The 57,671-nt window shown below is 74.7% G+C and carries 46 protein-coding genes (2 of these 46 running past the window's edge); 32 read left to right on the top strand and 14 right to left on the bottom strand.

Translation table 11 applies throughout. The features are described 5' to 3' along the window. On the top strand, positions 1-162 hold the end of the coding sequence (locus tag ACGF15_RS06250) for a spermidine/putrescine ABC transporter substrate-binding protein (RefSeq protein WP_345614224.1). 999 nt of this gene lie to the left of the window's left edge; only the last 162 of its 1,161 coding nucleotides appear in the window; its start codon lies off the left edge, out of view; the stop codon is at positions 160-162. A 186-nt stretch (positions 163-348) separates the two neighbouring features. Here the strand turns inward: ACGF15_RS06250 and ACGF15_RS06255 are convergent, their stop codons facing one another. Continuing rightward, positions 349-1,086, bottom strand: coding sequence for a glycerophosphodiester phosphodiesterase (locus ACGF15_RS06255; RefSeq protein ID WP_362607135.1), 738 nt, complete (start codon positions 1,084-1,086; stop codon positions 349-351). Then, a complete protein-coding gene (locus tag ACGF15_RS06260; protein WP_392797024.1) occupies positions 1,083-2,108 on the bottom strand; it encodes an adenosine deaminase in 1,026 nt (341 codons plus the stop codon). Before ACGF15_RS06260 ends, ACGF15_RS06255 begins: the two co-directional genes overlap by 4 nt. Before the next feature lie 111 nt (positions 2,109-2,219). Between ACGF15_RS06260 and ACGF15_RS06265 the strand changes: the two genes are divergently transcribed. Then, on the top strand, positions 2,220-2,921 hold the full coding sequence (locus ACGF15_RS06265) for a DUF4190 domain-containing protein (RefSeq protein WP_392797025.1): 702 nt from the start codon (positions 2,220-2,222) through the stop codon (positions 2,919-2,921). 94 nt (positions 2,922-3,015) lie between these two features. Here ACGF15_RS06265 and ACGF15_RS06270 read toward each other — a convergent pair whose 3' ends face one another. Further along, a complete protein-coding gene (locus tag ACGF15_RS06270) occupies positions 3,016-3,561 on the bottom strand; it encodes an NADAR family protein (RefSeq protein ID WP_345614081.1) in 546 nt (181 codons plus the stop codon). 175 nt (positions 3,562-3,736) lie between these two features. On the opposite strand from ACGF15_RS06270, the gene ACGF15_RS06275 reads away from it, so the two are divergent. The 8 genes from ACGF15_RS06275 to ACGF15_RS06310 all read left to right on the top strand — a co-directional run bounded on the left by ACGF15_RS06275 (position 3,737) and on the right by ACGF15_RS06310 (position 13,551). Next, the gene (locus ACGF15_RS06275) at positions 3,737-5,254 is read left to right on the top strand and encodes a gamma-aminobutyraldehyde dehydrogenase (protein WP_345614080.1); all 1,518 of its coding nucleotides are present in this window, start codon (positions 3,737-3,739) and stop codon (positions 5,252-5,254) included. A 71-nt stretch (positions 5,255-5,325) separates the two neighbouring features. Beyond that, entirely contained in the window at positions 5,326-6,573 is a 1,248-nt protein-coding gene (locus ACGF15_RS06280; RefSeq protein ID WP_362607142.1) for a spermidine/putrescine ABC transporter substrate-binding protein, read from the top strand. A gap of 39 nt (positions 6,574-6,612) precedes the next feature. Beyond that, positions 6,613-7,764, top strand: coding sequence for an ABC transporter ATP-binding protein (locus tag ACGF15_RS06285; RefSeq protein ID WP_345614078.1), 1,152 nt, complete (start codon positions 6,613-6,615; stop codon positions 7,762-7,764). Next, on the top strand, positions 7,761-8,690 hold the full coding sequence (locus ACGF15_RS06290) for an ABC transporter permease (protein WP_362607145.1): 930 nt from the start codon (positions 7,761-7,763) through the stop codon (positions 8,688-8,690). The genes ACGF15_RS06285 and ACGF15_RS06290 overlap by 4 nt, the downstream gene beginning before the upstream one ends. Then, positions 8,690-9,487 (top strand): ABC transporter permease, encoded by a 798-nt coding sequence (locus tag ACGF15_RS06295; RefSeq protein ID WP_345614076.1) that lies wholly within the window; start codon positions 8,690-8,692, stop codon positions 9,485-9,487. The genes ACGF15_RS06290 and ACGF15_RS06295 overlap by 1 nt, the downstream gene beginning before the upstream one ends. A 33-nt stretch (positions 9,488-9,520) precedes the next feature. Continuing rightward, positions 9,521-10,933: an FAD-dependent oxidoreductase gene (locus ACGF15_RS06300; protein ID WP_345614075.1), complete on the top strand. Its 1,413-nt coding sequence runs from the start codon at positions 9,521-9,523 to the stop codon at positions 10,931-10,933. 223 nt (positions 10,934-11,156) lie between these two features. Beyond that, positions 11,157-11,642 (top strand): hypothetical protein, encoded by a 486-nt coding sequence (locus tag ACGF15_RS06305; protein WP_345614074.1) that lies wholly within the window; start codon positions 11,157-11,159, stop codon positions 11,640-11,642. Between the two features lie 112 nt (positions 11,643-11,754). After that, on the top strand, positions 11,755-13,551 hold the full coding sequence (locus ACGF15_RS06310) for a chitinase (protein ID WP_392797026.1): 1,797 nt from the start codon (positions 11,755-11,757) through the stop codon (positions 13,549-13,551). On the opposite strand, the gene ACGF15_RS06315 is transcribed toward ACGF15_RS06310, so the two are convergent. Both ACGF15_RS06315 and gabT read right to left on the bottom strand, forming a co-directional pair. After that, positions 13,502-14,149 (bottom strand): phosphatase PAP2 family protein, encoded by a 648-nt coding sequence (locus tag ACGF15_RS06315; protein WP_392797027.1) that lies wholly within the window; start codon positions 14,147-14,149, stop codon positions 13,502-13,504. The two genes, ACGF15_RS06310 and ACGF15_RS06315, sit on opposite strands and share 50 nt — an antisense overlap. 316 nt (positions 14,150-14,465) lie before the next feature. Continuing rightward, entirely contained in the window at positions 14,466-15,800 is a 1,335-nt protein-coding gene (gabT, locus tag ACGF15_RS06320) for a 4-aminobutyrate--2-oxoglutarate transaminase (RefSeq protein ID WP_345614071.1), read from the bottom strand. Between the two features lie 533 nt (positions 15,801-16,333). Here gabT and ACGF15_RS06325 point away from each other — a divergent pair. The 13 genes from ACGF15_RS06325 to ACGF15_RS06385 all read left to right on the top strand — a co-directional run bounded on the left by ACGF15_RS06325 (position 16,334) and on the right by ACGF15_RS06385 (position 34,873). Then, positions 16,334-18,628: an ATP/GTP-binding protein gene (locus ACGF15_RS06325; protein ID WP_345614070.1), complete on the top strand. Its 2,295-nt coding sequence runs from the start codon at positions 16,334-16,336 to the stop codon at positions 18,626-18,628. A gap of 131 nt (positions 18,629-18,759) precedes the next feature. Beyond that, positions 18,760-20,334: a PucR family transcriptional regulator gene (locus ACGF15_RS06330; protein WP_392797028.1), complete on the top strand. Its 1,575-nt coding sequence runs from the start codon at positions 18,760-18,762 to the stop codon at positions 20,332-20,334. Between the two features lie 277 nt (positions 20,335-20,611). Next, entirely contained in the window at positions 20,612-21,760 is a 1,149-nt protein-coding gene (locus ACGF15_RS06335; RefSeq protein WP_345614068.1) for an EamA family transporter, read from the top strand. Further along, on the top strand, positions 21,757-23,202 hold the full coding sequence (locus ACGF15_RS06340) for an aldehyde dehydrogenase family protein (RefSeq protein ID WP_392797029.1): 1,446 nt from the start codon (positions 21,757-21,759) through the stop codon (positions 23,200-23,202). The genes ACGF15_RS06335 and ACGF15_RS06340 overlap by 4 nt, the downstream gene beginning before the upstream one ends. A 196-nt stretch (positions 23,203-23,398) precedes the next feature. Continuing rightward, positions 23,399-23,713 (top strand): MazG-like family protein, encoded by a 315-nt coding sequence (locus ACGF15_RS06345; protein ID WP_392797030.1) that lies wholly within the window; start codon positions 23,399-23,401, stop codon positions 23,711-23,713. A gap of 146 nt (positions 23,714-23,859) precedes the next feature. Beyond that, positions 23,860-25,857, top strand: coding sequence for an acyl-CoA dehydrogenase family protein (locus tag ACGF15_RS06350; protein ID WP_345614064.1), 1,998 nt, complete (start codon positions 23,860-23,862; stop codon positions 25,855-25,857). A gap of 152 nt (positions 25,858-26,009) precedes the next feature. Beyond that, positions 26,010-27,296 carry a 3-phosphoshikimate 1-carboxyvinyltransferase gene (gene aroA / locus ACGF15_RS06355; RefSeq protein WP_392797031.1) on the top strand — a complete coding sequence of 429 codons (1,287 nt, stop codon included), beginning with the start codon at positions 26,010-26,012 and terminating at the stop codon, positions 27,294-27,296. 180 nt (positions 27,297-27,476) lie between these two features. Next, entirely contained in the window at positions 27,477-28,748 is a 1,272-nt protein-coding gene (gene dxr / locus ACGF15_RS06360; protein ID WP_345614062.1) for a 1-deoxy-D-xylulose-5-phosphate reductoisomerase, read from the top strand. Continuing rightward, positions 28,745-30,043 (top strand): site-2 protease family protein, encoded by a 1,299-nt coding sequence (locus ACGF15_RS06365; RefSeq protein ID WP_360642612.1) that lies wholly within the window; start codon positions 28,745-28,747, stop codon positions 30,041-30,043. The genes dxr and ACGF15_RS06365 overlap by 4 nt, the downstream gene beginning before the upstream one ends. Positions 30,044-30,206: 163 nt before the next feature. Further along, a complete protein-coding gene (gene ispG, locus ACGF15_RS06370; RefSeq protein WP_392797032.1) occupies positions 30,207-31,364 on the top strand; it encodes a flavodoxin-dependent (E)-4-hydroxy-3-methylbut-2-enyl-diphosphate synthase in 1,158 nt (385 codons plus the stop codon). Between the two features lie 174 nt (positions 31,365-31,538). Next, entirely contained in the window at positions 31,539-32,399 is an 861-nt protein-coding gene (locus tag ACGF15_RS06375; protein WP_345614059.1) for a GNAT family N-acetyltransferase, read from the top strand. Between the two features lie 165 nt (positions 32,400-32,564). Further along, positions 32,565-33,113, top strand: coding sequence for a GNAT family N-acetyltransferase (locus tag ACGF15_RS06380; protein WP_345614058.1), 549 nt, complete (start codon positions 32,565-32,567; stop codon positions 33,111-33,113). Positions 33,114-33,178: 65 nt separating this feature from the next. Further along, positions 33,179-34,873 (top strand): proline--tRNA ligase, encoded by a 1,695-nt coding sequence (locus ACGF15_RS06385; protein ID WP_392797033.1) that lies wholly within the window; start codon positions 33,179-33,181, stop codon positions 34,871-34,873. 85 nt (positions 34,874-34,958) lie between these two features. Here the strand turns inward: ACGF15_RS06385 and ACGF15_RS06390 are convergent, their stop codons facing one another. The 3 genes from ACGF15_RS06390 to ACGF15_RS06400 are packed head-to-tail and all read right to left on the bottom strand — an operon-like array spanning position 34,959 to position 37,002. Further along, positions 34,959-35,870, bottom strand: a complete 912-nt coding sequence (locus ACGF15_RS06390; RefSeq protein WP_345614056.1) for an aminoglycoside phosphotransferase family protein — start codon at positions 35,868-35,870, stop codon at positions 34,959-34,961. A gap of 23 nt (positions 35,871-35,893) precedes the next feature. Then, positions 35,894-36,343, bottom strand: a complete 450-nt coding sequence (locus ACGF15_RS06395; RefSeq protein WP_362615137.1) for a DUF4439 domain-containing protein — start codon at positions 36,341-36,343, stop codon at positions 35,894-35,896. Continuing rightward, entirely contained in the window at positions 36,340-37,002 is a 663-nt protein-coding gene (locus tag ACGF15_RS06400; protein WP_392797034.1) for a hypothetical protein, read from the bottom strand. Before ACGF15_RS06400 ends, ACGF15_RS06395 begins: the two co-directional genes overlap by 4 nt. A 248-nt stretch (positions 37,003-37,250) precedes the next feature. Here ACGF15_RS06400 and rimP point away from each other — a divergent pair, with 248 nt between their 5' ends. From rimP to ACGF15_RS06445, 9 genes are all read left to right on the top strand, one after another. Further along, positions 37,251-37,748: a ribosome maturation factor RimP gene (gene rimP / locus ACGF15_RS06405; protein ID WP_360642628.1), complete on the top strand. Its 498-nt coding sequence runs from the start codon at positions 37,251-37,253 to the stop codon at positions 37,746-37,748. A gap of 2 nt (positions 37,749-37,750) precedes the next feature. Next, the gene (gene nusA / locus ACGF15_RS06410) at positions 37,751-38,749 is read left to right on the top strand and encodes a transcription termination factor NusA (protein WP_345614052.1); all 999 of its coding nucleotides are present in this window, start codon (positions 37,751-37,753) and stop codon (positions 38,747-38,749) included. Positions 38,750-38,883: 134 nt separating this feature from the next. Beyond that, positions 38,884-39,162: a YlxR family protein gene (locus ACGF15_RS06415; RefSeq protein ID WP_256522737.1), complete on the top strand. Its 279-nt coding sequence runs from the start codon at positions 38,884-38,886 to the stop codon at positions 39,160-39,162. A gap of 153 nt (positions 39,163-39,315) precedes the next feature. Next, positions 39,316-42,384, top strand: a complete 3,069-nt coding sequence (gene infB / locus ACGF15_RS06420) for a translation initiation factor IF-2 (protein WP_392797035.1) — start codon at positions 39,316-39,318, stop codon at positions 42,382-42,384. Positions 42,385-42,521: 137 nt separating this feature from the next. Next, positions 42,522-42,815 carry a DUF503 domain-containing protein gene (locus ACGF15_RS06425; protein WP_256522735.1) on the top strand — a complete coding sequence of 98 codons (294 nt, stop codon included), beginning with the start codon at positions 42,522-42,524 and terminating at the stop codon, positions 42,813-42,815. A 62-nt stretch (positions 42,816-42,877) separates the two neighbouring features. Beyond that, positions 42,878-43,315 (top strand): 30S ribosome-binding factor RbfA, encoded by a 438-nt coding sequence (rbfA, locus tag ACGF15_RS06430; RefSeq protein ID WP_345614050.1) that lies wholly within the window; start codon positions 42,878-42,880, stop codon positions 43,313-43,315. Beyond that, positions 43,312-44,208 (top strand): tRNA pseudouridine(55) synthase TruB, encoded by an 897-nt coding sequence (truB, locus tag ACGF15_RS06435; protein ID WP_345614049.1) that lies wholly within the window; start codon positions 43,312-43,314, stop codon positions 44,206-44,208. Before rbfA ends, truB begins: the two co-directional genes overlap by 4 nt. A gap of 213 nt (positions 44,209-44,421) precedes the next feature. Then, positions 44,422-47,949, top strand: a complete 3,528-nt coding sequence (locus ACGF15_RS06440; protein ID WP_392797036.1) for a serine protease — start codon at positions 44,422-44,424, stop codon at positions 47,947-47,949. Next, positions 47,850-48,824 carry a bifunctional riboflavin kinase/FAD synthetase gene (locus ACGF15_RS06445; RefSeq protein WP_392797037.1) on the top strand — a complete coding sequence of 325 codons (975 nt, stop codon included), beginning with the start codon at positions 47,850-47,852 and terminating at the stop codon, positions 48,822-48,824. The genes ACGF15_RS06440 and ACGF15_RS06445 overlap by 100 nt, the downstream gene beginning before the upstream one ends. Positions 48,825-48,933: 109 nt before the next feature. Here the strand turns inward: ACGF15_RS06445 and ACGF15_RS06450 are convergent, their stop codons facing one another. The 6 genes from ACGF15_RS06450 to ACGF15_RS06475 form a co-directional block, all read right to left on the bottom strand. Beyond that, entirely contained in the window at positions 48,934-49,959 is a 1,026-nt protein-coding gene (locus tag ACGF15_RS06450) for an ABC transporter ATP-binding protein (protein WP_376427448.1), read from the bottom strand. Next, positions 49,920-50,897: an ABC transporter ATP-binding protein gene (locus ACGF15_RS06455; protein WP_392797038.1), complete on the bottom strand. Its 978-nt coding sequence runs from the start codon at positions 50,895-50,897 to the stop codon at positions 49,920-49,922. The genes ACGF15_RS06450 and ACGF15_RS06455 overlap by 40 nt, the downstream gene beginning before the upstream one ends. Next, positions 50,894-51,844, bottom strand: coding sequence for an ABC transporter permease (locus ACGF15_RS06460; protein ID WP_392797039.1), 951 nt, complete (start codon positions 51,842-51,844; stop codon positions 50,894-50,896). Before ACGF15_RS06460 ends, ACGF15_RS06455 begins: the two co-directional genes overlap by 4 nt. Beyond that, positions 51,841-52,896, bottom strand: a complete 1,056-nt coding sequence (locus tag ACGF15_RS06465; RefSeq protein WP_392797040.1) for an ABC transporter permease — start codon at positions 52,894-52,896, stop codon at positions 51,841-51,843. The genes ACGF15_RS06460 and ACGF15_RS06465 overlap by 4 nt, the downstream gene beginning before the upstream one ends. Before the next feature lie 15 nt (positions 52,897-52,911). Next, positions 52,912-54,840, bottom strand: coding sequence for an ABC transporter substrate-binding protein (locus ACGF15_RS06470; RefSeq protein ID WP_392797041.1), 1,929 nt, complete (start codon positions 54,838-54,840; stop codon positions 52,912-52,914). Between the two features lie 201 nt (positions 54,841-55,041). Further along, positions 55,042-57,671: the 3' portion of an SCO5717 family growth-regulating ATPase gene (locus tag ACGF15_RS06475; RefSeq protein ID WP_392797042.1), read on the bottom strand. 208 nt of this gene lie beyond the right edge of the window; the window shows 2,630 of its 2,838 coding nt (coding positions 209-2,838); its start codon lies off the right edge, out of view — the gene reads right to left on this strand; its stop codon occupies positions 55,042-55,044.

Genomic DNA, 57,671 nt, shown 5'->3' on the forward strand with positions numbered 1-57,671 from the left:
GTGCTGGCCTCCTCCGGCGACGAGGAGACCGCCGCGCTCGCCGAGGACCCGCTGATCTTCCCGGACGCGGCCATGCGCGCCCGGCTGGCCATCGCCCGGGACATCACCCCGCGCGAGCGCAGGGAGCTGGCGCGGCGGTGGAACACCATGGTGGGGCTGTGAGCCGCCGGCGGCGGCGCGCCCGCGGGAGGCCCGGGCGCACGGGCCGCCCCGCGGCGCCCACGAGGACGGGAGCCATGGGCCGCTCGCCCCGGCCGCACACGCGGGGGCCTGGAGGCCCGGGTCCGCCCCGGGCGCTCCCGCCCGGCGGGCCGCGAGGGGAGCGGGCCGGGGCCCGCCCGCCTCCGCTCAGCCCCGGCGCCCCCCGTCGAGCACCCCGCGCAGGACGTCCGGCCGGTTCGTGGTGACGGAGTCCACCCCGCAGCCCACCAGCCGGCGCATGGAGCGCCGGGTGTCGGCCGTCCAGGCCGACACCAGCAGGCCCTGGGCGTGCACCCGTTCCACCAGCTCCGGCCCGAGCAGCCCGAAGCGGTAGTTCAGCAGCCGCGGGCGGACCGCCTCCAGCACCACGGGCCGGGGCGGGGCCAGGGTCGTCCAGGTGAGCGAGATCTCCGCCTCGGGGTCCGCGGCCCGGACCGCCAGCATCGCGGAGGTGCCCGCGCAGTAGGCGACGCTGTCCTCGGCCCCGGCCTCGCGTACCGCGCCCACCACCGTCCGGGCGGTGCGGCCGTCGATCTCGCCGGGCAGGTCCAGCAGCAGCCGCCGCCCGTCCGCCGCCTCCAGCGCCTCCGGCAGGGTGGGCACGCCGCCGCCCGTCAGCTCCCGGAGTTCGGCGGCGGTCAGCCGGGCAAGGGTCCGCTCATGGCCCCACAGCCGTTCCAGCGTGGCGTCGTGCAGCAGCACCGGCACCCGGTCCCGGGTGAGCCGCACGTCCACCTCGACCTGGTCCGCGCCCCGCTCGAAGGCCGCCTGGAGCGACGGGAGGGTGTTCTCCCGGAAGCGGTAGGGGTCGCCGCGGTGGCCGACGACGGTGACCTGCCGCTTCTCGTCCCCGGTGTCCCACGGGGTCCGGGCCGCCGCCCTCACCGGGCGAGCCAGGCGGTCGTGTAGGCGTCGATCTCGGCGGCGATGCGCGCCTTGCCCCCCGGGTCGAGGAAGGACGCCTCCACCGCGTTCTTCGCCAGCTCGGCCACCCCCCGCTCGTCGAGGCCGAGGAGCCGGGCGGCCACCGCGTACTCGGAGTTGAGGTCGGTGCCGAACATGGGCGGGTCGTCGCTGTTGACCGTCACGAGCACACCCGCCGCGACCATCTCGCGGATCGGGTGCCGCTCGAGGTCGTCCACCGCGCGGGTGGCGATGTTGGACGTGGGGCACACCTCCAGCGGGATGCGGTGCTCCGCGAGGTGGGCCAGCAGGGAGGCGTCCCGCACCGAGCTGGTGCCGTGCCCGATGCGCTCGGCGCCCAGCTCCTTCAGGGCGTCCCACACCGTCTCCGGCCCGGTGGTCTCCCCGGCGTGCGGCACGGAGTGCAGTCCGGCGGCCCGGGCGCGGTCGAAGTACGGCTTGAACTGCGGGCGGGGGACGCCGATCTCCGGCCCGCCGAGACCGAAGGAGACCAGCCCCTCGGGCCGGAGGTCCACCGCCAGGCGCGCGGTCTCCTCGGCCGCCTCCAGTCCCGCCTCGCCGGGGATGTCGAAGCACCAGCGCAGCACGACGCCGAGGTCCTGCTCCGCCGCCGTGCGGGCGTCCTCGATGGCCGCCATGAAGGACTTCTCCTCGATCCCGCGCCGCGTGGAGCTGAACGGTGTGACGGTCAGCTCGGCGTACCGGATGTTCTGCCGGGCCATGTCGCGGGCCACCTCGTAGGTGAGCAGCCGTACGTCGTCCGGGGTGCGCACCAGGTCCACGACCGAGAGGTAGACCTCGATGAAGTGGGCGAAGTCGGTGAAGGTGAAGTACTCGGCCAGTGCCTCCGGGTCCTGGGGCACCGCGGAGTCCGGGTGGCGCGCGGCGAGTTCGGACACGATCCGGGGCGAGGCGGACCCGACATGGTGGACATGCAGCTCCGCCTTGGGCAATCCCGCGATGAAGGGGTGCAGATCGGCCATCGGGTACCTCCGTGTGACGTGCGGCGCTGCTTGTCCGGGGATCATCGTAGGCGGCCGGGGTGCGCGCGGACCGAGGCCGTAGCATGGCCGGATCACCAATGGGGGAGAGGAATGTCTGACAATCAGGACCCCGCGGGCGCACCGCAGCCGCACGACCCCTGGGCGCCGCCGTCCGGGGCGGAGGCCCGCGGCCGGGTGCCCCTGGACAAGCCCGGGGCGACGCCCCCGCCCTCGGGCGTGCACGACCAGCCCACCGTCACCGGTATGCCGGGAGCGGGCGAGCCCGGGTCGGTGCCGGCGCCCCCGCCGGCACCCGGCGGCTACGGCTACCCCGGCGGCGGCGCCGTGCCTCCGCCGCCCTCCGCGGCGGCCCCGGGCGGCTTCGGCGCGCCGCCCGGGGACCCCTACGGAGGGACGGGCGCCCCGGGCTATCCGGCGCCCTACGCCCAGCCCGCCGGGGTCTGGGCACCGCAGCCCGCCAACGGCCTCGGCATCACCGCGATGGTGCTCGGCATCGTGTCGATCCCGCTGTTCTGCGTGTACGGCGTCGTGAGCATCGTCCTCGGCATCCTCGGCGTGATCTTCGGCGTCCTCGGTCGCAAGCGGGCCCAGCGCGGCGAGGCCACCAACGGCGGGATGGCGCTGGCGGGGATCATCACCGGAGCCGTGGGCATCGTCCTCGGCATCCTGATGATCATCCTGGTCGCCTGGGGCATCACCACCGCGATCAACGAGGAGCGGTACGGCGACGACACCGACGGCTGGGACTCCGGCCCCTACTCGAACCACCTGGTCGTCGACGACCGCGGCTGAACCGACGCCGCGTACGGGGCGGGGCCCTCCGGAGGGAGCGCCCCGCCCCGCACGCGTTCCGGGCCCTCGCGCTGCAGGGCCCGGCGGCCGCCTCCTACCGGCGCCGCAACTCCTCACGGGCCTCCATCAGGGCGAAGCCCAGCAGGTTGAGCCCGGGCCACCGCGCCGGGTCCTCGCAGCGCTCGTCGTCGGCCGCCACGCCGATGCCCCAGATCCGGTCCACCGGACTGGCCTCGACCAGCACGCGCTCGCCCGTGCCCAGCAGGAACTCCCGAAGCCCGGCGTCCTGCCCGAACTTGTGCACACCGCCCTCGCGCACGATGCCCGAGCGCGCCCGCCGCCACACCGCCTCGTCGAAGCCGCGGACCCTCCTGCCCGCCTCCTTCGCGGCGGCCGGGTGGGCCGCCGCCAGCACCGCCCGCTCGCCCTCGGCATCCTCGAAGAGCCGGGCCTTGGCGGCCATCATCCAGTGCTCGGCGGTGGCGTAGCGCACCCCCGCGACCTCGAAGGGCGACGGCCACCACTGGCTGAGGCATCCGGGCCCGAGAGTGCCGTCCCGGCGTGGCGCATGGCCCCAGAACGGCAGGTACTTGATTCGCTGTCCCGTGGCGGCACGCCTGACCAACTCGTCCTTCCCCATACACGGGAGTCTGGCAGCCGCCACGGACACTGCGTACGGGGATCCGGTCACGGAATCGACAACTGGTCGACCGATTCCGTCGCGTAATCAAAAGGCAACAACGGAATCCCTTGTTGCATGGGTCACTCTCTGCCAGGATCGGCACTCACATCGAGCTGGAACAACGGAGAGCGTCATGGGCAATCCCGACCGGGTGCAGGACCGCTTCGCCGCCGGTGCGCAGTACATCGCCGGACGGCTGCGCCCCGGCACCTCCGGGCGGACACAGGACGTCGTCGACCCCGCCACGGGCGAGACGCTGTACCGCTACGAACTCGCCGGCCCCGCCGACGTCGACGCGGCCGTCCGTGCGGCGCGCACCGCCCTGCCGGAGTGGGCCGCGGCGAGCCCGGGCGAGCGCTCGGACGCCCTCCACCGCTTCGCCGCCGTCCTCGCGGACCGGTCCGAGGAACTCGCGCACACCGAGACCCTCCAGTGCGGCAAGCCGATCAAGCTCAGCCGGGAGTTCGACGTCCCGGGCACCGTGGACAACACCGCCTTCTTCGCCGGTGCCGCACGCCACCTCCAGGGCCAGTCGGCCGGCGAGTACAGCCCCGACCACACGTCCTACGTGCGCAGGGAGCCCATCGGCGCCGTCGGGTCGATCGCCCCCTGGAACTACCCGCTCCAGATGGCCGCCTGGAAGATCCTCCCGGCGGTCGCCGCGGGGAACACCATCGTCCTCAAGCCCGCCGAGATCACCCCCCTGACCTCGCTCCTCTTCGCGGAGGCCGCCTCCGCGGCGGGTGTCCCGGACGGCGTCGTCAACATCGTCAGCGGCGCGGGCCGGGACGCGGGAGAACACCTCGTCGGCCACCCCGACATCGCCATGACCTCCTTCACCGGATCCACCGCCGTCGGCCGTCGCGTCGCCGAACTGGCGACCGCCGGCGTCAAGCGCCTCCACCTGGAGCTGGGAGGGAAGGCCCCGTTCCTGGTCTTCGACGACGCCGACCTCCAGGCCGCGGCCCACGGAGCCGTGGCCGGCTCGCTGATCAACTCCGGCCAGGACTGCACCGCCGCCACCCGCGCCTATGTGCAGCGCCCCCTGTACGAGGCCTTCGTCTCCGCCGTCGCCGACCTGATGGCCACCGTGCGCCTCGGCGACCCGCTCGACCCCGCCACCGACCTCGGCCCGCTGGTCTCCCACGCGCACCGCGGGCGGGTGGCCGGCTTCGTGGAGCGCGCCCGCGGCTACGCCACCGTGGTCACCGGCGGCGAGGCCCCCGGCGGCGACCTCGCCCGCGGCGCCTACTACCGCCCCACCCTGATCACGGGAGCCGCGCAGGACAGCGAGGTCGTCCGCTCCGAGATCTTCGGACCGGTCCTCGTGGTGCTGCCCTTCGACACCGACGACGAGGGGATCGCCCTCGCCAACGACACCCCCTACGGCCTCGCGGCCTCCGCCTGGAGCCGCGACGTCTACCGCGCGGGCCGTGCCACCCGCGAGATCCAGGCGGGCTGCGTCTGGGTCAACGACCACATTCCGATCCTCAGCGAGATGCCGCACGGCGGCTACAAGGCCTCGGGCTACGGCAAGGACATGTCGGCGTACTCCTTCGAGGAGTACACGCAGGTCAAGCACGTGATGTACGACAACACCGCGGTGGCCAGGAAGGACTGGCACCGCACCGTCTTCGGGGACCGACCGTAACGAAGCACCGGACGCCGCCGCGAGGGACCAGCCCGCGGCGGGCGGCCGACCCACCCGAAAGGGCAAGCGCCATGGAGCAGTACCAGCCCGAACGCCTCTCGGCGGCCCAGATCGCCGCGATGCGGCGCAGCATGGCCAACGGCCGGGGCGCCCTCTCCCGCCGTTCCCTGCTGCGCGCGACGGGCCTCGGCGCGCTCACCGCCGGCGGCGCCGGCCTGCTGAGCGCATGCGGCATCCCGCCCGCCAAACGGGAGGCCGGGTCCGCCGAGTCGGACGACCGCTCGGACAGCGAGAAGCGCCTGACCTTCTCCAACTGGACCGAGTACATGGACATCAGCGACGACGGCAGGACCCGGCCGACGCTGGCCGAGTTCACCAGGCGCACCGGCATCGCCGTGAAGTACACCGAGGACATCAACGACAACGTCGAGTTCTTCGGCAAGATCCAGCCGCAGCTCGCCGCAGGCCAGGACACCGGCCGGGACCTCATCAACGTCACCGACTGGCTGGCCGCCCGCATGATCCGGCTCGGCTGGGTGCAGAAGCTCGACCCCTCGCTGCTCCCGCACGCCTACGCCAACCTGGCCCCGCAGTTCCGCAGCCCCGACTGGGACCCGGGCCGCGCCTACAGCTACCCGTGGACCGGCATCCCCGCCGTCATCGCCTACAACATCAAGGCCACCGGGGGCCGCCAGGTCACCTCCGTCTCGCAACTCCTCGACGACCCCCGGCTCAGCGGCCGGGTGAGCCTGCTCACCGAGATGCGCGACACCGTCGGACTGACCCTGCTCGACATGGGCAAGGACCCGGGCAAGGTCACCGACGCGGACTACGACGCGGCGCTCGCCCGGCTGCAGAAGGCCGTGGACCGCAAGCAGATCCGCCGGTTCACCGGCAACGACTACACCTCTGACCTCGACAAGGGCGACATCGCGGCCTGCGTCGCCTGGGCCGGGGACCTGATCCAGCTCCAGGTGGACAACCCCGACATCCGCTACGCGGTCCCCGAGGCGGGCTACATGACCGCCACCGACAACCTGCTCGTCCCCGCCCAGGCGCGGCACAAGGCCAACGCCACCCGCCTGATCGACTACTACTACGAGCTGCCCGTCGCGGCGCAGCTCGCCGCCTACATCAACTACGTCACCCCGGTCGCCGGCGTGGGCCCCGAGCTCGCCAAGATCGACCCGGAGCTGGCGAGCAACCCGCTGATCCTCCCGGACGAGGCCATGGCGGCCAAGTCCCACTCCTTCCGCTCGCTCTCCAGCGAGGAGGAGACGGCGTACGAGGAGAAGTTCGCCGGGCTCATCGGAGCCTGACCCGCCCGCCATCGGACCGACACACCTGGGACGCGACCCATGACAGACACCACCGCGGGCGGGGACGTCCGCCTCGCCGGGATCAGCAAGACCTACGGCTCCTTCACCGCCGTCCACCCCCTGGACCTGACCGTGCCGCAGGGCTCCTTCTTCGCCCTGCTCGGGGCCTCCGGCTGCGGCAAGACCACCACGCTGCGCATGATCGCGGGCCTGGAGGACCCCACCACCGGGACGGTCTCGCTCGGCGAGCGGGACGTGACCGCGCTGCCGCCGCACAAGCGGCCGGTCAACACCGTCTTCCAGAGCTATGCGCTCTTCCCGCACCTGAACATCCACGAGAACATCGCCTTCGGTCTGCGCCGCCGCGGTGTCACCTCGGTGAAGAAGCAGGTCGCCGAGATGCTGGACCTCGTCCAGCTCGGCGACTTCGCCCACCGCAAGCCGCACCAGCTCTCCGGCGGGCAGCAGCAGCGCGTGGCCGTGGCCCGCGCCCTGATCAACCACCCGCAGGTCCTGCTGCTCGACGAGCCGCTGGGCGCCCTCGACCTCAAGCTGCGCCGCCAGATGCAGCTGGAGCTCAAGCGCATCCAGACCGAGGTCGGCATCACCTTCGTCCACGTCACCCACGACCAGGAGGAGGCCATGACCATGGCCGACACGGTCGCGGTCATGAACGGCGGCCGGGTCGAGCAGCTCGGTGCCCCCGCGGAGCTGTACGAGCACCCGCGCACCACCTTCGTCGCCAACTTCCTCGGCACCTCCAACCTGATCGAGGCCGAGGTCGTCGACGCCGGGAGCGGAGAGGTGGTCGTCACCGCGGGCGGCGGCAAGCTGCGGCTGCCCGGGGAGCGGTGCCCCGAGGGCGTCCGCACGGGCAGCAGGCTCCTCGTCGGCGTCCGCCCGGAGAAGATCGCCCTCACCCCCGCGGCGGAGGCCGACTCCGTGGCCCCCGGGCGCAACACCGTCACCGGCCGCATAGCCGCCTCGTCCTTCATCGGCGTCTCCACGCAGTACGTGGTGGAGAGCCCGGCGGGCAAGGCCCTGGAGGTCTACGTCCAGAACGTGGAGCAGCGGGCCGGGCTGGTCCCGGGGGCCGAGGTCGTCCTGCACTGGAGCCCCGAGCACACCTTCGGGCTCGACGCCGCCCAGGACATCGCGGCCGGAGTGGAGTCCGTGGAGGAGACGCCGTGACCCTCACCGACGCGCCACCCGCGCCCCCCTCACCCCCGGCACCCGTCGTGCGCAAGGTCCCCTCACGCCGTCGGCTCGTGCCCTACCTGCTGCTGCTCCCGGGCATCCTGTGGCTGCTGGTGTTCTTCGCGCTGCCGCTGCTCTACCAGGCCTCCACCTCCGTGCAGACCGGTTCCCTGGAGGAGGGCTACGAGGTCACCTGGCACTTCGCCACCTACTGGGAGGCGCTCGCCGAGTACTGGCCCCAGTTCCTGCGCTCGCTGCTCTACGCGGGGACGGCCACGGCCCTGTGCCTGCTGCTCGGCTACCCGCTGGCCTACCTGATCGCCTTCAAGGCCGGCCGCTGGCGCAACCTGCTGCTGGTCCTGGTGATCGCCCCCTTCTTCACCAGCTTCCTGATCCGCACACTCGCCTGGAAGACGATCCTCGCCGACGGCGGGCCCGTGGTGGACCTCCTGAACACCCTCCACGTCCTCGACGTCACCTCCTGGCTCGGGCTCACCTCCGGGGAGCGGGTGCTGGCCACGCCGCTGGCGGTGGTCACCGGTCTGACCTACAACTTCCTGCCGTTCATGATCCTTCCGCTCTACACCTCGCTGGAGCGGATCGACCCCCGGCTCCACGAGGCGGCGGGCGACCTCTACGCGAGCCCCGCGACCGTGTTCCGCAAGGTGACCTTCCCGCTCTCCATGCCGGGCGTGGTCTCCGGGACGCTGCTGACCTTCATCCCCGCCAGCGGCGACTACGTCAACGCCGAACTGCTCGGCTCCACCGACACCCGCATGATCGGCAACGTCATCCAGTCCCAGTTCCTGAGAGTGCTGGACTACCCGACGGCCGCCGCGCTGTCGTTCATCCTCATGGCGGCCGTGCTGGTCACGGTCACCGTCTACATCCGCCGCGCCGGAACGGAGGACCTGGTCTGATGCGTTGGCTCAAGCGCAACCTCGTGGTCCTGGCCGGCCTGCTCACGCTGGCCTACCTGATCGTCCCGAACATCGTCGTGCTGGTGTTCTCCTTCAACAAGCCGGCCGGGCGCTTCAACTACTCCTGGCAGGAGTTCTCCACCGACGCCTGGACCGACCCCTGCGGCGTCGCCGACCTGTGCGGCTCCCTCGCCCTCTCGCTCCAGATCGCCCTCTGGGCGACGATCGGCGCCACCGTGCTCGGTGCGATGATCGCCTTCGCCCTGGTGCGCTACCGCTTCCGCGCCCGCGGCCCGATCAACTCCCTGATCTTCCTGCCGATGGCCATGCCCGAGGTCGTCATGGCGGCCTCGCTGCTCACCCTCTTCCTCAACCTGGGGGTGCAGCTGGGCTTCTGGACGATCCTGATCGCCCACACCATGTTCTGCCTCAGCTTCGTGGTCGTCGCGGTCAAGGCCCGTGTGCTGTCGATGGACCCGAGGCTGGAGGAGGCGGCGCGCGACCTGTACGCCGGCCCCTTCCAGACCTTCTGGCGGGTCACCCTCCCGATCGCCGCGCCCGGCATCGCGGCGGGCGCCATGCTCGCCTTCGCCCTGTCCTTCGACGACTTCATCATCACCAACTTCAACTCCGGCTCCACGGTGACGTTCCCGATGTTCGTCTGGGGCTCGGCGCAGCGCGGCACACCGGTGCAGATCAACGTCATCGGCACCGCCATGTTCGCGATCGCCGTCCTCGTGGTGGTGGCCGGACAGCTGATCAGCAACCGGCGGCAGAAGGCCGCCCTGCCCAAGTAGGCCGCTCCCGCGGCCGACGAAGGAGTGGAAACCATGGCCCCAGCAGCCATGACCTTTGCCTCGTCGCTCTCCGACGCCCAGCCCGTCGCCTACTGGCTGGACGACCCCGGCAGGCCGGCGGCGCTGCCCGCCCTCACCGGCACCGAGCAGTGCGACCTGCTCGTGGTCGGCGGCGGCTACAGCGGCCTGTGGACCGCGCTGCTCGCCAAGGAGCGCGACCCCTCCCGGGACGTCGTGCTGATCGAGGGCCGGGAGGCGGGCTGGGCCGCCTCCGGCCGCAACGGCGGCTTCTGCGCCGCCTCCCTCACCCACGGCCTCGGCAACGGGCTGGCCCGCTGGCCCGAGGAGATGCCGCTGCTGGAGGAGCTGGGCGCCCGCAACCTGGACGCCATCGGGGAGGCCGTCGCCCGCCACGGCATCGACTGCGACTTCGAGCGCACCGGCGAGATCGACGTCGCCACCGAGCCCCACCAGCTCCGTGAACTCCACGAGGTCCACGAGGAGGCCACCCGCCTGGGCTTCTCCGGCCGGGAACTCCTCGACCGGGACGCCGTGCGCGCCGAGGTGGACTCGCCGACCTTCCTCGGCGGGCTGTGGGACCGCGATGGCGTGGCCATGCTGAACCCGGCCCGCCTGGCCTGGGGGCTCAAGCGGGCCTGCCGCGAACTCGGCGTCCGCGTCTACGAGAACACCCCGGGCCTCGACCTCGTCCGCCACGGCGCGGGGATGGCCGTCCGCACCCCCTACGGCCGCGTCCTCGCGCGCACGGTCGCGCTCGGCACCAACGTCTTCCCCTCGCTGGTGCGCCGCGTCCGCCCGTACACCGTGCCCGTCTACGACTACGCGCTGATGACCGAGCCGCTGAGCACGGAGCAGCTCGACTCCGTCGGCTGGAAGCGGCGGCAGGGGCTGGGCGACAGCGCCAACCAGTTCCACTACTTCCGCCTCACCGCCGACCACCGCATCCTGTGGGGCGGCTACGACGCGATCTACCCGTTCGGCGGCCGCCTCAGCGCCGAGCGGGACCACCGGCCCGAGACCTACCTGACGCTGGCCCGGAACTTCTTCCGGTGCTTCCCGCAACTGGAGGGGCTGCGCTTCTCCCACGCCTGGGGCGGGGCGATCGACACCTGCTCGCGCTTCTCCGCGTTCTTCGGCACGGCCCATGCCGGGCGGGTCGCCTACGCCGCCGGGTACACCGGGCTGGGGGTCGGTGCGACCCGTTTCGGCGCCGAGGTGATGCTCGACCTCCTCGACGGCGCGGACACCGAGCGCACCCGGCTGGCGATGGTCCGCTCCAAGCCGCTGCCCTTCCCGCCGGAGCCCGTGGCCTGGGCGGGCATCGGCATCACCAAGTGGTCGATGGCCCGGGCCGACGCCAACGGCGGGCGGCGCAACCTCTGGCTGCGTGCGATGGACCGGCTGGGCCTCGGTTTCGACAGCTGACCCGGCCGCCCGGCCGCGGGCGGTGCCGCGGCCGGGTCCGGGGCCCTGCCCCCGACCGGCCCGCTCGGGGGCGGTGTGGCGGCCCGCTCGGGGTCCTGGCGCCCGGCGCGCCCCGGGCGGGAGCCAGGTTCACTCCTACGAGTGAGGCGAATCCGCGTCATGAACGGCCCCTTCCGCTCTCTGTACAGGTGACGGCACATACCGACACAGAGGGAGAGACGCCATGGGCACGGGGGCGAAGAGCGCGGTGGAGTGGCTGGCCGGTGCGGCACCGGATCCCGACGCCTGCCGGTGGGCATGGGAGCGCAGCGCCCTGGGGATCGCGCTGCTGCCGGCGGGCAGGCGCTGGGACGTCCTCATCCTCCCCGGTGAGCTGGGCTACCCCACGCTGGACGTCCTCACCCGGCTGGTGGGGCGGCCCGGCCCGGTGCTCGCCGATTCCGGCGAGGAGCGCACGGGCTTCTTCGTCCCACCGGGGACGGCGGATCGCTGGCTGGGGTCGGGGGTGCGCACGGCCGGGTACGGCACCTGGATCGCGGTGCCGTACCCGGGGCGAGCCACCGGCAGGGTGCGCTGGCTGGTGGTCCCCGACGGCTCGGGGGCGCTGAACGACCCCGCCCTGCTCGAACTGGCCCTGCACGAGGCCGCGGCGGGGATCGCGGAGGCGCGCAGGCGGGCCGGGAGGGGCCCGGAGGGGGCGGTCTGGTGAACCCCGTCCGGTGCCGGAGGTCTTGACAACCCGATTGGTCTGGACCATGTTGTGCGCGCTCCCTCTATCCCGCGCGTCCGCACCTCTCCATCCCCCATGCCCGGAGGCAGTTGTGCACCGCACCAGACTCGGCGCCGCCCTGGCGGCCGCCGCCCTCGCCGCATCGGCGCTCGTGGCCGTCGCCTCCCCGGCGGCCGCGGCCGACACCGAACTCGCCCGCAACGGAGGCTTCGAGGCCGGGCTGACCGGCTGGACCTGCACCGCCGGGAGCGGCTCAGCCGTCTCCTCGCCCGTCCACGGCGGGAGTTCGGCGCTCAGGGCCGCCCCGGCGGGCAGCGACAACGCCCGGTGCTCCCAGACGGTGGCGGTCAGGCCCGACTCCGCCTACAGCCTCAGCGCCTGGGTGCAGGGCTCCTACGTCCACCTGGGGGCCTCCGGGACCGGCACCACGGACGTCTCCACCTGGACGGGCTCGGCCCCCACCTGGCAGCGGCTGGCCACCACCTTCCGCACCGGCCCCTCGACCACCCGGGTCACCGTCTACCTCCACGGCTGGTACGGCACCCCCGCCTACCACGCGGACGACGTCTCCGTCCTCGGCCCGGGCGGCGACCCGGTGACCGTCCCCGCGGCGCCCACGTCGCTCACCGCGGGCACCCCCGGTGCCACCTCGGTGCCGCTCAGCTGGAACCCCTCGTCCGGCGCCGAGGGCTACCACCTCTACCGGGGCGCCGAGCGGATCGCCACGGTCGGCGGGACCTCGGCCACCGCCACCGGGCTCACACCCGAGACGAGCTACAGCTTCCGCGTCTCCGCCTTCAACGAGGCCGGTGAGTCGCCGCAGTCCACGGCCGTCACCGCGACCACGGCCGCGGCCGGCGGCGGGGGCGAACTGCCCGCCCACGCCCTCGTCGGCTATCTGCACGCCAGTTTCGCCAACGGCTCGGGCTATGTGCGCATGGCCGACGTCCCTGATTCCTGGGACGTCGTCAACCTCGCCTTCGGCGAACCGACCACCGCCACCTCCGGGGACATCCGCTTCGGCCTCTGCCCTGCGTCCGAGTGCCCGAACGTGGAGTCCCCGGCCGAGTTCAAGGCGGCGATCAAGGCCAAGCAGGCCGCGGGCAAGAAGGTGCTGATCTCCATCGGCGGCGCCAACGGGCAGGTCCGCCTCGCCAGTGCCGCCGCCCGGGACGCCTTCGTCTCCTCCGTCTCGAAGATCATCGACGAGTACGGCCTCGACGGCCTCGACATCGACTTCGAGGGCCACTCGCTGTCCCTGGACACCGGGGACACCGACTTCCGCAACCCGACCTCGCCGGTCATCGTCAACCTGATCTCCGCCCTCAAGACGCTCAAGGCCCGCTACGGAGCGGACTTCGTCCTCACCATGGCCCCGGAGACCTTCTTCGTGCAGCTCGGCCACCAGTTCTACGGCTCCGGGCCCTGGGGCGGGCAGGATCCGCGCGCCGGCGCCTACCTCCCCGTCATCCACGCACTGCGGGACGACCTGACCCTGCTCCACGTCCAGGACTACAACTCCGGTCCCATCATGGGCCTGGACGGCCAGTACCACTCGATGGGCGGTGCGGACTTCCACATAGCCATGACCGACATGCTCCTTGCGGGCTTCCCCGTCGCGGGCGACCAGAGCAGGGTGTTCCCCGCCCTCCGGCCCGAGCAGGTGGCCATCGGGCTGCCCGCCTCGACGCAGGCCGGCAACGGGTACACCACCCCGGCGGAGGTGAACAAGGCGCTCGACTGCCTCACCCGGGGCACCGGCTGCGGAAGCTACCGCACCCACGGCACCTGGCCGGCCCTTCGCGGTCTGATGACCTGGTCCATCAACTGGGACCGCTTCAACGACCGGGAGTTCTCGCGGAACTTCGACGCCTACCCCTGGAGCTGAGCGGACCGCCGACGGCGCGGTCCAGCAGCACCAGGACCGCGCCGAACAGGCACCAGCTCCCGAGCACGTCCAGCGGCCAGTGGTAGCCGCGCAGGACGAGGCCGATGCCCGTCGCCAGGGCGAGCCCCGCGGCGACGGGCAGGGGCCAGCGGCGCCGTGTGTGCGGGTGCAGCAGCAGAGCGGCGCCCAGATAGGCCACCATGGCCGTCGCCGTGTGCCCGGACGGATACCAGCCCGTGCCCGGCTCCAGCGGACCGGGCCGGGCGATCAGCGCCTTCAGGGGAGCGACCACCGCCGGGACGGAGCCCATCGCCGCCAGCGCCCATGCCGCATGCCGCCACCGCCGGTGGCGCCAGACGACCCACGCGGCCACCAGTCCGAGGACGGGCGGCGCGACGGCCATCGCACCGAGATCCGCCAGCGGCTGGGTGACGGCGTCCGGCGCCGTCCGGAACAGGGCGCGGCCCAGCCGCTCGTCCGCCGCGCGCAGCGGCCCCTCTGCCGCCACCTGCCAGGTGACCAGCGCGAAGAGCGCACAGCACAGGGCCGCCAGATACGCGGAAGGAAGCCGCGGAGAGCGCGAAGAGGCCGGCCGCATCGGAACAGGGGGGGTTGTTCCGCCACGGCCGGCCGGATCGGCCCACCGCGCGCCCCGGGGGGTGTGGGGCGGGCGGCCGTCCGATCGGTGAGGAGTTCCGGAGCACAGGGCTCCGGGGGTGTGCGCGGTGGCACGCCCGGGACGGGCCGGGGGAGGCTCGGCCCGGGTGCCGTCCGGGCTCTCGCCCGGGCGGGGTGTCTCACTCATCTGCCGGAACCGTACGACAGGCGCAGGGGGCCCGGCAGCCGGATTCCCATCCCGCCATCGGCCCCCCACACCTTCTTCACAGCGCCGTTCCCGCCCTCACCGGAGCACCTCAGACGGCGGCGAACGCCTGCTCGATGATGTCCAGGCCCTCGTTCAGCAGCTCCTCGCCGATCACCAGCGGCGGCAGGAAGCGCAGCACATTGCCGTAGGTGCCGCAGGTCAGCACCAGCAGGCCCTCGGCGTGGCACGCCTTGGCCAGTGCGGCCGCGGCCTCGGGGTGCGGCTCCTTCGAGGCCGGGTCCTTCACCAGCTCGACGGCGATCATGGCGCCGCGGCCGCGGATGTCGCCGATGATCCCGTACTTCTCCTGCATGGCGGTGAGGCGGCCCTTCATGAGCTCCTCGATACGCCGGGCCCGGCCGTTGAGGTCGAGCTCCTTCATGGTCTCGATCGCACCGAGCGCTCCCGCGCAGGCCACCGGGTTGCCGCCGTAGGTCCCGCCCAGGCCGCCGGCGTGCGGGGCATCCATGATCTCGGCCCGGCCGGTGACGGCGGCCAGCGGCAGGCCGCCGGCGATGCCCTTGGCCGTGGTGATCAGGTCGGGGACGACACCCTCGTCCTCGCAGGCGAACCACTGGCCGGTGCGGCAGAAGCCGGACTGGATCTCGTCGGCGACGAACACGATGCCGTTGTCCTTGGCGAACTGGGCGATCGCGGGGAGGAAGCCCTTGGCCGGCTCGATGAAGCCGCCCTCGCCGAGGACCGGCTCGATGATGATCGCGGCCACGTTCCCGGCGCCGACCTGCTTGCCGATCTGGTCGATGGCCTGCGCCGCGGCCTCGGGGCCGCAGTTGTCCGGGCCGGTCGGCCAGCGGTAGCCGTAGGCCACCGGCACGCGGTACACCTCGGGCGCGAACGGCCCGAAGCCGTGCTTGTACGGCATGTTCTTCGCCGTGAGCGCCATCGTCAGGTTGGTACGGCCGTGGTAGCCGTGGTCGAAGACCACGACGGCCTGGCGCCCGGTGTGGGCGCGGGCGATCTTCACCGCGTTCTCCACGGCCTCGGCGCCCGAGTTGAACAGCGCCGACTTCTTGGCGTGGTCTCCCGGGGTCAGTTCGGCGAGGGCCTCGCAGACCTCCACGTAGCCCTCGTAGGGGGTGACCATGAAGCAGGTGTGGGTGAAGTCGGCGAGCTGCGCGGAGGCGCGCCGCACGACCGCCTCGGCCGAGGCGCCCACCGAGGTCACGGCGATACCGGAGCCGAAGTCGATCAGGCGGTTGCCGTCGACGTCCTCGATGATCCCGCCGCCCGCGCGCGCCGTGAACACGGGCAGCACGGACCCCACGCCGCCGGCGACCGTGGCCGTGCGGCGGGCCTGAAGCTCCTGCGACTTCGGGCCGGGGATGGCGGTGACGACGCGGCGCTCCTGCGGGATGGCGGTCATGCGGGGCTCCTGGGGGGTTCTTGCGGACGCTTGCTGTCTTTCCCGCAGGCTAGGTCCGCCGGAGCGGAGCGGGCATGCGCCGTTCGGGAGTGTTGTGGGTGTGTCGTTGTCCGCGGAGGACATACCCGCGAGGGCGGGGCCCGGCCCCGGGGGTCCCCGCCGCCCGCCCCGTGCTGTCCCTCCCGTGCCGGTCCGCCTCCGAGTCCGCCCGCTCTCCGCTCCGTCCGGCTCCTGCGCCGCCCCGTACGGGCCGCGGTGCTCCGGGAGCCGCCGCCCGGTTGCTGCGGTCCCGCGGTCCGGTGCCCCGCCCTCGGCCGCCGGGCACTCCCGCCGCGCCCTCGGCCGCCGCGCCCTCGGTGGCACAGGGTGCGCGGCCCCTCCCGCGCCCGGTACGCCCGCTCCCGCGCCCGGTACGCCCCTTCCGCGCGGCGCGGGAGCGCCGGAGCCCCGGGGAATCGGTGGACTGCCCGCCCCGGGGCACTAGATTGACGGGTGCACAGATGCGGGCCTGGCTGGTCAGGGGGCAGCGGTTCATGGAATCCGAAGGCACTTTCGACGCGCGGGTCACCCGCGCCCATCCCGTGCCCCGTCCTGCGGGACCGCCGCCGCAGCTGCCTCCGGGCGTCCCGGCCCGCCCCTCCCGGGCGCCTGCCACCCGGCCCGGAGTGGTGGAGTGGCTGCGCACCCGCAGACCCGAGGCGGCTCCCGGCGTCTGGCGGTTCGGCCACCGCGAGCGGCCCGCCGAGGAGCCCGAGGCCGTCCCCGCGCGCCAGCTGTTCAGCGGCGCCTTCATCGCCTACCTGTGCGGCTGGCTCGTCTGGTCCCTGCTGTGGAACGGGTACCTCGAAGGCTGGTGGATCTTCGTCGACGACTGGTGGCTGCTGCCCATGCTGTGGGTGGTGCCCGAGGAGTGGCGTTCGGGCACCAGCTCCTTCGCCGAGCTGTTCGTCGTCGTCATCTACCTCTACTACGCCTTCATCCTCTCCCTCTTCGCGCACCTGTTCGGCAAGGTGGGCAACTGGCACGAGGTGTGGCAGCGGTACGGGGTGCCGCTGTGGCCCCTGTTCGTCCTGCTCCCCGGCGTCTGGCGGGAGATGCCCCGCACCTCCTGGCTGCTGTGGGTCTCCAACGCCTACTACCTCCTGCTGGCGGTGGCGCTGGTGGCCGCGGTCGGCCGGGCCGGCTCCTGGCCCGCGGTCCGCCGCCGTCTGGCCGCCCGGCGGGGGGCCGCCGCCCCGCCGCCGCCCGAGGCCGACCCCGTCGAATGGCCCGAGATCCACCGGGCCGGTCTGCCGGAGGCCGCCGCCACCCTCGCCGCCGCCACCCGTTCGGGGGCCCTCGGCGACGTCGACTACGCCCGTATCCGCCGCGCCTGGCAGGGCGTGCACGCCCGTCCCGACCGGATCGCGGCCTTCGCCGACACCGTGCGCCGCCACGGCCCCGCGGCCTGCGCCCACCCCTCGGGCCTGCGCGACCTGCCCGCCCGCACCGCCGCCCACGACCTGGCCACCGGGCAGGTGCGCATCGGCACGGTCGCCGACGACCCCCGCAACCCCTATGCCCGCCGGACCACCGGGCTCGCCCTGGAGCCCGCCCTGCTCGGCACCTCGCTGCTCGCCGTCGGCCCGTCGGGCTGCGGCAAGAGCGTCCGGCTGGTCAGGCCCGTCGTGGAGTCGCTGTGCCTGCTCGCCCTGGCCAACCGGGCGGCCGTGGTCACCGTGACCGCCCAGGGCTCCGGCCTCGCCCCGGACCACTGCTTCGACCTGGTCGTCTCCCCGGGGGACCCCGGTTCCACCCACGACCTGGACCTCTACGGCGGAGCCGAGGACCCCGACGAGGCCGCCCGCGGACTCGCCGAGGCACTGGTCGGCGATCTCGCGGCCGCCCTGCCCGGCGGCGACAGCCGCCGCGCCGCCACCGCACTCGCCCAGCTCATCGGCCCCTACCGATGCGTCCACGGGCGCTTCCCCGCCGTGCCGGACCTGCGCGAGCTGCTGGGCGGAGCCCCGGCCGCGCTCCGGGAGCTGCGCACCGCGCTCCAGGCCGCGGGCGAGGCCGCCCAACTGCGGGAACTGGACGCCCGCGAGCGCCAGTCGGCCCGTGCGGACGACATCGGCGTCCTGCTGGCGGAGCGCATCGCCTTCCTCGACCGCCCGGCCTTCGCCGGCTCCTTCCGCACCGACGGCGGCGGTCGGCCGTTCTCCCTCCGGGCCGTGGAGCACCCCCTGCGCGTGCGCGTCGACCTCCCCGAGCGGGGCCATGCCGAGGCGTCCCGGATCATCGCGCGCCTGGTGCTGGCCCAGTTCACCGAGGCCGTCCTCGGCCGGGAGGACCGCTCGCTCTTCGCCTGCCTCGTCCTGGACGACGCCTCCTCCACCGTGACCGCCGAGTCGGTCCGCGCGGTCCAGCGGCTGCGCGGAGCCAACGCGGGCGTGGTGCTGGCCCTGCGCTCCCTGGAGGACGTGCCCGAGCCGCTGCGCGGTCCGCTGCTCGGCGCGGTCGGCTGCCGGATGGCCTTCGCGGGGCTCGCCCCCTGGGACGGCGGCCGCTTCGCCGACACCTGGGGCACCGAGTGGGTGCAGACGCGGGATGTCACCGACCGGCAGATCGTCGTCGACGAGCCCCTGACCAAGGCGCTGCACGCGATGCGCCGCCTGGTCACCGGCAAGGCCGTCACCGCGCAGGCGGTCACCGTCCGCGAGGTGGAGCGGGCCCGCTGGTCCGCCTCGGACCTGGCCCACGCGGTGCCCGCCGGGCACGCGGTGCTCTCGCTCACCAGCGTCGCGGGCGAGCACGCGCCACCGCTCCTGGTCGACCTGCGCACCTGAGGCGCCCCGCCGCACTCCCGCCCGGAGCCCCCGCCGACCGGGGCGGGAGTGCGACACCCTGGCAGAATCGAGCCGAGCCGTTCATACGGGACGGCGCAATCCCGTGCTCCCGTTCGAAGGGCCCCCGGTCCATGCCGCCCACACTCGCCTCGCTCGTCCAGCACTCGGCGCTCAAGCTCGCCGTGCGCGCCGGCCAGGACCGGCTGGACACGCCCGTGCGCTGGGCCCATGTCAGCGAGCTCGCCGACCCCGTGCCGTACATGGAGGGCGGGGAGCTGCTGCTGGTCACCGCCATGAACCTGGACGCCGAGGACCGCGAGGCCATGCGCCGCTACGTGCGCCGCCTGGTCGGCGCCGGCGTCGTGGGCCTGGGCTTCGCGGTGGGCGTCTTCTACGAGGACGTGCCCGAGGCGCTGGTGGAGGCCGCCGAGGCCGAAGGGCTGCCGCTGCTGGCGGTCCCGCGCCGCACCCCCTTCCTGGCCATCGCCAAGGCGGTCTCGGCGGCCATCGCCGCCGAGACGTACCGGGCGGTCACCGCGGGGTTCGAGGCGCAGCGGGAGATGACCCGGGCCGCGCTCGCCGAGGGGCCGGACGGCATCGTGGCGCGGCTCGCCGCCCATGTCGACGGCTGGGCGGCCCTGTACGACGCCTCCGGCGCCGTCGTCGCCGCCGCTCCCGACTGGGCCGCCCGCAGGGCCGGCCGGTACGCGGGCGACGTCGCCCGGCTGCGCGAGCGCACCGCCCCCGCCAGCGCGGTCGTCGGCGCGGACGCGGGCGAGGACCGGGTGGAGCTCCAGTCGCTCGGCACCGGGCGCCGGGTGCGCGGGGTCCTTGCGGTGGGGACGGCGGCGCCGCTGGGCACCGCGGAGCGCTACGCGGTGCACTCGGCGGTCGCCCTGCTCACCCTGGCGACGGCCCGCTCGCGCACCCTCCAGGCGGCGGAGCAGCGGCTGGGCACCGCGGTGCTGCGGATGCTGCTGGCCGGCCAGTCCGAGCACGCCCGCGCCGTCGCCGGAGACCTCTACGGCGGGCTGCTCGACGCCCCCTTCCGGCTGCTGCTGGCCGAGCCGGCCGGGGATCCCTCCGGCCGGGAGCCGCGGCGCCCCCCGGCGGCCTTCGCCGAGGGTGTGGAGGCGGCGGCCGCCCGGGCGGGCGAGGCCGTGCTCGCGGTGCCCGATCTCGACGACCGGATGGTGGTCCTGGCCCGTGACGGCGGCGAGGTCGTCGCCCACTGCGCCGACGCCTACGGCGACCGGGATGCCGAGGAGGCGGGTGCGGTCGTCGGCCTCTCCGCACCGGCGGGTCCCAGCGCCGCGGCCGCCGCCCACCGGCAGGCGGAGCAGGCCCTGTCCGTGGCCAGGCGGCGCGGCCGGGCGCTGGTGGAGCACGAGGAGCTCGCGGCCGGGTCGATCGTGTCCCTGCTCGCGGACGACGTGGTCCGGGCCTTCGCCGACGGGACGCTGCGCGCACTGCGCGAGCACGACGCCACGGGCCGGGGCGACCTCGTCGCCTCGCTGCGCGCCTGGCTGGCGCACCACGGCCAGTGGGACGCCGCCGCCGCGGACCTGGGGGTGCACCGGCACACCCTGCGCTACCGGATGCGCCGGGTGGAGGAGATCCTGGGCCGTTCCCTGGACGACCCGGACGTGCGCATGGAGCTCTGGCTCGCGCTGAAGACGGCGGGTGAGCGGCCCGGGGACCGCTGACACCCCGCTCCCGGTCCCGGCCCGGGCCGCGGCGCCCGCCCCGCTCCCTGCCCCGGGCCGCGGCGCCCGCCCGTGTCCGCCGCCCCGCCCCTGCCCGGCGGGCCCCGGGCCCGCTCACCCGGCCCCGTACCGGCCTGGAGGCGACCACCCCGGGGGCGAGGCCGGACAGGTCGGGTTTCTCCTGCCCATGGCCTCTCGCGGTCATGAATACATGATTCCTGCCCGAACTCGGGCAGATTTCTTGGCGTTTGGGGCTGCGGATCCTAGTCTCCTGGTCATGACAAGCCCTGCGGCAGCGTCTGCCGCCTCCCGCCGTCCGTCCGCGCGCACGGCCCCGGCTCCGCCCCCCGCCGCACCGCGCCGCCGCACCGGGGGCGCCGTGTGGACCGCCCTGGCCATCGTCTACGTGGTCTGGGGCTCGACCTACCTCGGCATCAAGATCGTCGTGGAGACGATGCCCCCGTTCCTGTCGGCGGCGGGCCGCTTCGTCGTCGCGGGCCTGGTCCTCGCGGGCCTCGTCGCCTGGCGCCGGGGGCCGGGCGCCCTGCGGGCCGCTCCCCGGCAGCTGGCCGGTGCGGCCGTCGTCGGCCTGCTGCTGCTCCTCGGCGGCAACGGGCTCGTCGTCCTCGCCGAGACGACCGTCCCCTCCGGACTGACCGCCCTCCTCATCGCCGTCGTCCCCGCCTGGGTGGTCCTGCTGCGCCGCGCGTCCGGCGACCGGCCCGGACGCGGCGCCTACGCCGGGGTGGCCCTCGGGCTGGCGGGCCTCGCCGCGCTGACCCTGCCCGGGCTCAGCGGCGCGGTCCACATCGCGGGCGTGCTCACCGTGGTCGCCGCCACGGCGCTGTGGGCGGTGGGCTCGTTCTCCTCGTCCCGCATACCGATGCCCTCCGACCCCTTCGCCGCCAGCGCCTACGAGATGGTCGCGGGCGGACTCGGCTGCGCCGCGGTGGCACTGCTGCGCGGCGAGCACCGCGGCTTCTCCCTCGCCGAGGTCTCGGCCCGGTCCTGGAGCGCCTTCGCCTTCCTCGTCGTGTTCGGCTCGCTGATCGCCTTCACCGCCTACGCCTGGCTCCTGCACACGGCGCCGCTGTCCCTGGTGGCGACCTACGCCTACGTCAACCCCGTGGTCGCCGTACTCCTCGGCGCGCTGGTCCTGGGAGAGGCGCTGACCTGGCCCGTCGTCCTCGGCGGTGCGGTGGTCGTGACCGGTGTGTGCCTCATCGTCAGCACCGAGCGCCGCGGGGGCCCGCCGCGGACGGACCCTCCGGCGGGGCCGCCGCCCCTGCCCGCACCCGCCGAATGGTCCAGTGCGGACGACGCACCACTCCACGGCGGACAAACGACCGGAGCCGGTCGCGGCCCTACCGTGTGCACAGAAGCAGCAACCCCCACTCCTTCGGAAGGGCCGGGACCCGCACGATGACTTCCACCCACGCCTTCTGGCTCGCCGGCCGCCAGGCCACCGGCGAGACCGCCTTCGACGTCACCTCCCCCTGGGACGGCCGCCTCGTCGGCAGCGTCTCCGTGCCGACCGAGGTCCAGGTCGAGGAGGCGGTGGCCGCCGCGCACGCGGCGGTGGACGAGTTCGCCGCCACGCCCGCCCATGTGCGCGCCGCCGCCCTGGACCACGTCTCCAGGCGCCTGGCCGAGCGCACGGAGGAGATCGCCCGGCTGATCTCCGCCGAGAACGGCAAGCCGATCAAGTGGGCCCGCGGCGAGGTCGGCCGGGCCGTCTCGGTCTTCCGCTTCGCCGCCGAGGAGGCCCGCCGCTTCAACGGCGGCGAGGCCCAGCGCCTCGACACCGACGCCGGCGGCCAGGGCCGCCTGGCGCTCACCCGCCGGGTGCCCAAGGGCGTGGTCCTCGGGATCGCCCCCTTCAACTTCCCGCTGAACCTCAGCGCCCACAAGGTCGCCCCGGCCATCGCCGTCGGCGCGCCGATCATCCTCAAGCCCGCCCCGGCCACCCCGCTGTCGGCGCTGGTCCTGGGCGAACTGCTGGCCGAGACCGAGCTGCCCGCCGGTTCCTGGTCGGTCCTGCCGGTGCCCAACGACCGCATGCCCGCCCTGGTGCAGGACGAGCGGCTGCCGGTGATCTCCTTCACCGGTTCCGGACCGGTGGGCTACGCGATCATGGACTCGGTGCCGCGCAAGCACTGCACCCTGGAGCTCGGCGGCAACGGCGCCGCCGTCGTCCTTGCCGACTGGGCGAGCGAGTCCGACCTGGACTGGGCGGCCTCCCGCATCGCGACCTTCTCCAACTACCAGGGCGGCCAGTCCTGCATCTCCGTGCAGCGGGTGATCGCCGACGCGAGCGTCTACGACCGCCTGCTGCCGAAGATCGTCGCCGCCGTCGAGTCCCAGGTCACCGGCGACCCCTCCGAGGACGCCACCGACGTCGGCCCGCTCGTCAGCGAGGACGCGGCCCGGCGCGTGGAGTCCTGGGTGGACGAGGCCGTCCGCGGCGGTGCCCGGCTCCTGACCGGAGGCAAGCGCGAGGGCGCCTCCTACGCCCCCACCGTCCTCACCGACCTGCCCGCCGACTCCACCCTGGCCTGCGAGGAGGTCTTCGGCCCGGTGCTCAGCGTCACCCGGGTCGACGGCGAGGCGGAGGCCTTCGCCGCCGTCAACGACTCCCAGTACGGCCTCCAGGCGGGCGTGTTCACCCACGACGTCCGGACCGCCTTCCGCGCCCACCGCGCGCTGGAGGTCGGCGGCGTGATCATCGGCGACGTCCCCTCCTACCGCGCGGACCAGATGCCCTACGGCGGTGCCAAGCAGTCGGGTGTCGGCCGTGAGGGCGTGGCCTACGCGATGGACGACTACACCTACGAGCGCGTGCTGGTCCTGACCGGCCTGGCCCTCTGAGCCACCGCCGATAGGCAGCGCGAGACCGCGGCCGGAGCCCACTGTGCGGGGGCTCCGGCCGCGGTCGTACGCGCCCGGACGCGCAGGTGGCCGCCGCCCCGGGGCGCATCGCCCCCGGGCGCCCCGCCCGTGCGGGATGCTGGTCGTCCGCCGCGCCCGCGGGACGCGGGCGGACACCGCCGCCGAGGAGGGCCCGATGGACGAGGTGTGGGACCGCGTGGAGCGGCTGCGCCGCTGGCTGGACGCGGAGGCGGCCCCGGCCGCCTCCGGCGACACCCGTCTGCTGCGCGTACTGAAGATCGGGGAGGAGTTCGGCGAGGTCGCCGAGGCGCTCCACGGCGCGCTGGGCGCCAATCCCCGCAAGGGCGCCTCCCACAGCTGGGAGGACGTGGAGCGGGAACTCTGCGATGTGATCGTGACGGCCATGGTGGCGCTCCACACCCTCGGCCCCGACGCACCGGCCGCCCTCCGCGAGCGCCTGGGGCACCTGGTGGACCGGGCCGGGGTCTGACACCCGGGCGGCCGGTACCGGCCGCCGACGTACCGCGGGTGCGCCACCGGGCTGGTGGCCGTCCGCGATATCGGGTACGAGGAACGAGTAGCGACCGACCGGGCCCCCGTCCGGTCACGTCCCCGACTCGCGGCGAGGTGAGCCTCATGACCGCCCCACCCGACAAGCCGATCGACACGGACTCAGAAGCCCCCGGGAGAGCCCCCGGCGCCTCCGGGGGCGCCGCACCCAAGGTGACCGAGCGCGAGGCGCGCCAGGTCGCCGAGGCGGCGCGCGAACAGCAGTGGCGCAAGCCGAGCTTCGCCAAGGAGCTCTTCCTGGGGCGCTTCCGCCCCGACCTGATCCACCCCCACCCGCAGCCCACCGGCGAGGCCGTCCGCCGCGGCGAGGAGTTCCTGTCGAGGCTGCGGCGCTTCTGCGAGACGCGGATCGACGGCGCGCGGATCGAGCGCGAGGCACTGATCCCCGACGAGGTCGTCCAGGGCCTGCGCGAACTCGGCGCCCTCGGCATGAAGATCGACCCCCGCTACGGGGGGCTCGGCCTCACCCAGGTCTACTACAACAAGGCGCTGTCGCTCGTCGGTTCGGTCAGTCCGGCCGTCGGCGCCCTGCTCTCCGCCCACCAGTCCATCGGCGTCCCGCAGCCGCTGAAGCTCTTCGGCACCGAGGAGCAGAAGGAGCGCCTCCTGCCGCGCCTGGCGCGGCACGACATCTCGGCCTTCCTGCTCACCGAGCCCGACGTCGGCTCCGACCCCGCCCGGCTCGCCACCACCGCCGTACCCGACGGGGACGACTACGTGCTGGACGGAGTCAAGCTGTGGACCACCAACGGGGTGGTCGCCGACCTGCTCGTCGTGATGGCCCGGGTCCCGCGGAGCGAGGGCCACCCGGGCGGCATCACGGCCTTCGTCGTCGAGGCCGCGAGCGAGGGCGTCACGGTGGAGAACCGCAACGCCTTCATGGGCCTGCGCGGCCTGGAGAACGGCGTCACGCGCTTCCACCGGGTGCGCGTCCCCGCAGCCGACCGCATCGGGCCGGAGGGCGCCGGGCTGAGGATCGCCCTGACCACGCTCAACACGGGCCGGCTCTCGCTGCCCGCGATGTGCGTCGGCGCGGGCAAGTGGTGCCTGAAGATCGCCCGGGAGTGGTCGGCGGTGCGCGAGCAGTGGGGGCGGCCGGTCGCCCGCCACGAGGCCGTGGGCTCCAAGATCTCCTTCATCGCCGCCACCACCTTCGCCCTGGAGGCCGTGGTCGACCTCGCCTCCCAGATGGCCGACGAGGACCGCAACGACATCCGCATCGAGGCCGCCCTCGCCAAGCTCTACGGCTCGGAGATGGCCTGGCTGATGGCCGACGAGCTGGTCCAGATCCGCGGCGGCCGGGGCTTCGAGACCGCCGAGTCGCTCGCCGCGCGCGGCGAGCGGGCCGTCTCCGCCGAGCAGCTGCTGCGCGACCTGCGGATCAACCGCATCTTCGAGGGCTCGACCGAGATCATGCATCTGCTGATCGCCCGGGAGGCGGTCGACGCCCACCTCTCGGTGGCCGGCGACATCATCGACCCCGACAAGCCCGTCGGGGCCAAGGCGAAGGCCGGGGCCAACGCGGCCGCCTTCTACGCCCGCTGGCTGCCCGGACTGGTCACCGGTCCGGGGCAGCTGCCCGGCGCCTACGGCGACTTCCGCCCCTCCGGCCACCGGGACCTCGCCGTCCACCTCAGGTACGTCGAGCGCACCTCGCGGAAGCTGGCCCGCTCCACCTTCTACGCCATGTCCCGGTGGCAGGGCCGGATGGAGACCAAGCAGGGCTTCCTCGGCCGGATCGTCGACATCGGCGCGGAGCTGTTCGCGATGAGCGCGGCCTGCGTGCGCGCCGAGCACCTGCGGGCGTCCGGCGACCACGGCCGCGAGGCGTACCAGCTCGCGGACGCCTTCTGCCGCCAGGCCCGGCTGCGGGTGGAGGAGCTCTTCGGCCGGCTCTGGTCCAACACCGACGACCTCGACCGCACCGTGGTCAGGGGAGTGCTGTCGGGGACGTACACCTGGCTGGAGGAGGGGATCATCGACCCGAGCGGCGAGGGCGCCTGGATCGCCGACGCCACCCCGGGGCCGACGTCACGGGAGAACCTGCACCGCCCCATCCCCTGAGGACGGCGGCACCGCCCGAAAGCGGGGGAGGGCAGGACGCCGTCCTGCCCTCCCCCGGGGCCGAGGGCGCGCGGGGCGCCCCTGCGTCCCGGGGCGTCCATACCCTGGACGCCCCCCGCCCGGGCCCGCCCCACGCGGCAGGATGGGCGCACGTGACCGTCATAGAGATCCCCGGCTCCAAGTCCGTCACCGCCCGCGCGCTCTTCCTCGCCGCGGCCGCCGACGGCACGACCACGCTCCGCCGCCCGCTCGCCTCCGACGACACCGAGGGCTTCGCCGAGGGGCTGCTCGCCCTCGGTTACCGGGTCGAGCGCGAGCCCGCCGTCTGGCGCATCGAGGGCCGCCCCGAGGGCCCCGTGGCCCCGGAGGCCGACGTCCACTGCCGCGACGGCGCCACCACCGCCCGGTTCCTGCCGACCCTCGCGGCGGCGGGGTCCCGCGGCACCTACCGCTTCGACGCCTCCGCGCAGATGCGCCGCCGCCCGCTGGGCCCGCTCACCGGAGCGCTGCGTGCCCTCGGCGTCGACCTGAGGCACCAGGGGGCCGAGGGGCACCATCCGCTCACGGTCGCCGCCCGGGGTGTCGAGGGCGGTGCCCTCACCCTGGACGCGGGCGAGTCCTCCCAGTACCTGACGGCCCTGCTGATGCTCGGGCCGCTCACCCGCAAGGGGCTGCGGATCACCGTCACCGACCTGGTCTCCGCCCCGTACGTGGAGATCACCCTGGCGATGATGAGGAGCTTCGGCGTCGAGGTCCAGCGCGAGGGAAACGTCTTCGCCGTGCCGCCCGGCGGCTACCGCGCCGCGGACTACGCCGTCGAACCCGACGCCTCGACGGCGAGCTACTTCTTCGCGGCGGCCGCCCTGACCCCCGGACGGGAGGTCACCGTCCCCGGACTCGGCGCCGGCGCCCTCCAGGGCGACCTGCGCTTCGTCGAGGTGCTGGGCCGGATGGGCGCCGACGTGCGGGTCGCCGCGGACGCCACCACCGTCCGCGGCACCGACCGGCTGCACGGCCTGACCGTCGCCATGCGGGACATCTCCGACACCATGCCCACCCTCGCCGGCATCGCCCCCTACGCCGACGGCCCGGTGCGCATCGAGGATGTGGCCAACACCCGGGTCAAGGAGTGCGACCGGCTCGACGCCTGCGCCGAGAACCTCGCCCGGCTGGGCGTCGTGGCGTCCACCGGCCCGGCCCACATCGCCATCCGGCCCGGCACCCCCCGCGCTGCCGAGATCGCCACACGCTCGGACCACCGCATCGTCATGTCCTTCGCCGTCACGGGCCTGCGCACCCCCGGGATCACCTTCGACGACCCCGGCTGCGTCCGGAAGACCTTCCCCGGCTTCCACCAGGAGTTCGCCGCCCTGTGCGGCGCCTGGGAGGCCGGACGCCCCGCACCGGACCCCCTCCCCGGGACCGCCGGCGCTCGCTGACCGCCTCCGGGAGCCGGCCGGGAGGCGCCTGCTGACCGCCTCCCGGCCGGGCCCCGGCCCGCGCGTGCGCCCCTTCGCGGCCGCTCGCTCCCGGGCCCCGACGCCCCGGGAGGCAGCGGCGCGCGCCCGTGCGGGGGGCGCGCCGCCCGGAGCCCGGGGATCACCGGCCACAATGGGGGGATGAGCGACAGCCCAGCACCCCTCGCCGACCCGCATCTGAGGTTCGACGCCTCCCACGGACGGCGCGACATCGTCGTCCTCGGCTCGACCGGGTCCATCGGCACGCAGGCGATCGACCTCGTCCTGCGCAACCCCGACCGCTTCCGTGTGACCGCGCTGTCCGCCGCCGGCGGACGGGTGGACCTGCTCGCCGAGCAGGCCCGCAGACTCGGCGCCCGGACCGTCGCGGTGGCCCGCGAGGACGCCGTGCCCGCCCTGCGCGAGGCGCTGGCCGCGCAGTTCGGCACCGAGCCGCTGCCCGAGGTGCTGGCCGGCCCGGACGCGGCGGCCGACCTCGCCGCGTCCCCCTGCCACACCGTGCTCAACGGCATCACCGGCTCCATCGGCCTCGCGCCCACCCTCGCCGCCCTGGAGGCGGGGCGCACCCTCGCGCTCGCCAACAAGGAGTCGCTCATCGTCGGCGGCCCGCTGGTGAAGGCCCTCGCCAAGCCGGGGCAGATCATCCCGGTGGACTCGGAGCACGCCGCGCTCTTCCAGGCACTCGCCGCCGGCACCCGCGCCGACGTCCGCAAGCTGGTCGTGACGGCCTCCGGCGGCCCGTTCCGAGGTCGCACGCGGGCCGAGCTGGAGGGCGTCACCCGCGAGGACGCGCTGGCCCATCCCACCTGGGCCATGGGTCCGGTGATCACCGTCAACAGCGCCACCTTGGTCAACAAGGGGCTCGAGGTCATCGAGGCGCACCTGCTGTACGACATCCCCTTCGAGCGGATCGAGGTCGTCGTCCACCCCCAGTCCTACGTCCACTCGATGGTGGAGTTCACCGACGGCTCCACCCTCGCCCAGGCCACCCCGCCCGACATGCGCGGGCCGATCGCCATCGGCCTCGGCTGGCCGGAGCGGGTGCCCGACGCGGCGCCCGCCTTCGACTGGTCCACGGCCTCCACCTGGGAGTTCTTCCCCCTCGATGAGGACGCCTTTCCCTCGGTGGGACTCGCCCGGCACGTGGGCGGGCTGGGCGGCACGGCTCCGGCGGTGTTCAATGCGGCGAACGAGGAGTGCGTCGAGGCGTTCCTCGACGGACGGCTGCCGTTCAACGCCATCATGGATACGGTCACGGAGGTGGTCTCCGAGCACGGCACCCCCGCGCCCGGAACCTCCCTCACGGTGGCGGACGTCCTCCAGGCGGACGCCTGGGCCCGGGTCCGGGCCCGTGAGACGGCAGCGAAGTACGCCCACAGCGGCGGTGAACGGCCTGCGGAGGCTCGCGCATGACGATTCTGTTGACGGTCCTCGGCATAGTGCTGTTCGGCGTGGGGCTGCTGATCTCCATCGCCTGGCACGAGCTGGGCCATCTGTCGACGGCGAAGATGTTCGGCATCCGGGTGCCGCAGTACATGGTCGGCTTCGGCCCGACGCTGTTCTCCCGTCAGAAGGGGGAGACCGAGTACGGCATCAAGGCCATCCCCATGGGCGGCTACATCCGCATGATCGGCATGTTCCCGCCCGGTGAGGACGGCAGGATCGAGGCGCGCTCCACCTCGCCGTGGCGCGGCATGATCGAGGACGCCCGCTCGGCGGCGTACGAGGAGCTCCAGCCCGGGGACGAGACGCGCCTGTTCTACACGCGCAAGCCGTGGAAGCGCGTCGTCGTGATGTTCGCCGGCCCCTTCATGAACCTCGTCCTCGCGGTGGCGATCTTCCTCAGTGTGCTGATGACCTTCGGCACCCCCACCCAGACCACTGAGGTCGCGGGGGTGCAGAAGTGCGTCATTGAGCAGAGCGAGGACCGCGACACCTGCGCGCCCGGCGACCCCGAGTCCCCGGCGCTGCTCGCGGGGCTGGAGGTGGGCGACCGGATCGTCGCCTTCAACGGCACGCCCATCGAGGACTGGCCCACGCTCTCCGAACGCATCCGCGAGACGATCGGCCCCGCCACCCTCACCGTCGAGCGGGACGGCGCCGAGCGCACGCTCCAGGCCACCCTCATCGAGAACACCGTCGTCAAGAAGGACGCCGACGGAGAGGTGGTCGAGGGCTTCGAGTCGGCGGGCTACCTCGGCTTCGCCGCCCGCACGGAGATCGTGCCGCTGTCCTTCGGCGACTCCGTGGACCGCATGGGCGACATGATCGAGAACGGCGCCGAGGCGATCATCGCCCTGCCGACCAAGATCCCCGACCTGTGGGACGCGGCCTTCGGCGACGGCGAGCGCAAGGACGACTCCCCGGTCGGCGTGGTCGGGGCGGCCCGCCTCAGCGGCGAGGTGCTGAACCTCGACATGCCGACGCAGAACATCGTCGCCACGTTCATGATGCTGCTCGCCGGGTTCAACCTGTCGCTGTTCCTGTTCAACATGCTCCCGCTGCTGCCGCTGGACGGCGGCCATATCGCGGGGGCGCTGTGGGAGTCGCTGCGGCGGGGCTTCGCCAGGCTGTTCCGGCGCCCCGACCCGGGGCCCTTCGACGTGGCCAAGCTGATGCCCGTGGCCTACGTGGTGGCCGGGATCTTCATCTGCTTCACGCTGCTCGTCCTGGTCGCCGACATCGTCAACCCGGTGAAGATCAGCTGATCCCCACCGGCCCGGGCGGCGGCGGGCGCGCACCGCGCCCGCCGTCCCCATCGGGTGGACTTGCCGCGTGCGATGTGCCGGGCCCGACGGCCGTGCCGTAACCTCGGGGTCTGGAGCCCGCCGACGCCGGGACCTCGATCCACATCTTGGGGTTGCACAGCAGATGACTGCAATTTCTCTCGGAATTCCGTCCGTTCCGACGAAGCTCGCCGACCGGAGGGCCAGCCGGAAGATCCAGGTCGGCTCCGTCGCGGTCGGCGGTGACGCGCCGGTCTCGGTGCAGTCCATGACCACCACCCGCACCTCCGACGTCGGCGCCACCCTCCAGCAGATCGCCGAGCTCACCGCCTCGGGCTGCCAGATCGTCCGTGTCGCGTGCCCCACCCAGGACGACGCCGACGCCCTGGCGACCATCGCCCGGAAGTCGCAGATCCCGGTGATCGCCGACATCCACTTCCAGCCGAAGTACGTCTTCGCCGCGATCGACGCCGGCTGCGCCGCGGTCCGCGTCAACCCGGGCAACATCAAGCAGTTCGACGACAAGGTCAGGGAGATCGCCAAGGCGGCCGGGGAGACCGGCACCCCCATCCGGATCGGCGTCAACGCGGGCTCCCTCGACCGCCGCCTGCTGGAGAAGTACGGCAAGGCCACCCCCGAGGCCCTGGTCGAGTCCGCGCTGTGGGAGGCGTCGCTCTTCGAGGAGCACGGCTTCCACGACATCAAGATCTCCGTCAAGCACAACGACCCCGTGGTGATGGTCAACGCCTACCGGCAGCTCGCCGCCCGCTGCGACTACCCGCTGCACCTCGGCGTCACCGAGGCCGGGCCGGCCTTCCAGGGCACCATCAAGTCCGCCGTCGCCTTCGGCGCCCTGCTGTCCGAGGGCATCGGCGACACCATCCGCGTCTCCCTCTCCGCCCCGCCCGCGGAGGAGGTCAAGGTCGGCATCCAGATCCTGGAGTCGCTCAACCTGCGCCAGCGCCGTCTGGAGATCGTCTCCTGCCCCTCCTGCGGCCGCGCCCAGGTCGACGTCTACAAGCTCGCCGACGAGGTCACCGCGGGCCTGGAGGGCATGGAGGTGCCGCTGCGCGTCGCCGTCATGGGCTGTGTCGTCAACGGCCCCGGCGAGGCCCGTGAGGCGGACCTCGGCGTCGCCTCCGGCAACGGCAAGGGGCAGATCTTCGTCAAGGGAGAGGTCATCAAGACCGTGCCCGAGTCCAAGATCGTGGAGACCCTGATCGAGGAGGCCCTGAAGATCGCCGAGCAGATGGAGAAGGACGGCGTCGCCTCCGGCGAACCGCAGATCTCCGTGGCCGGCTGAGGCACGGCCCCCGCGGCGCCCCGGCGGGCCCCGCACGACCCGGTGCGACCGGCCCCGCAGCCCGACGGCTGCGGGGCCGGCGGCCTGCTCGGCAGCTCTCGGCCCGGGCTCCCTTCCCCGATCGATCGGCACCCCGCCGAAGCTCCGGGTACAGTGCCAGAACCAGCAAACCGTATGGTGAGGCCCCTTGTGTTGACCCAGACCACCACGCGGGTCCTCGACCCGGGCGAACTCGGCGCGGCGCTCGCCGTCCTGGAGAGCGCGCCCGTGGAGAATGCTTTCGTCACGGCCCGCGTCCAGGTCGCCGGCCTGGACCCCTGGCGCCTGGGCGGCGAGCTCTGGGGCTGGTACGAGGACGACCGGCTGCGCTCCCTGTGCTACTCGGGCGCCAATCTCGTGCCCATCTGCGCCACCCCCGCCGCGGTCCGCGCCTTCGCCGACCGCGCCCGCCGGGCGGGCCGCCGCTGCTCCTCGATCGTCGGGGCCGCCGAGCCCACCGCCGCCCTGTGGAAGCTGCTCGAACCGAGCTGGGGACCGGCCCGCGACGTCCGCCCCAACCAGCCGCTGATGGTCACCGAGAAGGTCCCGGACGACATCGAGCCCGACCCCGGCGTCCGCCGGATCCGCAAGGACGAGATGGACCTGATCATGCCCGCGTGCGTGGACATGTTCACCGAGGAGGTCGGCGTCTCCCCGCTCGCCGGCGACGGCGGACTGCTCTACCAGGCCCGCGTCGCGGAGCTGGTCGCCGCCGGGCGCTCCTTCGCCCGCATCGAGGACGGCAAGGTGGTCTTCAAGGCGGAGATCGGCGCCGCGACCGCCAGGGCCTGCCAGATCCAGGGCGTGTGGGTGGCTCCCGAGTACCGGGGCCGCGGCCTGTCGGAGACCGGGATGGCCGCCGTGCTGCGCTATGCGCTGGCCGACGTCTCTCCGGTCGTCAGCCTCTACGTCAACGACTACAACACCCCCGCCCGGGCCTCCTACCGACGCGTCGGATTCCGCGAGGTCGGCACCTTCATGAGCGTCCTGTTCTGAGTTCCCGGGCATGCCGCCCGAACGCCCTCGCGGGCGGGCCGCCCCGGTGGGCGGCGCCGGTCCCGCCTCCCCGCGACCGCCTCCCGCACCGGGGGCCCGCGCTCCCCGCGCCGCCCGTGCCCGCTCCGGTACCCGGGCCGCCCCGGCGGCCAGTAGGGTGCGGCCATGGCAGCAGATCCCCACGTCGCCATCGGACCGCTCGACCTCGCGGACCGTGTCGACGAGGCCCTCGCGGTACAGGCGCTCGCCTTCGGGCTCGGACCGGAGGAGGTGGACATCCGCCGGTACATCGTGCTGCGGCACCTGACCGGCCCCGGAGCCCGCGCGCTCGGCGCCACCACGGCGGACGACCGGCTCGTCGGCTTCGTCTACGGCATGCCCAACGACCGCTCCCACTGGTGGTCCGGCGTGGTCGAGCCCTACTTGCGGGCCGACGGCCGCGACGGCTGGCTCGACGACTCCTTCGCCATCACCGAACTGCACGTCCACCCCGCCTACCAGGGGCGCGGCATCGGCAGGGAGCTGATCACCGCGATCACCGACTCGGCCGCGGAGCCGCGCTCCATCCTGTCGGCCGTCGACATCGACAGCCGCGCGCGCCGCCTCTACCGGAGCCTCGGCTACCGGGATCTCGCCCGCCGGGTGGCCTTCCCGAGCGCACCGAGCCGGTACGCCGTCATGGGCGCCCCCCTGCCGCTGCTGCGCGTGAACTGATTTCCGCCAGCCGGTCCCGCCCGGATAACCTCCTGCCCATCACACGTTCCGAGCAGGAGTTCACCATGGCCCAGGTCCAGCGCATGTCCCGTCTGATGGTCAAGACATTGCGTGACGACCCGGCGGACGCCGAGACGCTCAGCCACAAGCTCCTCGTCCGCGCGGGGTACGTCCGCCGCAACGCCGCGGGCATCTGGTCCTGGCTGCCCCTGGGCAAGCGGGTCCTGGAGAACGTCGCGCGGGTGGTGCGCGAGGAGATGGACGCCATCGGCGGCCAGGAGGTGCTGCTGCCCGCCCTGCTGCCCAAGGAGCCCTACGAGGCGACGGGCCGCTGGGAGGAGTACGGTGCCGAGCTCTTCCGCCTGAAGGACCGCAAGGGCGCCGAGTACCTGCTCGGCCCCACCCACGAGGAGATCTTCACCCAGCTGGTCAAGGACCAGTGCACGTCCTACAAGGACCTGCCGGTGATCCTCTACCAGATCCAGATCAAGTACCGCGACGAGGCCCGCCCCCGCTCCGGCATCCTGCGCGGCCGCGAGTTCCACATGAAGGACTCGTACTCCTTCGACACCACCGAGGAGGGCCTGGCCGAGTCCTACGCACTGCACCGCCAGGCGTACGTGCGGATCTTCGAGCGCCTCGGCCTCCGGCACAAGATCGTCTCCGCGGTCTCGGGCGCGATGGGCGGCTCCGCCTCGGAGGAGTTCCTGGCCCCCGCGCCCGCCGGGGAGGACACCTTCGTCTACTGCCCCTCCTGCGACTACGCGGCCAACACCGAGGCGGTCACCTTCGCGCTGTCCCCCGCGGACGGCGCCGCGCACGGCCCCGTCGAGGAACTGGACACCCCCGACACCCCCACCATCGAGACCCTCGCCGGGCACCTGGGCGTCCCGGCCTCCGCGACCCTGAAGAACCTGCTCGTCAAGGTCGACGGGGAGATCGTGGCCGTCGGCGTGCCCGGGGACCGCGAGGTGGACCTGGGCAAGCTGGGCGACCGGCTGGCACCCGCCTCCGTGGAGCTCGTCACCGCGGAGGACTTCGTCGGCCGCCCCGACCTGGTGCGCGGCTACGTCGGCCCGCAGGGCCTGGACAAGGTGCGCTACCTGGCCGACCCCCGGGTGGCCCCCGGCACCGCCTGGATCACCGGTGCCAACCAGGAGGGCAAGCACGCCCGCAACGTGGTGGCCGGCCGGGACTTCGAGGTCGACGAGTACCTGGACGTCGTGGTGGTCGAGGAGAACGACCCCTGCCCCTCCTGCGGTACCGGCCTGAAGCTGGACCGCGCCATCGAGATCGGCCACATCTTCCAGCTCGGCCGCAAGTACACCGACGCCTTCCAGCTCGACGTCCTCGGCCAGAACGGCAAGCCCGTCCGCGTCACCATGGGCTCCTACGGCGTCGGCGTCTCCCGTGCGGTGGCCGCCATCGCCGAGCAGACGGCGGACGAGCAGGGACTGTGCTGGCCCGCCGAGGTCGCCCCGGCCGACGTGCACGTGGTGGCCGCCGGCAAGGCGGCCCAGACGGAGCTGGCGCTGGACGTCGCCGGGCAGCTGGGCGCCGCGGGCCTGCGGGTCCTGGTCGACGACCGGGCCGGTGTCTCCCCGGGCGTGAAGTTCACCGACGCCGAGCTGATCGGCGTGCCGAAGATCCTGGTGGCCGGCCGCCGTGCCGCCGAGGGCGTGGTGGAGCTGAAGGACCGCCGCACGGGTGAGCGCGAGGAACTGCCCGTCGCCGAGGCGGTCGCACGTCTGAGCGCCTGAGCGTACGACGCGGGCGGGGCCCCCGGCAGTCGTCCGCCGGGGGCCCCGCCCGCGTCCCGGCGGACACCCCGCCGCGCGGGCGGTCCTACAGCCAGCCGGCGAACTCCAGCGCGTGCTCGGCCTCCGTGCGGCGGCCCTCCGCGAGGGCGCGGGTGCCCGACTCCACGGCGCGGAACAGCGTCCACCCGCGCAGCCGGTCGCGGTCCACGTCCAGCGAGTCCGCCAGCCGCTTGACCCGGCGGCGTGCCGCGGCGGCACCCGCCGCGGCGGCGATCAGGTCCTCGACCCGGTCGCGCGCCAGCCGGGCCAGCTCGTAGGCGCGTTCGCCGACCACAGGCTCGGGCCCGACCGCCAGCCACGGCGCGCGGTCCCCGGCGAGGACCTTGCCCTGGCGGAAGTTGCCGTGCAGCAGCAGCGCCTCCGGCTCCTCGGCCAGCAGCTCCTCGCGGGCGGCCAGGGCCGCCCCGGCCAGCGGGCCGCCGGCCGCCCGCAGGGCCTCGGACTGCCGCGCGGTCCGCGCGGCCACCGTCTCGAAGCGGTGGCCGGGCGGCGGTTCGACCCACAGCCGCCGTACGGTGCCCGCGGCCTCCAGCAGCGCCTTCGCCTCCGGCAGGGAGCGCAGGGAGACCTCGGGGTGCAGCCGCTCCAGCAGCAGCTCCCCGCCGTCATCCGCGTCCGGGCCGCGGCCCTCGTCAGCGGTCTCCCCGCCGGTCCCGCCGTCGAGCAGCCGGGCCGCGCCGCCACCGCTCCAGGCCGCGAGCGCGGCACGCTCCCGGTCCGCCGCGGCGGCCGGGGGAGTGAGCTTCAGGGCGGCCGGTGTCCCGTCCGGTTGCCGGACCAGCAGCACCACGCTGCTGCGCCCGCCGGGCGAGACGATCCGCTCGACGTCCAGCTTCCGCCGGTCCACCGCCTCCGTGACGATCCCCGGCAGCCGCCCGAGCCACCCCCCGTCGCCGCCGAGAGCCCTGACCAGCCGCTGGGGCGGTTCGAAAGCCATACGTCGTGTGTTCCCTTTCGCCGTCAGCCGGTCCGGCCGGGGGCACGCTCCGCGAGCCCAGGAAAGGCTACGCCGCTGCCGCGCCAGCGCACCGCGCGGACCGCGGCCTCGCGCAGCCCGGCGGCCGCCTCGCGGCGCAGCGGGCCCCCCGAGGCCCGCACCAGGTCCGACCAGGCGCCCGCCACCCGGTCCTCCAGGACGGCCGCCAGGCGCACCGCCGCGGCCTCGTCGGGCACCGGGAACGGCAGCGCGTAGGCGGCCGCCGCGGCGGCCGGGGCCGCGCCGAGGTCGCGGGCGGTCCGGGCCAGCGCGTCGCGCCGGGCGCGGTGCGCGGTGTGCGCGGCGGCGGCCTCGGCCTTCCGCGCGGCGCCGGCCCGGGCACCGACCACGCCGTAGCCGTAGACGGCCGCGTGCACGGCGGCCAGCGCGGCCTGAACGGCCGTCAGGGTGCCTGCGGTGTCAGCCTCGTTCACCGTTCCTCACCCTTCGTCAGCAGGTACGCATGGGCGGCGTCCGCCGCGGCCACGGAGGCCAGCAGCCGGGCCAGCTCCGGTTCGGCCTCGGTCACCGAGGCCAGGTGCTCGTCGGAGGTCCTGCGTTCGGCGGCGGCCAGCGCCTTCAGCGCGGCGGCCGGGTCCTCGGGCACCGGCCCGGCGGCGACGGCGGGAGCGGAGCCCGGGGGAGCGGGGGGCCGCGCGGGGGCGCCGGACGGGGAGGCGGAGCCCTCCCCGGGGCCGCGCGGGCGCCGCGGGGCCGCCTCGCCCGCCAGCGCCGCCGCATGCGCGGCGACCGCGGCGCGCAGCGGACCGAGCCGGCCGGCCAGCCCGGGATGGCTCCCGAGCACCGCGTCGTACTCGCCCAGCAGGGCCGCGCTGCGGGCGGCGAGGCGGCCCCGCAGCGCCCGGTCGGCCCGCACCGGGTCGACGGAGGCGGCGGTGGTCCGCCCGCCGGGGGGTGCGCCGGAGGAGCAGCCCGTCAGCGCGGCGGCTCCCGCCGCACCGGTGGCCAGCAGCACCGCCCGGCGGGTGGTCCCGCCCGGCCCGGGCTCCGCCCGCCCGGCCGCGTCCCGCCGCGTCCCGCCGCTCCCGCGGGGCCTGGTGCCGAATCCCGCACGCTCGCCGTCGCTCGCCATGGCTGCGCCCTCGTCTCCCTTCTCCGCTCCGCGGTGCCCGGCGCCGGCCGGCCGCGCCCGTCCGGGCGCGGGCCCGCCCGCCGGTGTGGACCGATCCGGGAGAGGGACCCTCCTGGTGATCGTCGCCGCAGGCGAGCGTACCCGTGGCGGCAGCGCGGGTGGACGGCAACACCCCCCGGGACCGGATACCCTTTCCCTCGACACGCGACGGAACCCACAACAGCACACGCGGCCGAGGAGTCACCCGGATGAGCACCACCCAGAGCGAGAGGCTGCGCGGGCTGCTGGAACCGCTCGTCAGCGCCGCGGAACTGGACCTGGAGGAGATCGAGGTCTCCCGGGCAGGGCGGCGGCGGACCCTGCGGGTCATCGTGGACTCCGACGACGGTGTGGAGCTGGACGCCTGCGCGGACCTGAGCCGCGTGCTCTCGCAGAAGCTCGACGAGACCGACGCCATGGGCGAGGACGAGTACGTCCTGGAGGTCACGTCCCCCGGAACCGACCGCCCGCTGACCCGGCACCGCCACTACGTGCGCGCCACCGGCCGCCTGGTGGCCTTCCGGCTGCACGAGGGCCAGGAGGTGGTGGCCCGCGTCCTCGCCGTCGACGAGGAGGGGCTCGACACCGAGGTCCCGGGTGTGAAGGGCCGCAGGCCCACCGCCCGCCGGATCGCCTTCGACGACATCGCCCGGGCGCGCGTGGAGATCGAGTTCAACCGCAAGGACAAGAAGGAAGAGGAGGCGTAGCCGTGGACATCGACGTGAAGCTCCTGAGGGGCTTGGCACAGGAGAAGGAGATCGCCTTCGACCTGCTGGTCGAGGCCATCGAGTCCGCCCTCCTCATCGCCTACCACCGGACCGAGGGCAGCCGCCGCCACGCCCGGGTGGAGCTGAGCCGGGAGACCGGCCATGTGACGGTGTGGGCCAAGGAGGACCCCTCCGAGCTGGAGGAGGGCCAGGAGCCCAAGGAGTTCGACGACACCCCGTCGGACTTCGGCCGGATCGCCGCCACCACCGCGCGCCAGGTCATCCAGCAGCGGCTGCGGGACGCCGAGAACGACGTCACCTTCGGCGAGTACGCCCGCCGCGAGGGGGACGTGGTGGCCGGCCAGGTCCAGCAGGGCAAGGACCCCAAGAACGTCCTGGTCAAGCTGGACGACAAGCTGGAGGCCATCCTGCCGGTGCAGGAGCAGGTGCCCGGCGAGGAGTACACCCACGGCCTGCGGCTGCGCACCTACGTGGTGCGGGTGGCCAAGGGCGTGCGCGGCCCGTCCGTGACCCTCTCGCGCACCCACCCCAACCTCGTGAAGAAGCTCTTCGCGCTGGAGGTCCCGGAGATCGCGGACGGCAGCGTGGAGATCGCGGCGATCGCCCGGGAGGCGGGCCACCGGACCAAGATCGCGGTCCGCTCGACCCGCTCCGGCCTGAACGCCAAGGGCGCGTGCATCGGCCCGATGGGCGGCCGGGTGCGCAATGTGATGGCCGAACTCCACGGCGAGAAGATCGACATCGTGGACTGGTCGGAGGACCCGGCGGAGATGGTGGCCAACGCGCTGTCCCCCGCCCGGGTGAGCAAGGTCGAGGTCGTGGACCTCGGTGCCCGCTCCGCCCGCGTCACCGTGCCGGACTACCAGCTGTCGCTGGCCATCGGCAAGGAGGGGCAGAACGCCCGTCTCGCCGCGCGGCTCACCGGCTGGCGCATCGACATCCGCCCCGACACGGAGCAGCAGGCCCCGGAGCGGGACTGAGGAGCACGCCCGCGCCGGGCGGCGTCGCCCTCCGGGGGCGCCCCCGGAGGGCGGAACCTCGGGTAGATCAGGACAACAACCGTTCGATTTTTGCCCCAAAGGGGTGAGGTCGGTGCGGGGAGGTAGACTTAAGCGTGTCTGGCCGGACGCATGCCCGCGTGTGCCCTGAGCGAACCTGTGTGGGTTGCCGGGAGCGAGCGGCCAAGAGTGACTTGCTGCGCATCGTGGTGATCGAGGGCGAGTGCGTCCCCGATGATCGCGGTACGCTGCCCGGCCGGGGTGCGTACGTGCACCCCGCCGTGGTCTGTCTCGACCAGGCGGTACGCCGACGGGCGTTCCCGCGGGCCCTCCGGGTCCCGGGGCCGCTCGCCACCGACGGTCTGAGGCGGTTCGTCGAGCAGACGGCACAGTGAGATGAAAGAAGTACGGCACGGGAGCCCCCGTGCGGTCAGGTACCTCGCGAGTCGGAAGTAGGTCGAGATTGCGATGAGCACTCGATGAGTACGCGATGAGTACGCCCATGAAGTAGCGACGGTCCGGCGGTAACCGGACCTCAAAGGAGCGAAGTGGCTAAGGTCCGGGTATACGAACTCGCCAAGGAGTTCGGTGTGGAGAGCAAGGTCGTCATGGCCAAGCTCCAGGAACTCGGTGAATTCGTCCGTTCGGCGTCCTCGACGATCGAGGCGCCGGTTGTACGCAAGCTGACCGATGCGCTGCAGGGTCCCGGTGGCAACGCCGGCAAGACCGCAGCGAAGCCGGGTGCGCCCCGCAAGGCGGCACCCAAGCCCTCCCCGGCGGCGCAGAACCGCCCGGGTGGCCCCGCCGCGCCCTCTCCGGCGCAGGCGGCCCGTCCCGCCGCCCCCAAGCCCGGTGCACCGGCCCCCAAGCCGGCGCCCTCGGGCGGCACCCCGTCCGCGGCCCCGACGCCGGGTCCGCGCCCCACCCCGGGTCCGCGTCCGGCCCCGGCCAAGCCCTCGGCGCCGGTCCCGGCCGCCGAGTTCTCGGCCCCGGCGCAGCCCGCGGCACCGCAGTCCCCGCGCCCCGGCGCGGCCCCCGGCCCCCGTCCCGCGGGCGGCCAGCGTCCGGGTCCCGGCGGCGGCCAGCGCGGCGGCGACCGCCCCGCGCGTCCCGCCTCGGGCCAGGGCGCCCCGCGTCCCGGCGGGCAGCGCCCGTCCGGCCCGCGTCCGGGGAACAACCCCTTCACCTCCGGCGGCTCCACCGGCATGGCGCGCCCGCAGGCGCCCCGTCCCGGCGGTGCCCCCCGCCCCGGCGGCGGTGCCGCCCCGGGCCCCCGCCCGCAGGGCGGTCCCGGCGGCGGTCCCCGCCCGCAGGGCGGTCCCGGCGGCGCTCCGCGCCCGACTCCGGGCGGCATGCCCCGTCCGCAGGCGCCCCGCCCCGGCGGCGGCCCCGGCGGTAACCGGCCCAACCCCGGCATGATGCCGCAGCGTCCCGCTGCCGGCCCGCGTCCGGGCGGCGGTCCGGGCGGTGGCGGCGGCCGTCCCGGCGGTGCGGGTCGTCCCGGTGGCGGCGGTGGCCGTCCCGGTGGCGGCGGCGGCTTCGCCGGTCGTCCCGGTGGCGGCGGTGGCCGTCCCGGTGGCGGCGGCGGCTTCGCCGGTCGTCCCGGTGGCGGTGGCCCCGGTGGTGGCGGCGGCTTCGGCGGCCGTCCCGGCTTCGGCGGCCGTCCCGGCGGCCCGGGTGGCCGCGGTGGCACGCAGGGTGCCTTCGGCCGTCCCGGCGGACCGGCCCGTCGCGGTCGCAAGTCGAAGCGGCAGAGGCGCCAGGAGTACGAGGCCATGCAGGCCCCGTCGGTCGGCGGCGTGATGCTGCCCCGCGGCAACGGCGAAGCCATTCGCCTGTCGCGCGGTGCCTCGCTCACCGACTTCGCGGAGAAGATCAACGCCAACCCGGCGTCGCTCGTCGCGGTCATGATGAACCTCGGCGAGATGGTCACCGCGACGCAGTCCGTCTCCGACGAGACGCTGCAGCTCCTCGGCGACGAGATGAACTACACCGTCCAGATCGTCAGCCCGGAGGAGGAGGACCGCGAGCTGCTCGAGTCCTTCGACATCGAGTTCGGCGAGGACGAGGGCGGCGAGGAGGCCCTGGTCTCCCGTCCGCCGGTGGTGACCGTCATGGGTCACGTCGACCACGGCAAGACCCGGCTCCTCGACGCCATCCGCAAGACGAACGTCATCGCGGGCGAGGCCGGCGGTATCACCCAGCACATCGGTGCGTACCAGGTCACGACCGAGGTCAACGGCGAGGACCGCGCGATCACCTTCATCGACACCCCGGGTCACGAGGCGTTCACCGCCATGCGTGCCCGTGGTGCGAAGTCCACCGACATCGCGATCCTCGTGGTGGCGGCGAACGACGGTGTGATGCCGCAGACGATCGAGGCGCTGAACCACGCCAAGGCGGCCGAGGTGCCGATCGTGGTCGCGGTCAACAAGATCGACGTCGAGGGTGCCGACCCGACCAAGGTGCGCGGCCAGCTCACCGAGTTCGGTCTGGTGGCCGAGGAGTACGGCGGCGAGACCATGTTCGTCGACATCTCCGCCAAGCAGGGCCTGCACATCGAGGACCTGCTGGAGGCCGTGGTCCTGACCGCGGACGCCTCGCTCGACCTGCGGGCCAACCCCGAGCAGGACGCGCAGGGCATCGCGATCGAGTCCCACCTCGACCGCGGGCGCGGTGCGGTCTCGACCGTCCTCGTCCAGCGCGGCACGCTGCGCATCGGTGACACCATGGTCGTGGGCGACGCCTACGGCCGTGTGCGGGCCATGCTCGACGACAAGGGCAACAACGTCGAGGAGGCGACCCCGTCGACTCCGGTCCTGGTCCTGGGTCTCACCAACGTCCCGGGCGCCGGCGACAACTTCCTCGTCGTCGACGAGGACCGCACGGCACGCCAGATCGCCGAGAAGCGCGCGGCGCGCGAGCGCAACGCCGCCTTCGCCAAGCGCACCCGCCGGGTGTCGCTCGAGGACCTCGACAAGGTCCTCAAGGCCGGGCAGATCCAGGAGCTCAACCTCATCATCAAGGGTGACGCTTCCGGTTCCGTCGAGGCGCTCGAGTCGTCCCTGCTCCAGCTCGACGTGGGCGAGGAGGTCGACATCCGCGTGCTGCACCGCGGCGTGGGTGCGGTCACCGAGTCCGACATCGACCTGGCCATGGGCTCGGACGCGATCGTCATCGGCTTCAACGTCCGCGCGGCCGGCCGTGCCGCGCAGATGGCGGAGCGCGAGGGCGTGGACGTCCGGTACTACTCGGTGATCTACCAGGCCATCGAGGAGATCGAGGCGGCCCTCAAGGGCATGCTCAAGCCGGAGTACGAAGAGGTCGAGCTCGGCACGGCGGAGATCCGCGAGGTCTTCCGCTCGTCCAAGCTGGGCAACATCGCCGGTGTCCTCATCCGCTCCGGCGAGGTCAAGCGCAACACCAAGGCCCGCCTCGTCCGCGACGGCAAGGTCGTGGCGGAGAACCTCACCATCGAGGGCCTGCGCCGCTTCAAGGACGACGTCACCGAGATCCGCGAAGGCTTCGAGGGCGGTATCAACCTCGGAAACTTCAACGACATCAAGGTCGACGACGTCATCGCGACGTACGAGATGCGCGAGAAGCCCCGCGGCTGACACGCATCGACTCCGGGGCCGGTCGGCGGAAGGAATTTCCGTCGATCGGCCCCGGCCGTTGCGTGTACGGTTCTGATGCCCCTGCCATCGACCGGCAGGACTGACGACCCCGTACCGGCGGGACATCCGGCACACACATGTACGTGGGGACACTGTCCTTCGATCTGCTTCTCGGCGACGTACGGTCGCTGAAGGAGAAGCGCTCCGTGGTCCGCCCGATCATCGCCGAGCTCCAGCGCAAGTACGCCGTGAGCGTGGCCGAGGTCGGCGGGCAGGACCTCCACCGACGGGCCGAGATCGGCCTCGCGGTCGTCTCCGGGGACACCGGGCATGTCACGGACGTGCTCGACCGGTGCGAGCGCCTCGTCGCCGCCCGCCCCGAGGTGGAGCTGCTCTCGGTTAGACGCCGGCTCCACGGCGACGAAGACTGAATGAGCAGCCAACGGCAACAACAGCAGCAACAGCAGTTTCAGCAGCAAAGGGAGAAGGACCAGTGGCCGACAACGCGCGGGCGAAGAAACTGGCAGACCTCATCCGGGAGGTGGTTGCCGAGAAGCTTCAGCGCGGCATCAAGGACCCTCGTCTGGGGACGCACGTGACCATCACCGACACCCGTGTCACCGGTGACCTGCGGGAGGCCACGGTCTTCTACACGGTCTACGGCGACGACGAGGACCGCGCCAGCGCCGCGGCCGGTCTGCAGAGCGCCAAGGGCGTCCTGCGGTCCGCGGTGGGTGCCGCGGCGGGCACCAAGTTCACGCCCACCCTGACCTTCGTGCCCGACGCCCTGCCGGAGAACGCCCGGACCATCGAGGACCTCCTCGACCAGGCACGGGCCTCCGACGCCAAGGTGCGCGAGGCGTCCTCCGGGGCCGCCTACGCCGGTGACGCCGACCCGTACCGCAAGCCCGAGGACGACGCCTCGGAATGACACAGCACACCGTGCCCGACGGCCTTGTCATCGTCGACAAGCCGTCGGGCTTCACTTCGCACGACGTCGTCGCCAAAATGCGCGGCATCGCCAGGACCCGCCGCGTCGGGCACGCCGGGACCCTCGACCCCATGGCGACCGGGGTGCTCGTCCTGGGCGTGCAGCGGGCGACCAAGCTCCTCGGCCACCTGGCCCTGACCGAGAAGGAGTACCTGGGCACCATCCGGCTCGGCCAGAGCACGGTCACCGACGACGCGGAGGGGGAGATCACCGCCTCCGCCGACGCCTCCGGGGTCACCCGGGAGGCCGTCGACGCCGGGGTCGCCGCACTCACCGGGGACATCATGCAGGTCCCCTCCAAGGTCAGCGCCATCAAGATCGACGGCAAGCGGTCCTATGCGCGCGTCCGCGGCGGCGAGGAGTTCGAGATCCCGGCCCGGCCGGTCACCGTCTCCTCCTTCCGCGTCTACGACGTGCGCGAGGCGACCACCGAGGACGGCCACGCCGTGGTCGACCTCGTCGTCTCCGTCGTCTGCTCCTCCGGCACCTACATCCGGGCCCTCGCCCGGGACCTCGGCGCCGGGCTCGGCGTCGGCGGCCACCTGACGGCGCTGCGGCGCACCCGGGTCGGCCCCTACGGTCTCGACGCGGCGCGCACCCTGGAGCAGCTCCAGGAGGAGCTGACGGTGATGCCCGTCGCCGAGGCGGCCGCGGCGGCCTTCCCCCGCTGGGACGTCGACGCCCACCGGGCCCGGCTGCTGGCCAACGGCGTCCGGCTGGACATGCCCACCGGCGGGCGCTCGCCGGTGGCCGTCTTCGGGCCCGAGGGCCGGCTGCTCGCGCTCGTCGAGGAGCACAAGGGCAAGGCCAAGAGCCTCGCGGTGTTCGTCTGAGCCCGGCCCCCGGCTCCGGGGGCCTTCCGCGTGGAACGGGCGGCGGCGCCGCCCGTTCCACGACCCCCTCGTTTCCCCCACCCAGAGGTCTGTCCCTCCGACACGCCGGATTCACCTCTTCGTGCCAGCGCTCGGAGTACCGGCGGGGCGCACTGGGGGGCGCTTTCCCCTCCGGGCTCCTGGGAAGATCACCGGCGGCCTACCGTCGGTCCCATGCACTGCGGCACACCGGCAGCACCGGCCCGGATCTCGGACACCGCCGGCAGGCCCCTGGCCACCGGCTTCGCCGCCGACGACCTCGGCACGGTCGTCGTGGGCGGCGACGCGCTCGACGGCCACCGGGCCGTGACCGTCCGCGCCCCGGACGGCCGTTCGTACCGGGCGGGTCCCGACGCCCTCGTCCCCCTTCCCGAGCACGGCCTCACCCTGGTCCGCACCGAGGGACTCGCCCTGCCACCGGTGCCGATCAGCACCCGGGGAACCGTCCCGCCCGGCACCTACGTCCGCCTCGCCGCCTCCGGCTGGCGGGAGGCGCGGGTCCTCGACGGCGGCGGGCCGACCCTGGAGCTCGCCATGGGCGCCGACGCCCGGGACGCCCTCCGGCTCGTCGGCAGCGCCGGCGGGCCCGTCCTCGACGCCGGGACCGGCGCCGTGCTCGCCGTCCTGGGACGCCCGCCCGCGCACCGCACCACCGTGCCCGCCCGCCGCCTCCTGGCCCCGCCCGCCCCGCGGCACCGCTCCGGACGTGCGGGCGCGGCCGGACCCGGGGAGCCCGAGGAGGCGGACCCGCTCGCCGCGCTCGTCCGCCGCAACGCCGCCTGCGCACCCGCCTACGGGCGGGACCTCAACCTCGCCGCCGTCCTGCTGCTCGCGGCCACCACCGTCCCCGCCCCGCCGGACGGCGGCCACGGCCCCCGCTGCACGCCCCCCGCCTTCCACGGCCCGGACACCCCGGTGCGCGCCGTGGTCGGAGCCCCGGGAACCGGGCGCACCGCCCGCCTCGCCGCGCTCGCCGCCGAGCGCGCCCGCGGACCGCACCCCGACCCCACCCTGTGGCTGCGGGGGGCCGACACGGAACCCGGGGACGCCTCCCTCGCGGACGCCCTCGCCCGCGTGCTGCGCCGCGCGGGGCGGATCACCGCCGCGGCCGAGGGGCGCCCCGCCCCGGCCCCGGCCGCCCCCGAGGACGCCGCGCTCCTGGCCGCGGCGGCGGGCCGCCCCCTGCTCGTCGTCCTCGACGGCCCCGAGGAGATGCCCGCCCTGCCCGCCGACCGCTTCGCCGCCTGGGCGGCCCGCTCCCGCGCCTGGCTGGACGGCCACAGCGCCCGGCTCGTCCTCGGCTGCGGCCCCGAGCACTTCGAGGAGGCGGCCGCCCGCTACGGTGCCGGTCCGCGCGACTGCGCGACCCTCGGCCCGCTCGGCGCGGAGCAGGCCCGGCGGCTGCGCGCGGCCTGGGGGCTGCCCGAGGGGGCCCTCGCCGAGCGCGACGCCCGCCATCCGCTCACCCTGCGGCTGCTCGCCGAGGTGCACGCCGCCCTGCCCGGCCCCGTCCCCGGCACGCCCGGCCGCGACGAGGTCCACGCCGCCTGGCTGGACCTGGTCTGCCTGCGGATCGCCGTGCGGGTGGCCGCCACCGCCGCGGGGCCGCGGTGCGGCGGCCGGGTGCGCCGCCTCGCCGCCCGCGCAGCGGGCCGCGTCCACGAGGCGGCCCGGCACTGCCTCGCCTCCGGCGGCGGCCTGGACGGCACCGCCTTCGAGACCCTGTTCCCCTGGCGGGACGGCTGGGCCGCCGCCGTGCTCACCGAAGGGCTGCTCACCCCGGCCGGCACCGGCTACCGGTTCCGCCACCAGGCCTTCGGTGACTGGATCCAGGGCTCCCACCTCGACCTCGACGCCGCCCTTCGCACTCTTGTCCATGAACCCCCCGGCCCCGGCACCCCCGACACCCCCGTCCCGCGCCACCGGGCCGGAACGCTCGTCCAGGCCCTGCTGCTCGCCGCCCGCCGCCACGGCCCCGCGGCCCTCACCGGCCGCCTCCTCGGCCTGGTGCGCACCCTGGGCGGCCCCACCGCGGACGAGCCCCGCTGGTGGGCGGCCCGCCTGCTCGCCGAGACCCTGGCGGGCCTGCCCGACGCGGAGCCCTACCGCCAGGTCCTCGACGCCCTCGCCCGCCACACCGCCGCCACGCCCGGCGACCGGGAGACCTTCGGCCCCGGCTTCTGGGACGGTCTCGCCCTCGACGAGGAGACCCGCTTCGCCCTGCTGCGCACCCTCGTCCCCGCCGACCCGCCCCCCGGCCGGGCACACGGCGCCCCCCGCCACCTCGACCGCGCGGCGCAGCGCCTCGCGGCGGCCCCGGAGGACGTCCAGCCGCTGCTGTGCCGCTGGTTCGACGACGACACCCCGCTCGCAGCCGACCCGTCCGCCGCCGTCCGCCCCACCGTCGCCGCCGCCGCCCAGGCACTGCTCTACGCCCGGCGCGCCCACGCCCCGGGGCCGCTCGCCCGGGTGCTCCTCGACAGCGGCCACCCGCGGGCCCGGGAACTGCTCGCCGCCCTCGCCGACGACCTCCCCACCGCCTACTGCCGCGCCGTGCACCGCGCGGCCACCGACCCCGGGCCGCGCCGCCGGGCCGCCGCGGCCTCCCATCTGGCCGCCGCCGCGGCGCGGGCCACCGCGGGCAGTGACCGCGCCCTGCTGCGCGCCGCCGCCCGGTCCCTCCTCGCCCGGGGCGAGCCCGCCCACCGGGCCCCCGCCCTCGACCTGCTGGTCCGCGACCCGGAGAGCCGCGGTGCCCATCTGGAGGAGGCCCTCGCCCGGTTCCTCCGCGGCGGTACGGGCCCGGCCACCGTCCTCGCCGCCCTCGACACCCACCCGACGGCCGTGCTCGCCGCCGTCCGCGCCCGGCTCCTCGCCCCCGGGGCCGCCGACGGCGCCGCCCTGACGGCCGCGCTCGCCGCCGCCACCACACCCGCCACCGCGCGCCCCGTCGCGGCCCTGGTGTGCGAGTACGTCGACCACCGGCCGGACGGCGCCGCCCACGCCGCCGCCTACGTCGACCACCGCCTGGAACAGCAGCCACCCGACCGGGCGGTGCTCTTCCCGCTGGTCACCCGGCTCGTCCGGGCCCGGCCCCCGGCGGTCCGCGCGGCGCTGGCACCCGTACTGGCCTCGCCCGGCACCGCCGCCTCGCGGGTGCTGAGGGCCGAACTCCTCGACGTCCTGCTGCACTACGAGCAGTACGCGGCGCGGGACCTGGAGGTGCTGGAGGCGGTGCTGACGACCGCGGCCCTCTCCTGCACCGCGGCGGACCGGGAGCCGGCCGACCGCCCCTTCGCGCGCCATCTGGTGCACCGCACGGCCCTGCTGCTGGTCCGCTGCCCGCTGGGGGCCGCCCGGCTGGACCGCAGGCTGGAGGAGCTGGCCCGCCGGGCGCCGTCCTTCGCGCTCGCACTGCAGCGCTGGGCCGCGGCGGACCCGGAGGAATGGGCCAGGGTCGCCGGACCGCGGACCTGGCGTCTGCTGTCCGCCGGCCCGGCGCGGATGCCGGAGCCGCTGCCGACGGCGGACGGCGGGCATGGCAGTCTTAGACCTGCGCAGTCGGTCATCGAAAACACGGGTTCGGGCGAGGAGCGGTCACAGTGCAGCGCTGGCGTGGCTTGGAGGACATCCCCCAGGACTGGGGGCGCAGCGTCGTCACCATCGGCTCCTACGACGGGGTGCACCGCGGCCACCAGCTGATCATCGGCCGTGCCGTGGAGCGGGCGCGCGAACTGGGCGTGCCCGTCGTCGTCGTCACCTTCGAGCCGCACCCCAGCGAGGTGGTGCGGCCCGGCAGCCATCCGCCGCTGCTCGCCCCGCACCACCGCCGCGCCGAGCTGATGGCCGCGCTCGGGGTCGACGCCGTGCTCGTCCTTCCCTTCACCCCGGACTTCTCCCGGTTGTCGCCCGCCGACTTCATCGTGAAGGTCCTCGTCGACAAGCTGCACGCCCGGGCCGTCGTCGAGGGCCCCAACTTCCGCTTCGGCCACAAGGCCGCGGGGGACGTGGCGTACCTGACCGAACTCGGCCGCACCTACGACTACGAGGTCGAGGTCGTCGACCTGTTCGTGCGCGGCGAGGCGGGCGGCGGGGAGCCCTTCTCCTCCACGCTCACCCGCCGGCTGGTCTCCGAGGGCGACATGACCGGCGCCGCGGAGATCCTCGGCCGCCCGCACCGGGTCGAGGGCGTGGTGGTCCGGGGTGCCCAGCGCGGGCGCGAGCTGGGCTTCCCGACGGCCAACGTGGAGACCCTCCCGCACACCGCCGTACCCGCCGACGGCGTCTACGCCGGATGGCTCACCGCCGACGGCGAGCGGATGCCCGCGGCCATCTCCGTCGGGACCAACCCCCAGTTCGACGGCACCGAGCGGACGGTCGAGGCCTACGCCATCGACCGGGTCGGACTCGACCTCTACGGACTGCATGTGACCGTCGACTTCCTGGCGTACGTGCGGGGCCAGCAGAAGTTCGACTCGATCGACGCCCTGCTGGTCGCGATGGCCGCCGACGTCACCCGCTGCCGGCAGCTCGTCGCCGACGCCGACGCCGACGGCGCCCCGGGCGGCGGCGCCTGAGGAGACCGCCCGGCGCAGGCCCCGCACCGGCGGGCGCCCCCGGCCGCCGCGCGGAGCCCCCGGGCGACCGGCCGGCGGCCCGCGCACCGCTCGGCGGGCGTCCGGCCCGTCACGTCCCGGCGGCCGCCCAGTGGCAGGCCACCCGCGAGTCCGGGCCGCCCGGCAGGACCGGCAGCTCCGTCCCGCGGCACGCCCGCGCCACCCCGGCCCGCTCCGCCGCCCCGGACGCCAGCACCGGGCAGCGGACGTGGAACCGGCACCCCGCCGGGATCCGCGAGGCGTCCGGCGGCTCGCCGGACAGGACCACCGGCTCGGCCCCCGACTCCGGCAGCACCGACAGCAGCGCCCGGGTGTAGGGGTGCCGCGGTGCCGTCAGCACCTCCTCCACCGGCCCGGACTCCACGATCCGCCCCAGGTACATCACCGCCACCCGGTCCGCCACGTTCCAGGCGAGCCCCAGATCGTGCGTCACCACCAGTGCCGACAGGCCGAGTTCCCCGCGCAGCCGCAGCAGCAGCGCGAGGATCTCGCCGCGTACCGAGGCGTCCAGCGAGGCGACCGGCTCGTCCGCGACGATCAGCTCCGGACCCAGCACCAGAGCCCCCGCGATCACCACCCGCTGGCGCTGCCCCCCGGACAGCTCATGCGGGTGGCGCAGCAGGAACCGCTCCGGCGGACGCAGTCCGGCCCTCGCCAGCGCCCCCGCGACGGCGGCCCGTTCGTCCCCCCTCAGGCCGTGGATCCGCAGCCCCTCCGCGACCGCCTCGTACACCGTGTGGCGGGGGTTGAGGGAGCCGCTGGGGTCCTGGAGCACCAACTGCACCCGTCTGCGGTACTCCTTCAGCGCCCGGGTGCCGCGGCCCGGCTCCCGCCCGTCGAAGAGGACCCGCCCCGCCGTGGGGGCGACCAGTCCCAGCAGCGCACGGGCGAGGGTGCTCTTCCCGCAGCCGGACTCGCCCACCAGGGCGACGATCTCCCCTCGCCCGACGTCCAGGTCGACGCCGTCGACCGCCCGGGCGGGAGCCCTGCCGCGCCGCCCGGGGAAGGCGACGCACAGGCCGGTGGCGGACAGCAGGGCGGGTGCGGCGGGTGCGGTCACGGTGTACTCCCCTCCGGGGCCGAGAGGTGCAGGCAGGCCGCCCGGTGCGCCTCGCCCGCCGCGACCAGGACCTGGTCCTCGGTGGTGCAGGCCGCGACGGCGACGGGGCAGCGCGGATGGAAGGCGCAGCCGGTGGGCAGCGCCGCAGGGTCGGGCGGGTCTCCCGGAAGGCCCTGCGGGGCGTGGCGGGAGGCCGGGTCGCCGATCCGGGGGAAGGCGGCGGACAGCGCCCGGCCGTAGGGGTGCCGGGCCGCCTCGTGCACGGCCCGCGCCGGGCCCTCCTCGACGATCCGCCCCGCGTACATCACGGCGAGCGTGTCGCAGGTCCCCGCGAGCACCCCCAGGTCGTGGCTGATCATCAGCAGGGCGATGCCCTGCTCGGCCACCAGGCCGCCGATCAGCCGCAGCACCTGGGCCTGGACCATCACGTCCAGCGCCGTGGTGGGCTCGTCGGCGACCAGCAGTTGCGGACGGCAGGCCAGCGCCATCGCGATCATGACGCGCTGGCGCTGGCCGCCGGAGAGCTCGTGCGGATAGGCGTCCGCCCGGGAGGCGGGCAGCCCGACCTGGCGGAGCAGCGCGGCTGTCCGGGAGCGCGCCTCGCCGGGGGAGACGCCCTCGTGCAGCAGGACCGGCTCGGCGATCTGGTCCCCGACGCGGTGCACGGCGTTCAGCGAGTGCATCGCGCCCTGGAAGACGATGGACGCCCCCGCCCAGCGCACCGCCCTCAGCCGCCCCCACCGCATGGTGAGGACGTCCTCACCGGCGAGCAGTACCTCGCCGGTGGTCCGGGCGGAGGCGGGCAGCAGCCGCAGCAGCGCCAGCGCCAGGGTCGACTTGCCGCAGCCGGACTCGCCCGCCAGGCCCAGCGTGCGCCCCGCCTCCAGGGAGAGGTCCACGCCGCGCAGCGCGGGCACGGCCCCCGCGCCCGAACCGTAGGTCACCCGCAGGTCCCTGACCCTCAGGAGCGTCACCGCCCCACCTCCAGCCTCGGGTTGAGCACCGATTCCACGGCACGTCCGCACAGGGTGAAGGCCAGCGCCACCACCGCGATGGCGATTCCCGGCGGTGCCAGGTACCACCAGTGGCCGGAGGAGACGGCCCCCGCCTCCCGGGCGTCCTGGAGCATGCCGCCCCAGGAGACGACCGTCGGGTCGCCCAGTCCCAGGAAGGCCAGGGTCGCCTCGGTGAGGATCGCCCCGGAGATGCCCAGCGTCGTCTGCGCCAGGACCAGCGGCATCACGTGGGGCAGCACGTGCCGCCGCATCACATGCCCGTGCCCGCCCCCGAGGGCCCTGGCCCGCTCGATGTACGGGCGCGACTCCACGGCGATCGTCGCCGCGCGCACCAGGCGTGCGGTCGTCGGCCAGCTGGTGACGCCGATCGCGACGACCACCGTCACGAGGCCGCGCGACATCACCGTCGCCAGCACGATCGCCAGGACCAGGGTGGGCATCACCAGGAACCAGTCGGTGACCCGCATCAGCACGGTGGCGGGCCACCCGCCGAAGTGCCCCGCGACGATCCCCACCAGCGTGCCGATCGCCACCGACAGCACCGCCGCGAGCAGACCCACCGTCAGGGAGATCCGGGCGCCCCACACCAGCAGTCCCAGCAGCGACCGCCCGAACCGGTCCGTCCCGAGGGGGAACCGGGCGCTCGGCGGCTCCAGCGCGGAGCCGGGGGCGTCGGCGACGCTGCGCACGCCGGAGCCGACGAGCAGCGGTGCCCCGAGCGCCAGGAGCCCGATCAGCACCAGGGCGCCGAGCCCGGCGACGCCGCCGCGGTGGGTGCGGTACGCCGCGAGGAAGCGCGCCGCGGAGCGGCGGCGGCGGGCCCGGGCCAGCGCCCGGGCCGTCGGAACCCCGCCGCCCTGTGCGGCGGGGGAGGGGACGGCCCCCGGCCCGGGACCCGCGGTCATCGTGCCACCCGGGGGTCGAGCAGCGGGTACAGCAGGTCCGCCAGCAGGTTCATCAGGATCATGGCTCCGGCGAAGACGAGGAACAGCCCCTGGACCAGCGGCAGGTCGGGCACGCTCAGCGCCTGGTAGAACAGCCCGCCGAGGCCCGGCCAGGAGAACACCGTCTCGACCAGGATCGAACCCGCGGCCACATGGCCCAGGTTGATGAAGACCATGGTCACCGTGGGCAGCAGGGCGTTGGGCACGGCGTGGCGGCGGCGCACGGCCGCGTCCCGCAGGCCCTTGGCCCGGGCGGTGGTGAGGTAGTCCGCGCCCATCTCGTCCAGCAGCGAGGAGCGCATCACCAGCAGGGTCTGCGCGTAGCCGACCGCCACCAGCGTCAGCACGGGCAGGACCATGTGGTGGGCGGTGTCGAGGACACGGGCCGCTCCGGCCGTGTCCCCGGAGTCCATCCCGCCCGTCGGGAACAGCCCGGGCAGCGGCCCCGCCCCCACCGAGAGGACCGTGATCAGCAGCAGGCCCAGCCAGAAGGAGGGGATCGACCAGAGGGTCAGCGCCATGCCGGTGTTCAGCCGGTCCCCGGGCCCGCCGCGGTGCCATGCCGACCGGGTGCCGAGCCACAGCCCGAGCGCGGAGTACAGCACGACCGCCGTGCCGGTCAGCAGCAGGGTGGCCGGCAGCCGGTCGGCGATCAACTCCGCCACGGGGGCGCGGAACTGGTACGAGGTGCCCAGATCCCCCGCGAGGGCCCCGGTGCAGTAGTCGGTGAACTGCCGCCACAGCGGCTGGTCGAGGCCGAACTGGCGGCGCAGGGTGTCCATCTGCTCGGCCGAGGTGGGCATTCCGTGCGTCATCGCCCGCACGGGGTCGCCCGGGACGACACGGAACAGGAAGAAGCCCGTGACCAGGACCGCCACCAGGGAGACGGCTGCCCCGCCGAGCCGGCCGGCCGCGTGGGACGCATAGGCGCGCAGCCGCCCGCCGCCCCGGGTGCGGGCCCTCGGGGCGCCCACCGCGGGGGCGGTCGGGGCACCGCCCGCGGCGGCGCTCACCGGAGTGCCGCCCGGCTACTCACGGTCGTCCGCCGTGGACCGGCGGCGCATCACCACGACCGAGCCGGCCGCCACCGCCAGCAGCACGGCCGCCCCGGCGCCGAGCGCGAACCCGGTGGCCGCCCCGCCGCCGGAGGCCTCGCGGGGGGCGGCCGGCTCGGCCGACCACCAACTCCAGTAGCCGTCCTGCCCGTAGATGTTCCCGGCTGCCTCCGGCATCGTGGTGAGGGAGGCGATGTGGTCGGTCCGGTAGGCCTCCATCGCGTTCGGGTAGGCCAGGATGTTCATGTACCCCGTGTCGTACAGCCGCGACTGCATCCGTTTGACCAGTGCGGCCCGCTTCTCCGGGTCGTACTCGGCCGCCTGCCGCTCGTACAGCTCGTCGTAGGTCCGGTCGCAGATGAAGTTGTCCGTGGCGCCGCTCGCCCCGGGTGTCTCCGGCAGCGCGGCGCAGGTGTGGATGGCGAGCACGAAGTCCGGGTCGGGGTTGACCGACCAGCCGTCGAAGGCGAGGTCGTAGTCCCCCTTCAGCCAGGGGTCGGAGACGTTGTCCAGGCACTCGACGGTGAGCGTGATCCCCAACGCGCCCCACCACTCCTGGAGGTAGCGGCCCACCGCCTTGTCGTTGGGGTCCGTGGCGTGGCACAGCAGCCGCAGTTCCAGCGGCCTGCCGTCGGGACCGGCGCGGCGGCCGTCGCCGCCCTTGCGGTACCCCGCCTCGTCGAGAAGTCGTGCGGCGCGCTGCGGGTCGTGGCCGATGCGCCGGCCGGGGCCGGGCTCCCAGAAGTACCGGGAGAAGCGCGGCGGTATGTACCCCTCTCCTTCCACCGCATGCCCCTGGAAGACCCTGGCGACGAGCGCGGTGCGGTCCACGGCGTGGAAGAGCGCCCTGCGTACGCCGGGGTCGAGCAGCGCGGGGTGGCCGTTGCCGAAGGACGTACCGTCCTGGGCGCGGGCGCCCGGGTTGACGGCCAGGGCGAGGAAGCGGCGCCCGGGTGCGTCGTTGACCGCGATGTCCCCCGCCTCCTCCAGCGAGTCCGCCTGGGCGGGGGTGAGCCCCTGCACGAAGGAGACCTCCCCCTTGCGCAGCGCGGACACCGCCGCGTCCCCGTCCTTGTAGTACCGGAAGACCAGTTCGTCGAAGCCCGGCGCGCCGCGCCAGAAGTCCTTGTTGGCCTCCAGCCGGATGTAGCGGTCCACTTCGAAGCCGGTGATCACGAAGGGCCCGTTGCCCACCACGGGGAAGGCGGCGTCGTTGCCGAAGGCGGCGAAGTCGTCGACCTTCTCCCAGACGTGCCGGGGCACGATCGGCACGTCCAGCGCGGTCATCGTCGCCTGGGGCTTCTTCAGCTCGATGACCAGGGTCGTCGGGTCGGGCGCCGTGACCCTGCGGAAGTTGGCGGTGAAGCTGCCGTTCGCGGTGGCGGCGTCCGGGTCCCGCATCATCGTGGTGAAGGTCCAGGCGGCGTCCTCGGCGGTGGCGGGCCGTCCGTCGGACCAGGTCGAGTCGGAGCGGATGGTGAACGTCCAGGTGAGCTTGTCCGCCGACGCCTTCCAGGCGGTGGCGAAGCCCGGGACGGTGCGGCCGTCGGCGGGGTCGTAGTTGGTCAGGTACTCGTAGGCGAGGCGGTGGATCGAGGTGCTGACCAGGCGCTGGGCCAGGAAGGGGCTGAGAGAGTCGACGCTCTGCGACACGGCGACGGTGAGCACCCGGCGCTCCCCGTCCCCCTCGGCGGTCCGGCCCGGTGCGGCGGCGGGTGCGAGGGCAGTCGGGTGCGCGGCCGCTGCGGGGGAGGGCAGGGCGGGGAGCAGCAGAGCGGCGAGTGCGGCCGCCACGGCGGAGGCGCGGAGGGCGGGGGAGCGGAAGGCGGGAGCGCGCCGGGCGGGGGAGCGGGGGACGGGGGTGCGGTGCCACGGAGTGCGGGCTAATGCGGGCAGGCGCATGGGCGGTGACCTCGCGTCAGGTGTCGCCGGGACGAGACGGGCGGGTGAGCTCGGGTTCGCTCTCGGGTGAAGCGACGGTGCATCCCTGTGGTCATGCCGCGTCAGCGGCCGCCCAAACCCCCGGTGGGCTGCGGGGACACGGCGAAGGGCCTGCACCGGACTCCCGGTGCAGGCCCTGAAGGGGTGTAGACCTCTGCCGCCCTACTGCTGAGGGGCCGGCGGCGGCGGAGGCTGCTGACCGGGCCAGCCCTGAGGCGGGACGTGGCCCCCCTGGGCCGGGTCGGCGGGAGCGGGCTCCTGCGGAGAGGTGGGGGACCCCGGTGCCCCCGCCGCCCCCGGGGCGGCACCCTGACCGGGGAACGGCCCCTGCTGCCACGCCTGGGGCGCCGGTGCCTGCGGAGGCCCGGCGTACCCCTGCGGCGGGTGCGGGTGCGGGTGCGGGTACTGGGGCGGGACCGGGGGCTGTGCCTGCGGGGGACGGGGCTGCCCGGGCGCCGGGGGGTACCCCTGCTGCCAGGGCTGCCCGCCCGCCGCCCCCGGAGGCACCTGAGGCGCCCCGTGCGGACCGCCGGGGTGGCCGGGCATCGGCGGTGCCGCCTGCGGCGGCGGGTTGCCGTCCGCCGTCCACAGGCCCTGCTGCTGCTGGGCCCTGGCGAAGTCCTCGGCGATCAGCGCCGAGAGGTTGAAGTACGCCTCCCGGGTCTTGGGGCGCATCATGTCGAGGTCCACCTCGGCACCGGCGGCCAGGTGCTCGTCGAAGGGCACCACGACCACCCCCCGGCAGCGCGTCTGGAAGTGCGCCACGATGTCGTCGACCTTGATCATCTTTCCGGTCTCCCGCACCCCCGAGATCACCGTGACGGACCGCTGCACCAACTCGGCGTACCCGTGGGCGGAGAGCCAGTCCAGGGTCGTCGAAGCGCTGCTCGCACCGTCCACGGACGGAGTGGAGATGATGATGAGCTGGTCGGCCAGGTCCAGCACACCGCGCATCGCGCTGTACAGCAGACCCGTTCCCGAGTCCGTCAGGATGATCGGGTACTGGCGGCCCAGCACGTCGATCGCCCGCCGGTAGTCCTCGTCGTTGAACGTGGTGGACACGGCCGGGTCCACGTCGTTGGCGATGATCTCCAGCCCGGAGGGCGCCTGCGAGGTGAAGCGCCGGATGTCCATGTACGAGTTCAGGTACGGGATCGCCTGCACCAGGTCCCGGATGGTGGCCCCGGTCTCCCGCCGCACCCGGCGCCCGAGCGTCCCGGCGTCGGGGTTGGCGTCGATGGCGAGGATCTTGTCCTGGCGCTCGGTGGCCAGCGTCGAGCCCAGTGCCGTGGTGGTGGTGGTCTTGCCGACCCCGCCCTTCAGGGAGATCACCGCGATCCGGTAGCAGGACAGCACCGGGGTGCGGATCAGCTCCAGCTTCCGCTGGCGCTCCGCCTCCTCCTTCTTCCCGCCGAGCTTGAAGCGGGAGGCGGCCGAGGGGCCGCGACTCGACTTGGGCTTCTGCCTGTTGCTGCGCAGCAGCCTGTCGGAGGAGAGCTCCACGGCCGCGGTGTAGCCGAGCGGCGCACCCGGGACGGAGCGCTCCCGCTGGTCGTGGGCGACGGGCGTCGGCCAGGCGCCACCGGTCCTCGGATCGACCGCCGCCCCCGGAGCCTGCCCGGCCGGTGGTGTCTGCTGGGGGAAGCCGTAGCCGCTCTGTTCGGCGGGGGGTGCCTGCGGGGGCAGGTGGCCGGGTGTGTGGGGGGTCCCCGGTGCCTGGGGCGGGACGGTGGTCGGTGGTGTCTGCTGGGGGAAGCCGTAGCCGCCGTGCGCGGCCGGGGGTGCCTGCGGGGGCAGGTGGCCGGGCGCGGGGTGCCCGTGTGGGGCACCGTGGCCTCCGGCAGGCGCGTCCGCCGGGGGCTGCGGGGCGGCCGGGCCCTGCGCGGGGCCTCCGGCCTGCGGTGTCGGCTGCCCGGTCCCGGGCCACTGCTGCGCGGGGGCGGGCGCGGCCGGGTGGTACGAGGGCGGCAGCGGCGGCAGACCCGGAGGCAGCGCGGCGTCCGGGACGCCGGGCACGGGGGTCCCCGGGGGACCGGCCGCCACCGGGACGTCCGGGGCGGCGGGGCCGGGCTCGGGCGCCGCGGCGGGACTGGGTGCGGCGGCCTCCGGCGCGCCGGTGCCGCCCTCCGGGACGGCTCCGGGCCCTTCCGGAGGAACGGCCGGAGCACCGCCGCCGTCCGGCAGCGGGCCGTCGCCGTCGAAGTCCCGCCCGTGCCCGGCCGAGGCATCGGCCTGCGGGGAGCCACCGTCCTCCGGCAGCGGCCCGTCGGCCGGAAGGGCCGACGGCGCGGTCCGCGCGGACGGCTCCTCGGCGGGATCCTCGTCCCCGGCGGCCGCCGGTGCGGCCTCGGGGGGCACCGGGGCGCCGGGGTCCTGCGCGCCGGCTACCGAGGCCGCGGGAGCGGCGGCATCCGCTGCGGTGTCCGGGGCGTCGGCCGCCCCGGGGGCGGCCTCCGGCGCGGTCGGGGCACCGCCCCGGGCCGCCTCCCCGGCGGCCGCGCGCTCGGCGATCTCCCGGCGGAGGGCCGCGGGGGAGAAGCGCATCGTCGCGCCGCTCTCGACGTCGCCGCCCGCACCGCCGCCCGCCGGCTCGGGGGCGGCGGAGGGGGCGTGCGCCTCGGCCGCCGACGCCGGGACGGCCCCCGGACCGGGGGCGCCCGGGGCGGGCGCGGGAGGCTCCCGGTGCGCCGACGGCCCGCCGTCCGCGCCGGGAGCCCGGTCCGGCGCCGGGGCGGAGGCGGGCGGGTTCGGCGGCGCGATGGACCAGTTGGGCTCGTACCCGCCGTCCGAGG

The sequence above is a fragment of the Streptomyces sp. NPDC048001 genome (genome assembly GCF_043203115.1).
In the GTDB taxonomy this organism is placed as follows: Bacteria; Actinomycetota; Actinomycetes; order Streptomycetales; family Streptomycetaceae; genus Streptomyces; species Streptomyces sanyensis.

Excerpts from the sequence above, each read along its gene's own strand:
- ACGF15_RS06330 (WP_392797028.1), top strand. The coding sequence starts at position 18,760 with ATGCCGCCCACACTCGCCTCGCTCGTCCAGCACTCGGCGCTCAAGCTC.
- ACGF15_RS06400 (WP_392797034.1), bottom strand. The coding sequence starts at position 37,002 with ATGGCGAGCGACGGCGAGCGTGCGGGATTCGGCACCAGGCCCCGCGGG.
- ACGF15_RS06385 (WP_392797033.1), top strand. The coding sequence starts at position 33,179 with ATGGCCCAGGTCCAGCGCATGTCCCGTCTGATGGTCAAGACATTGCGT.
- ACGF15_RS06285 (WP_345614078.1), top strand. The coding sequence starts at position 6,613 with ATGACAGACACCACCGCGGGCGGGGACGTCCGCCTCGCCGGGATCAGC.
- ACGF15_RS06300 (WP_345614075.1), top strand. The coding sequence starts at position 9,521 with ATGGCCCCAGCAGCCATGACCTTTGCCTCGTCGCTCTCCGACGCCCAG.
- ACGF15_RS06460 (WP_392797039.1), bottom strand. The coding sequence starts at position 51,844 with ATGACCGCGGGTCCCGGGCCGGGGGCCGTCCCCTCCCCCGCCGCACAG.
- ACGF15_RS06375 (WP_345614059.1), top strand. The coding sequence starts at position 31,539 with ATGGTGAGGCCCCTTGTGTTGACCCAGACCACCACGCGGGTCCTCGAC.
- ACGF15_RS06470 (WP_392797041.1), bottom strand. The coding sequence starts at position 54,840 with ATGCGCCTGCCCGCATTAGCCCGCACTCCGTGGCACCGCACCCCCGTC.
- ACGF15_RS06345 (WP_392797030.1), top strand. The coding sequence starts at position 23,399 with ATGGACGAGGTGTGGGACCGCGTGGAGCGGCTGCGCCGCTGGCTGGAC.
- ACGF15_RS06275 (WP_345614080.1), top strand. The coding sequence starts at position 3,737 with ATGGGCAATCCCGACCGGGTGCAGGACCGCTTCGCCGCCGGTGCGCAG.
- ACGF15_RS06295 (WP_345614076.1), top strand. The coding sequence starts at position 8,690 with ATGCGTTGGCTCAAGCGCAACCTCGTGGTCCTGGCCGGCCTGCTCACG.
- ACGF15_RS06380 (WP_345614058.1), top strand. The coding sequence starts at position 32,565 with ATGGCAGCAGATCCCCACGTCGCCATCGGACCGCTCGACCTCGCGGAC.
- ACGF15_RS06340 (WP_392797029.1), top strand. The coding sequence starts at position 21,757 with ATGACTTCCACCCACGCCTTCTGGCTCGCCGGCCGCCAGGCCACCGGC.
- ACGF15_RS06280 (WP_362607142.1), top strand. The coding sequence starts at position 5,326 with ATGGAGCAGTACCAGCCCGAACGCCTCTCGGCGGCCCAGATCGCCGCG.
- ACGF15_RS06305 (WP_345614074.1), top strand. The coding sequence starts at position 11,157 with ATGGGCACGGGGGCGAAGAGCGCGGTGGAGTGGCTGGCCGGTGCGGCA.
- ispG (WP_392797032.1), top strand. The coding sequence starts at position 30,207 with ATGACTGCAATTTCTCTCGGAATTCCGTCCGTTCCGACGAAGCTCGCC.
- ACGF15_RS06315 (WP_392797027.1), bottom strand. The coding sequence starts at position 14,149 with ATGCGGCCGGCCTCTTCGCGCTCTCCGCGGCTTCCTTCCGCGTATCTG.
- ACGF15_RS06350 (WP_345614064.1), top strand. The coding sequence starts at position 23,860 with ATGACCGCCCCACCCGACAAGCCGATCGACACGGACTCAGAAGCCCCC.
- ACGF15_RS06265 (WP_392797025.1), top strand. The coding sequence starts at position 2,220 with ATGTCTGACAATCAGGACCCCGCGGGCGCACCGCAGCCGCACGACCCC.
- ACGF15_RS06325 (WP_345614070.1), top strand. The coding sequence starts at position 16,334 with ATGGAATCCGAAGGCACTTTCGACGCGCGGGTCACCCGCGCCCATCCC.
- ACGF15_RS06365 (WP_360642612.1), top strand. The coding sequence starts at position 28,745 with ATGACGATTCTGTTGACGGTCCTCGGCATAGTGCTGTTCGGCGTGGGG.
- ACGF15_RS06390 (WP_345614056.1), bottom strand. The coding sequence starts at position 35,870 with ATGGCTTTCGAACCGCCCCAGCGGCTGGTCAGGGCTCTCGGCGGCGAC.
- rimP (WP_360642628.1), top strand. The coding sequence starts at position 37,251 with ATGAGCACCACCCAGAGCGAGAGGCTGCGCGGGCTGCTGGAACCGCTC.
- dxr (WP_345614062.1), top strand. The coding sequence starts at position 27,477 with ATGAGCGACAGCCCAGCACCCCTCGCCGACCCGCATCTGAGGTTCGAC.
- ACGF15_RS06260 (WP_392797024.1), bottom strand. The coding sequence starts at position 2,108 with ATGGCCGATCTGCACCCCTTCATCGCGGGATTGCCCAAGGCGGAGCTG.
- ACGF15_RS06335 (WP_345614068.1), top strand. The coding sequence starts at position 20,612 with ATGACAAGCCCTGCGGCAGCGTCTGCCGCCTCCCGCCGTCCGTCCGCG.
- ACGF15_RS06425 (WP_256522735.1), top strand. The coding sequence starts at position 42,522 with ATGTACGTGGGGACACTGTCCTTCGATCTGCTTCTCGGCGACGTACGG.
- ACGF15_RS06440 (WP_392797036.1), top strand. The coding sequence starts at position 44,422 with ATGCACTGCGGCACACCGGCAGCACCGGCCCGGATCTCGGACACCGCC.
- gabT (WP_345614071.1), bottom strand. The coding sequence starts at position 15,800 with ATGACCGCCATCCCGCAGGAGCGCCGCGTCGTCACCGCCATCCCCGGC.
- ACGF15_RS06270 (WP_345614081.1), bottom strand. The coding sequence starts at position 3,561 with ATGGGGAAGGACGAGTTGGTCAGGCGTGCCGCCACGGGACAGCGAATC.
- truB (WP_345614049.1), top strand. The coding sequence starts at position 43,312 with ATGACACAGCACACCGTGCCCGACGGCCTTGTCATCGTCGACAAGCCG.